Origin of the sequence: Paenibacillus sp. Soil766 (genome assembly GCF_001428105.1) — a bacterium.
Classification (GTDB): Bacteria; Bacillota; Bacilli; order Paenibacillales; family NBRC-103111; genus Paenibacillus_E.
This window is the reverse complement of record NZ_LMSJ01000026.1, coordinates 1-57671: the sequence shown is the minus strand read 5'-3', so window position 1 is coordinate 57671 and position 57671 is coordinate 1. Positions and strand designations below refer to the sequence as shown.

Annotated in this window: 56 protein-coding genes (1 of these 56 running past the window's edge); 6 read left to right on the top strand and 50 right to left on the bottom strand. The window is 40.1% G+C overall.

Annotation, left to right across the window (positions count from 1 at the left end; genetic code table 11):
* The 9 genes in view from ASG89_RS20740 to ASG89_RS20700 are tightly spaced (at most 22 nt apart) and all read right to left on the bottom strand, a layout consistent with a single transcriptional unit that may run on beyond the window.
* A protein-coding gene (locus tag ASG89_RS20740; protein WP_057313049.1) for an acetyltransferase crosses the window boundary here: on the bottom strand, window positions 1-25 show its 5' end (the start). The gene continues 614 nt to the left of window position 1, outside the view; 25 of the gene's 639 nt are visible here — the first part of the coding sequence; the start codon lies at window positions 23-25; the stop codon falls past the left edge of the window.
* A gap of 16 nt (window positions 26-41) precedes the next feature.
* On the bottom strand, window positions 42-638 hold the full coding sequence (locus ASG89_RS20735; RefSeq protein WP_057312981.1) for a sugar transferase: 597 nt from the start codon (window positions 636-638) through the stop codon (window positions 42-44).
* 13 nt (window positions 639-651) lie between these two features.
* Window positions 652-1710, bottom strand: a complete 1059-nt coding sequence (galE, locus tag ASG89_RS20730; protein ID WP_057312980.1) for a UDP-glucose 4-epimerase GalE — start codon at window positions 1708-1710, stop codon at window positions 652-654.
* Window positions 1711-1732: 22 nt separating this feature from the next.
* Complete coding sequence (locus ASG89_RS20725) at window positions 1733-2806, bottom strand: EpsG family protein (RefSeq protein WP_057312979.1); 1074 nt, start codon at window positions 2804-2806, stop codon at window positions 1733-1735.
* Window positions 2807-2827: 21 nt separating this feature from the next.
* On the bottom strand, window positions 2828-3712 hold the full coding sequence (locus ASG89_RS20720; protein ID WP_057313048.1) for a glycosyltransferase family 2 protein: 885 nt from the start codon (window positions 3710-3712) through the stop codon (window positions 2828-2830).
* A gap of 4 nt (window positions 3713-3716) precedes the next feature.
* Complete coding sequence (locus ASG89_RS20715) at window positions 3717-4826, bottom strand: glycosyltransferase family 1 protein (RefSeq protein ID WP_057312978.1); 1110 nt, start codon at window positions 4824-4826, stop codon at window positions 3717-3719.
* On the bottom strand, window positions 4811-5974 hold the full coding sequence (locus ASG89_RS20710) for a glycosyltransferase family 4 protein (protein ID WP_057312977.1): 1164 nt from the start codon (window positions 5972-5974) through the stop codon (window positions 4811-4813). Before ASG89_RS20710 ends, ASG89_RS20715 begins: the two co-directional genes overlap by 16 nt.
* Window positions 5975-5983: 9 nt before the next feature.
* Window positions 5984-6859, bottom strand: coding sequence for a UTP--glucose-1-phosphate uridylyltransferase GalU (galU, locus tag ASG89_RS20705; RefSeq protein WP_057312976.1), 876 nt, complete (start codon window positions 6857-6859; stop codon window positions 5984-5986).
* An 18-nt stretch (window positions 6860-6877) separates the two neighbouring features.
* A complete protein-coding gene (locus ASG89_RS20700) occupies window positions 6878-8707 on the bottom strand; it encodes a nucleoside-diphosphate sugar epimerase/dehydratase (RefSeq protein WP_057312975.1) in 1830 nt (609 codons plus the stop codon).
* Between the two features lie 526 nt (window positions 8708-9233).
* Here ASG89_RS20700 and ASG89_RS20695 point away from each other — a divergent pair.
* On the top strand, window positions 9234-11387 hold the full coding sequence (locus tag ASG89_RS20695; RefSeq protein WP_057312974.1) for a right-handed parallel beta-helix repeat-containing protein: 2154 nt from the start codon (window positions 9234-9236) through the stop codon (window positions 11385-11387).
* A gap of 75 nt (window positions 11388-11462) precedes the next feature.
* Here the strand turns inward: ASG89_RS20695 and ASG89_RS20690 are convergent, their stop codons facing one another.
* The 4 genes from ASG89_RS20690 to ASG89_RS38245 form a co-directional block, all read right to left on the bottom strand.
* Window positions 11463-13925, bottom strand: coding sequence for a right-handed parallel beta-helix repeat-containing protein (locus tag ASG89_RS20690; RefSeq protein ID WP_057312973.1), 2463 nt, complete (start codon window positions 13923-13925; stop codon window positions 11463-11465).
* A gap of 195 nt (window positions 13926-14120) precedes the next feature.
* Window positions 14121-14852 (bottom strand): GDSL-type esterase/lipase family protein, encoded by a 732-nt coding sequence (locus ASG89_RS20685; protein WP_057312972.1) that lies wholly within the window; start codon window positions 14850-14852, stop codon window positions 14121-14123.
* Window positions 14853-15370: 518 nt separating this feature from the next.
* Window positions 15371-15532, bottom strand: coding sequence for a hypothetical protein (locus tag ASG89_RS20680; protein WP_157276741.1), 162 nt, complete (start codon window positions 15530-15532; stop codon window positions 15371-15373).
* Window positions 15533-15674: 142 nt separating this feature from the next.
* Window positions 15675-15806 carry a hypothetical protein gene (locus ASG89_RS38245; RefSeq protein ID WP_268795640.1) on the bottom strand — a complete coding sequence of 44 codons (132 nt, stop codon included), beginning with the start codon at window positions 15804-15806 and terminating at the stop codon, window positions 15675-15677.
* Window positions 15807-15882: 76 nt separating this feature from the next.
* Here ASG89_RS38245 and ASG89_RS20675 point away from each other — a divergent pair, with 76 nt between their 5' ends.
* Window positions 15883-16104 (top strand): hypothetical protein, encoded by a 222-nt coding sequence (locus ASG89_RS20675; protein ID WP_057312970.1) that lies wholly within the window; start codon window positions 15883-15885, stop codon window positions 16102-16104.
* Between the two features lie 86 nt (window positions 16105-16190).
* Here the strand turns inward: ASG89_RS20675 and ASG89_RS20670 are convergent, their stop codons facing one another.
* From ASG89_RS20670 to ASG89_RS20535, 28 genes are all read right to left on the bottom strand, one after another.
* Entirely contained in the window at window positions 16191-16787 is a 597-nt protein-coding gene (locus ASG89_RS20670; protein ID WP_235549856.1) for a serine O-acetyltransferase, read from the bottom strand.
* Window positions 16788-17031: 244 nt separating this feature from the next.
* The gene (locus tag ASG89_RS38690) at window positions 17032-17847 is read right to left on the bottom strand and encodes an acyltransferase family protein (RefSeq protein ID WP_082593476.1); all 816 of its coding nucleotides are present in this window, start codon (window positions 17845-17847) and stop codon (window positions 17032-17034) included.
* Window positions 17848-17951: 104 nt separating this feature from the next.
* Window positions 17952-19058 carry an acyltransferase gene (locus ASG89_RS20655; RefSeq protein ID WP_057312967.1) on the bottom strand — a complete coding sequence of 369 codons (1107 nt, stop codon included), beginning with the start codon at window positions 19056-19058 and terminating at the stop codon, window positions 17952-17954.
* A 35-nt stretch (window positions 19059-19093) separates the two neighbouring features.
* The gene (locus ASG89_RS20650) at window positions 19094-20650 is read right to left on the bottom strand and encodes a lipopolysaccharide biosynthesis protein (protein WP_063868049.1); all 1557 of its coding nucleotides are present in this window, start codon (window positions 20648-20650) and stop codon (window positions 19094-19096) included.
* Between the two features lie 19 nt (window positions 20651-20669).
* Entirely contained in the window at window positions 20670-21854 is a 1185-nt protein-coding gene (locus ASG89_RS20645; RefSeq protein WP_057312966.1) for a glycosyltransferase, read from the bottom strand.
* A 17-nt stretch (window positions 21855-21871) separates the two neighbouring features.
* A complete protein-coding gene (locus ASG89_RS20640) occupies window positions 21872-22984 on the bottom strand; it encodes a polysaccharide pyruvyl transferase family protein (protein WP_057312965.1) in 1113 nt (370 codons plus the stop codon).
* A complete protein-coding gene (locus ASG89_RS20635) occupies window positions 22981-24216 on the bottom strand; it encodes a glycosyltransferase (protein WP_057313046.1) in 1236 nt (411 codons plus the stop codon). The genes ASG89_RS20640 and ASG89_RS20635 overlap by 4 nt, the downstream gene beginning before the upstream one ends.
* Window positions 24209-24790: an acyltransferase gene (locus tag ASG89_RS20630; RefSeq protein WP_235549855.1), complete on the bottom strand. Its 582-nt coding sequence runs from the start codon at window positions 24788-24790 to the stop codon at window positions 24209-24211. Before ASG89_RS20630 ends, ASG89_RS20635 begins: the two co-directional genes overlap by 8 nt.
* Window positions 24791-24835: 45 nt before the next feature.
* Window positions 24836-25558, bottom strand: a complete 723-nt coding sequence (locus ASG89_RS20625; RefSeq protein ID WP_057312963.1) for a glycosyltransferase family 32 protein — start codon at window positions 25556-25558, stop codon at window positions 24836-24838.
* Between the two features lie 151 nt (window positions 25559-25709).
* Window positions 25710-26897, bottom strand: a complete 1188-nt coding sequence (locus tag ASG89_RS20620) for a nucleotidyltransferase family protein (protein WP_057312962.1) — start codon at window positions 26895-26897, stop codon at window positions 25710-25712.
* A 21-nt stretch (window positions 26898-26918) separates the two neighbouring features.
* The gene (locus ASG89_RS20615) at window positions 26919-27374 is read right to left on the bottom strand and encodes a lasso peptide biosynthesis B2 protein (RefSeq protein WP_057312961.1); all 456 of its coding nucleotides are present in this window, start codon (window positions 27372-27374) and stop codon (window positions 26919-26921) included.
* Between the two features lie 35 nt (window positions 27375-27409).
* A complete protein-coding gene (locus ASG89_RS20610; RefSeq protein ID WP_057312960.1) occupies window positions 27410-29215 on the bottom strand; it encodes an ABC transporter ATP-binding protein in 1806 nt (601 codons plus the stop codon).
* Complete coding sequence (locus ASG89_RS20605) at window positions 29212-29520, bottom strand: lasso peptide biosynthesis PqqD family chaperone (protein ID WP_057312959.1); 309 nt, start codon at window positions 29518-29520, stop codon at window positions 29212-29214. The genes ASG89_RS20610 and ASG89_RS20605 overlap by 4 nt, the downstream gene beginning before the upstream one ends.
* Window positions 29517-30452, bottom strand: coding sequence for an ATP-binding cassette domain-containing protein (locus ASG89_RS20600; RefSeq protein ID WP_057312958.1), 936 nt, complete (start codon window positions 30450-30452; stop codon window positions 29517-29519). Before ASG89_RS20600 ends, ASG89_RS20605 begins: the two co-directional genes overlap by 4 nt.
* Window positions 30453-30587: 135 nt before the next feature.
* Window positions 30588-30716, bottom strand: a complete 129-nt coding sequence (locus ASG89_RS36530; protein WP_157276740.1) for a paeninodin family lasso peptide — start codon at window positions 30714-30716, stop codon at window positions 30588-30590.
* 14 nt (window positions 30717-30730) lie between these two features.
* Window positions 30731-32674, bottom strand: a complete 1944-nt coding sequence (locus ASG89_RS20595) for an asparagine synthase-related protein (RefSeq protein ID WP_057312957.1) — start codon at window positions 32672-32674, stop codon at window positions 30731-30733.
* Between the two features lie 205 nt (window positions 32675-32879).
* Complete coding sequence (locus tag ASG89_RS20590) at window positions 32880-33887, bottom strand: nucleotidyltransferase family protein (RefSeq protein ID WP_057312956.1); 1008 nt, start codon at window positions 33885-33887, stop codon at window positions 32880-32882.
* A complete protein-coding gene (locus tag ASG89_RS20585; protein ID WP_063868047.1) occupies window positions 33856-35646 on the bottom strand; it encodes an ABC transporter ATP-binding protein in 1791 nt (596 codons plus the stop codon). Before ASG89_RS20585 ends, ASG89_RS20590 begins: the two co-directional genes overlap by 32 nt.
* A gap of 23 nt (window positions 35647-35669) precedes the next feature.
* A complete protein-coding gene (locus tag ASG89_RS20580; protein ID WP_057312955.1) occupies window positions 35670-36125 on the bottom strand; it encodes a signal peptidase I in 456 nt (151 codons plus the stop codon).
* Complete coding sequence (locus ASG89_RS20575; protein ID WP_057312954.1) at window positions 36112-36381, bottom strand: PqqD family protein; 270 nt, start codon at window positions 36379-36381, stop codon at window positions 36112-36114. Before ASG89_RS20575 ends, ASG89_RS20580 begins: the two co-directional genes overlap by 14 nt.
* A complete protein-coding gene (locus ASG89_RS20570; protein WP_057312953.1) occupies window positions 36381-37166 on the bottom strand; it encodes a hypothetical protein in 786 nt (261 codons plus the stop codon). Before ASG89_RS20570 ends, ASG89_RS20575 begins: the two co-directional genes overlap by 1 nt.
* An 84-nt stretch (window positions 37167-37250) precedes the next feature.
* Window positions 37251-37454, bottom strand: coding sequence for a hypothetical protein (locus ASG89_RS20565; RefSeq protein WP_157276739.1), 204 nt, complete (start codon window positions 37452-37454; stop codon window positions 37251-37253).
* Between the two features lie 9 nt (window positions 37455-37463).
* Window positions 37464-39179, bottom strand: a complete 1716-nt coding sequence (locus tag ASG89_RS20560) for a hypothetical protein (RefSeq protein ID WP_057312951.1) — start codon at window positions 39177-39179, stop codon at window positions 37464-37466.
* Between the two features lie 21 nt (window positions 39180-39200).
* Window positions 39201-40484 carry an efflux RND transporter periplasmic adaptor subunit gene (locus ASG89_RS20555; protein ID WP_057312950.1) on the bottom strand — a complete coding sequence of 428 codons (1284 nt, stop codon included), beginning with the start codon at window positions 40482-40484 and terminating at the stop codon, window positions 39201-39203.
* Between the two features lie 46 nt (window positions 40485-40530).
* On the bottom strand, window positions 40531-41202 hold the full coding sequence (locus ASG89_RS20550) for a CpsD/CapB family tyrosine-protein kinase (protein WP_082593473.1): 672 nt from the start codon (window positions 41200-41202) through the stop codon (window positions 40531-40533).
* Complete coding sequence (locus ASG89_RS20545; protein WP_057312949.1) at window positions 41183-41938, bottom strand: YveK family protein; 756 nt, start codon at window positions 41936-41938, stop codon at window positions 41183-41185. The genes ASG89_RS20550 and ASG89_RS20545 overlap by 20 nt, the downstream gene beginning before the upstream one ends.
* A gap of 212 nt (window positions 41939-42150) precedes the next feature.
* Complete coding sequence (locus tag ASG89_RS20540; protein WP_057312948.1) at window positions 42151-42453, bottom strand: helix-turn-helix domain-containing protein; 303 nt, start codon at window positions 42451-42453, stop codon at window positions 42151-42153.
* On the bottom strand, window positions 42450-43526 hold the full coding sequence (locus ASG89_RS20535) for an HD-GYP domain-containing protein (protein ID WP_235549854.1): 1077 nt from the start codon (window positions 43524-43526) through the stop codon (window positions 42450-42452). Before ASG89_RS20535 ends, ASG89_RS20540 begins: the two co-directional genes overlap by 4 nt.
* 208 nt (window positions 43527-43734) lie before the next feature.
* Between ASG89_RS20535 and ASG89_RS20530 the strand changes: the two genes are divergently transcribed.
* Window positions 43735-44406, top strand: coding sequence for a hypothetical protein (locus tag ASG89_RS20530; protein ID WP_235549853.1), 672 nt, complete (start codon window positions 43735-43737; stop codon window positions 44404-44406).
* Window positions 44407-44541: 135 nt separating this feature from the next.
* Here ASG89_RS20530 and ASG89_RS20525 read toward each other — a convergent pair whose 3' ends face one another.
* The 9 genes from ASG89_RS20525 to ASG89_RS20485 form a co-directional block, all read right to left on the bottom strand.
* A complete protein-coding gene (locus ASG89_RS20525) occupies window positions 44542-46368 on the bottom strand; it encodes an APC family permease (protein WP_057312947.1) in 1827 nt (608 codons plus the stop codon).
* Window positions 46369-46522: 154 nt separating this feature from the next.
* On the bottom strand, window positions 46523-48316 hold the full coding sequence (gene ade, locus ASG89_RS20520) for an adenine deaminase (protein WP_057312946.1): 1794 nt from the start codon (window positions 48314-48316) through the stop codon (window positions 46523-46525).
* Window positions 48317-48430: 114 nt separating this feature from the next.
* Complete coding sequence (locus ASG89_RS20515; RefSeq protein WP_057312945.1) at window positions 48431-49282, bottom strand: DUF3473 domain-containing protein; 852 nt, start codon at window positions 49280-49282, stop codon at window positions 48431-48433.
* A complete protein-coding gene (locus tag ASG89_RS20510) occupies window positions 49275-49940 on the bottom strand; it encodes a class I SAM-dependent methyltransferase (protein WP_057312944.1) in 666 nt (221 codons plus the stop codon). The genes ASG89_RS20515 and ASG89_RS20510 overlap by 8 nt, the downstream gene beginning before the upstream one ends.
* Before the next feature lie 43 nt (window positions 49941-49983).
* Window positions 49984-51066, bottom strand: coding sequence for a GNAT family N-acetyltransferase (locus tag ASG89_RS20505; RefSeq protein ID WP_057312943.1), 1083 nt, complete (start codon window positions 51064-51066; stop codon window positions 49984-49986).
* 5 nt (window positions 51067-51071) lie between these two features.
* Entirely contained in the window at window positions 51072-51410 is a 339-nt protein-coding gene (locus ASG89_RS20500; protein ID WP_057312942.1) for an EamA family transporter, read from the bottom strand.
* The gene (locus tag ASG89_RS20495) at window positions 51404-51808 is read right to left on the bottom strand and encodes a DUF2304 domain-containing protein (protein ID WP_057312941.1); all 405 of its coding nucleotides are present in this window, start codon (window positions 51806-51808) and stop codon (window positions 51404-51406) included. Before ASG89_RS20495 ends, ASG89_RS20500 begins: the two co-directional genes overlap by 7 nt.
* A 2-nt stretch (window positions 51809-51810) precedes the next feature.
* On the bottom strand, window positions 51811-52527 hold the full coding sequence (locus ASG89_RS20490) for a glycosyltransferase family 2 protein (protein ID WP_057312940.1): 717 nt from the start codon (window positions 52525-52527) through the stop codon (window positions 51811-51813).
* Window positions 52500-53783, bottom strand: a complete 1284-nt coding sequence (locus ASG89_RS20485) for a glycosyltransferase family 39 protein (RefSeq protein WP_057312939.1) — start codon at window positions 53781-53783, stop codon at window positions 52500-52502. Before ASG89_RS20485 ends, ASG89_RS20490 begins: the two co-directional genes overlap by 28 nt.
* Before the next feature lie 447 nt (window positions 53784-54230).
* Between ASG89_RS20485 and ASG89_RS20480 the strand changes: the two genes are divergently transcribed.
* The 3 genes from ASG89_RS20480 (at window position 54231) to ASG89_RS20470 (ending at window position 57557) form a co-directional block, all read left to right on the top strand.
* Window positions 54231-55955 carry a methyl-accepting chemotaxis protein gene (locus ASG89_RS20480; RefSeq protein WP_057312938.1) on the top strand — a complete coding sequence of 575 codons (1725 nt, stop codon included), beginning with the start codon at window positions 54231-54233 and terminating at the stop codon, window positions 55953-55955.
* Window positions 55956-56084: 129 nt separating this feature from the next.
* Entirely contained in the window at window positions 56085-57128 is a 1044-nt protein-coding gene (locus ASG89_RS35745) for a DUF4157 domain-containing protein (protein ID WP_082593470.1), read from the top strand.
* 12 nt (window positions 57129-57140) lie between these two features.
* On the top strand, window positions 57141-57557 hold the full coding sequence (locus tag ASG89_RS20470) for a hypothetical protein (RefSeq protein WP_057312937.1): 417 nt from the start codon (window positions 57141-57143) through the stop codon (window positions 57555-57557).
* Window positions 57558-57671: the final 114 nt, after the last annotated feature.

Genomic DNA, 57671 nt, shown 5'->3' with positions numbered 1-57671 from the left:
CTTCGCCAATGACAACAAGGTTCATCATGCATCACATCTTTTCATGAGATATTAGATCCTGAGAACTTCTCCATCGTCACATGATTCCCATGACTAACGCCTTCCGACTTCAAGACTTTGCCAACTGTTAACACCAATATTTTGAGATCCAACATAAAGCTTCTATTCTCTACATACCAAATATCGAGCTTGAACTTCTCTTCCCAGGAAATCGAATTTCTGCCATGAACCTGTGCCCACCCCGTAATCCCGGGTCTGACAAGGTGACGCTTCGCCTGTTCTTCGGAATAGAGGGACAAGTAATCCATTAAAAGCGGCCTTGGCCCCACAAGGCTTAAATCACCCTTGATCACATTGACCAATTGTAACAATTCATCCAGGCTGAATTTTCTAAGGAAACTTCCAAAGGGAGTCAACCTCACTGAATCCGGCAATAGATTGCCTTCGCTGTCTCTAGCATCCGTCATGGAACGCAACTTTATGATGTTGATAGGTTTTTCATGCATGCCTGGCCTTAGCTGCTTAAAGATGACCGGAGATCCGAGCTTCAGCCTAATCAGAAGGGCCACGATACCGATAATCGGTAGAAATAGCAGTAGTAAAGTTATTGCAACACTGACATCAAATACTCTTTTCATAAATGATCTACTCCTACATCACAATAAGTTTTGGATTGTGAACTTCATCAAAGGTATCCTCATCTTGATATCCATCTGGATTACTGGACTGCCAACGCCAAGCATCGATACACATCTCATCAATGCCTTTCTGAGCCACCCAGCCCAATTCTCTTTCGGCCTTCGTCGGATCCGAGTAACACATTCCGATATCTCCTGGCCTTCGAGTTGTTATTCGATAAGGGATCCGTCTGCCAGTTACACGTTCAAATGTAGTCACCATTTCGAGTACACTATATCCTTGGCCCGTTCCAAGATTGTACGCCTCTACTCCTGAGGTTGTCATAATCTTCTCGAGTGCCTTCAAGTGACCTTGGGCAAGATCCACCACGTGGATATAGTCTCTTACACCTGTGCCGTCAACGGTTTCGTAATCACAACCATAAATTTGCAGCTCTTGTAATTCACCTATGGCTACTTTCGTTATGTAAGGCATTAGATTGTTAGGAATCCCATTCGGATCCTCACCTAATCTACCACTCTCATGGGCCCCTATTGGATTAAAATATCGCAATAGCGCAATACTCCATGTTGGATCAGATACATGAAGATCTCTCATTATTTCTTCAATCATGAACTTTGTTCGACCATACGCATTGGTTGCTCCCAGCGGCGCATCTTCCGTGATCGGTACCTGTTCCGAACTTCCATAAACCGTAGCAGATGAACTAAAAACAATCTTGTTTACTGCATATGCATGCATAATTTCGAATAAAACAATGGAACCGGAGATATTATTATGATAGTAGCGTAAAGGTACAGAAACAGATTCGCCAACCGCCTTAAGCCCTGCCAAATGAATTACGGCTTCAATCTTATGGTTTCGAAAAATGTCCTCCATATCCGGCCGATTATTCAAACTGATCGGATAGAACTCGAATTCTTTTCCCGTAAGCTCCGTTACTCGCAACAAAGATTCTGCACTACTATTGCTTAGATTATCAACGACGACGATGTCATACCCCGCATTCAATAACTCCACACATGTGTGACTTCCTATGTAGCCTGCTCCGCCAGTCACGAGAACTGCCATTGTGTTATCCCCCTGTCATTTTTCAGAAATTTAAGTAATCACTTTTATAAATAATGTTTAAGGTAACCACGTTCTCGTAGTAAAAATAAATCAAATAAAAGCCCAGAATTGCATAGTAAATGAATTTCTGTTGTCTTTTTGCGAATAAACTAATGATCCATGACATGAGAATGACATTATATAAACCAAAATAGATCGTAAATCTGGCGAAAATCCAATTCTGTGTGGCTACAGCCATGACAATAAAATTTAATAACGACATGTTTACTACATAATCACTATAAGGGAATATCTCCGTAAGCTTATTTCTCCCCAAGTAAGCAAATACCAAAGGAACAGCCCCGATAGCTACCCGTATGATGTTAGCTCCGCCTTCTTGAAATTCCTTATACTCACTGTAATGCGTATCCGCGATAACTGCGAAAATAGCATCTGAAAGTACGCTATATCCCAGAATTAACATCACTGCCATGGATAGGAGAACGAACGTGGATGACGTCCATGCCTTCCTTCTCACAATAAAATAAATAGGAATGAGGATAAGGGCGCTCTGATGAAAAGTAGAGGCAAAGGCAACCACGAGAAAATACCTCAGCCATTTACCTTCAAATAAATATTTGGTAGCAGCGAAAACAATTGCAGAAGCCAGAAATTGTCTAACCCCGTTCATTGAAACAATATATAGTCCCGAGGTTATGTAGATATAGATACTTATTTCAAACAACCTCGAATACTTGTATAACACATAAACGATAAGTACATTGGTCACTAACGCTGTTAAAAATATTAACAACTGAGGATCCTCAGTGAATGATTTTAATATCATTTGCAAAATACCGAAACCAATCTCCTGCTTATCCTTAATATCATCCCATTTAAATTCACTTATCCGATAAGAATACATATAAGAAGAAGTGTCACCTATATTTTTACGAAGCCCGGCTATCAATACAAATACTCCCATTACAATTGCAGTCATCCATTTATTGGGCTTTACCGATAGAGAGCCAGGGCCGATTGTCAGTGGTTTGGCCAAAATCCTTGAAAAATACGATGCGATATAGACAACAACCAGATTAACCCACAGTATAGCCATAGTTGATTTCCTTTCGAGTAACTAAGAAATTCTTGTTTTTCTAATCACATACCAATAGAGCATGACCCCAAGTGGAATGGCGAGAAAAGTCAGGATTTTGGCAGGAGTTTCCCTCATAAACCTGCGATTACCGGAAGTCATACTGCTGGATACATAATGGATCGATTGTTTGAATTTAAAAAGCAGGCTAGCGAAGGGCAGTTTCATGAGTTCTTTCCGGTAAAAGGCAAATCCGTTCGGGTTCTTGCGGTATTGTTTCAGCATGTTCATCGAGGAGCCATCTGGTAAATATTCTACACAGCATAGCACTTCATTCATGAGCAGCATTTCATACTGTTGATCCAGCTTGTAGTACTTATAGGCTAAACCGACATATTTTTCATTTTCGAAAATGGGATAAGGATATTGCCTGGTTAATTCTGTTCGATAAACCAGCTTCTTATCACCAGTCACATGATGTTTACTGTACAACTCGAAAAGTGTCGAACGCTTGACACCCTCTGGCAGCTTTGAGCCAATGATTCGTCCATCCGTAAAGGCATCAAGACCAATAATGCCACTCACTTGCTCACTTCCGTGTAAATCCCAAAAGGCATTTATCTGTTCCACGGCACTGTCTGGCATGTAATCATCAGAGTCAATACATACATTTAACTCCGTATCGATTAGCCTGTAGGCCGTATTATGTGCTCCGTGCATCCCTAAATTATCCTGCCGATGATAACGGATATGAATCTCATTCTCTGCGATCCAACCCGCAACCAGTTCTCCCGTATGATCTGTAGAGCCGTCATCTATGATTAACCAAATGAAATTTCGGGATGTCTGCCTTTTCAGACTCTCATAACAAACGTGCAGACAATAAGCTCTATTGTAAGTCGGTGTAAAAACAGTAAGCTTCTTCATACCATCACCTCGATATACCAAGATAAAAACCTTCTGTCCACGCTGCTGTGTTTTTAATATCGTAACCCTTGTTCGATAAGGATAACTCGGGTATCTGCCTGGGCAATTTGCTACTGATTACACGTTTCATTTGATCTATCCAGCCCTGCCTGTCATTTAACGATAACGACTCTACCAAATGAATTCCCATATCCACTTCGCGGGTAATCACATCGGATATCAGACAAGGAAGTCCGGCCCCCTGCGCCTCTACAAGCGTTACAGGTAACCCTTCATGTATCGAGGGAAAAACGAACATATCAAAAGCTTGGAGTAGTCGCGTAATGTCACTTCGTACACCAAGAAACATTACCTTATCTTGTAGATGTAAAGCGTTAACTTTCTTTTCGATCTCTGAACGTAAGACACCATCCCCTACTAATACAAGTACAGTATTTGATTGATATTTATTCAATTCCCCAAAAATTTCTATAAGAAACGAATGATTCTTCGGAGAATTAAATCTACCAACATGCCCCACCGCAATACTATTTGGGGGGATATTCAATTCTTGTCTTACTTCTTCTCTTACCTCAGGTGAAAATAAAAATTTTTCAGTCTCGATACCATTTTTCAGGATTATTGCCTTACTTTCATTTCCTGTAAATAACCATTTGGCTGCTTTATTTGTACAAGCTAAAAAGTGGGTAGCGTTTGTAGCTATATAATTCCCCGCAACCCACTTATACATTTTTGAAACGATCCCTCCCTCGCTTCTAGTCCCATGACTATGCGCAATTCGTATGGATGCTCCCGTTTTCTTTGCGGATCGCAATACAAATCCACTCATTTTATCCATATGGGCATGTACAATTGTGTATTGGGGATGTGTCATAAAGAATTGATCCAAAGCCTGGATATATCTCGTATGACCGATATCCGTTACATAAGGTATTCGATGAATCTTACCACCCATCTCCATGATCTCAGCATCGAATACTCCCGCTTTACAGGTTAGAAAATCAAACTGAACCTTTGAACGATCGATATTTCGATATAAGTTCATAAGGAGTGTCTCCGCTCCACCGCGATTCATATTAACGACTACGTGTAGAATTCTTATTGGATCTCCCACATTCCCTCCACCTTTTTATCCATAAATAGTGAATATATCATTCGCTTCTCATCTAATACCGAATGAATAGCGTATCTGCTTTCAACCATCTCTCTGCCCGACTTGCCTAGTTTTAGTCGCAAATCCTTATGGTGAGCGAGCAGCTTAACTTTCGCTGCCATTGCCTCTGAGTCATTGGGATCTACAATCCAACCGTTATCATCATTATGTACTAACTCTCTATGACCTCTGTTGCTGCTAGCGATAATTGGAAGGGCGCAGGCCATAGCTTCCATCAAATTCAATGGAAGTCCTTCGCGCAAACTAGAAGCAACTGCAACATCACACATCGGTAAAAGTCGTTCAATATCTTTGCGATAACCCAGAAAGTCAACTTGATCTGCTACACCCAATCCCCTGGCAAGTTCTATACACTGTTCTTTCAACGGTCCTTCTCCGGCCAGCAGCAGTTTCACGTTATTCACGTTATTGACATCATTATTAAGTAACGATAGTGCGTGAATTAACAATTGCTGATTCTTGTTTTGGTTAAACTCTGCGGCATAAAACAGAAGAATATCCCCTGATGAATAACCTGCCTTCATTTTCAACTCATGTTTCTTCGTTTCATTCATTGGTCGAAACCGTTCCGTATCTACGCCTACGCCATGTACATGCTCAATACGCCTCGCTCTAAACCGGTGGTCAATCGCCAATTTGTAATCTTCTTCATTAATTGTTATTAAACAATCTGTCCAGTAAGAAAGTATTTTCTCAAGCGGGTAATAGAGCATCCAATTAATAAATGGTGCGCCTTTGCAAAAGTGAAACCCATGAGCCGTGTAGATAACCTTGGTCCCATACCTACGAGCTTCCCGCGCCGCTATACGAGCCAGCACTCCTCCCATTGGCGTATGGCAGTGAATAATATCATAGCCATTTTCATCAATGATTGACTTTAATTCTGCATATGCTTTCTTGTTCATTCGTTTAAAAGGTGATCTTTGGATCGGAATGTTAAACTTCGCGTCGACATAAGGAAGGTCCATATCACCGTTAGCGGCAATATGGACCTCCCAACCCTGCTCTTTAAACCACTTCATATAGGGCAAGTGAAATGCTCGAAAGTGATAATCAACCGTGGCACATAATAGTATTTTCTTAGACATAAGTATCCCCTACTTAATTAATTCCTTCTCCATGATGGAAGAAAGATAGTTGAGCAGTTCAATTCTTAAATCCTCACGCTGTAAAGCGTAATCGATCGTCGTTTGTATAAAACCCAGCTTCTCACCCACATCGAACCGTTTGCCCACAAATTCGTAAGCATACACCGATTCAAGAATATTTAACTCCTCAATGGCATCCGTTAGCTGAATTTCCCCGCCAGCGCCTGGCTTCTGATCATTGAGAATGTCAAATATCCTAGGTGTCAGAATATAACGACCCATGATGGCAAGATTGGATGGCGCTTCCTCTCTCTTGGGCTTCTCGACTAAATGATTGATGCTAAATAAGCGCTCCTCAATTTGTTTACCATCAACAATCCCGTATCTGGACACTTCATCATCTGATACATGTTTTACCCCAATAATGGAGGAATGACGATACTCATACTGGTCCATCATTTGCTTGAGGCAAGGTTTATCTGCCCGAACAATGTCATCCCCTAACAGAACAGCGAACGGTTCATTCCCTATAAACTTTCTCGCACACCAAATCGCATGCCCCAGTCCTCTTGGCTCTTTTTGCCGAATATAATGAATATCGACTCTGGATGACTTCTGGACTTCGGTTAATAGATCAAATTTTTGTTTCTCATATAAATTCTGCTCAAGCTCAAAGGAATTATCAAAGTGATCCTCAATAGCTCTCTTTCCTTTACCGGTCACAATAATAATATCTTCAATACCCGATTCAACAGCTTCCTCAACAATATATTGAATGGTCGGTTTATCAACAATGGGCAGCATTTCTTTCGGCATGGCTTTCGTTGCAGGTAAGAATCTTGTCCCCAGACCCGCAGCTGGAATAATGGCTTTTCTAACTTTCATAAGGGGGATTGCTCCTTTTCAGCCTACAGATGATAATTTTTTGGATAGAAGAAGGACATTGCTGTTTCCAATATTAAGCAATCGCTCTCTTAAGCTATCCTTATCTAATGTGTTGTACATGGAAATGGTCTCTTTGATTTCATCCATAAATAAGTCCGCTGTTTTACCGATATAAATCTTCGGGTATACTTGCTGCTCTTCGATCTCATCAGCTTTCAAAAGCTCTTCATAAAGCTTCTCTCCCGGCCTCATACCGGTAAATTCAATACCGATCTCTTCCACAGAGTTGCCTGATAGCTTGATTAGATTCCTGGCCAGATCCACAATTTTCACAGGCTCACCCATATCAAGGACAAAAATTTCTCCACCCTTAGCTAATGCACCAGCTTGCATAACGAGGCGAGATGCTTCTGGGATCGTCATGAAGTAACGAATCATATCTGGATGGGTGACCGATACGGGACCGCCTTTTTCAATTTGATGCTTGAACCTTGGAATGACACTGCCTCTGCTTCCCAAGACATTGCCGAAACGAACGGCTACGAACTTCGTATTGCTGCTTTTATCCATGTCCTGGATGATCATCTCGGCCATTCTTTTCGTGGCGCCCATGACACTCGTTGGATTGACCGCTTTATCCGTGGAAATCATGACGAAGGTATTCACTTCATACATGTTTGCTGCAATTGCAACGTTCATCGTTCCAATTACGTTGTTCTTAACCGCTTCTTCGGGATTGCGTTCCATCAGCGGTACATGCTTATGTGCTGCCGCATGATACACGACATCAGGGCGATGTCGATTCATAACGGCCATCATTTTGCGTGAGTCCTGGATATCAGCAATTTCTGTAATGAATTCTGTTTGGTCGTATTCACATATGTCCTTCAATTCCATTTCGATGGAATAGATACTGTTCTCTCCATGCCCTAGTAAGATGAGCTTGCTAGGTTGGAATTTAGAAACCTGACGGCAGATTTCAGAGCCAATGGATCCTCCTGCACCGGTTACCAATACCACTTTGTGGGTAACAAACTCAGAAATACTTGCGATATCAAGCTCGATTGGCTCCCTACCCAAGAGATCCTCAACATGAACATCCATGAATTGGTTGACCGAAAGCTTACCTGTTACAAGATCCTCTAACATGGGCAGGGTTTGAGTTTTGGCCGTCGTTTTGGCGCATTCTTGAAAAATCGCATTTAACTCTTTCCGTCCTAAGGAAGGAATCGCAATGATAATGCTGTCAATGCCAAGTTCAGAAACTGTCTTCTCAATTCGACTTATACCACCAACAACTGGAATCCCCATAATATCTAGATTGTGGATATGCACGTTATCATCAATAAACGCGACTGGTAGCAACTCAGTATCGCTATTCTTTATTAGCTGTCTAGCTACCATCGTACCAGCTGATCCAGCGCCAATAATCAATGTCCGCTTCTTGTTGTCCGTCTTCTTCGTCAACGTGCCACGTAGTAATCTCCAACAGAAGCGAGAGCCGCCGATTAACAAAATATGTAACATCCATGTAACAGCGAGTAACCGAAAGTAAATATCTTGAACAACAATCTGTTGAACACACGCAGCAGCAATAATTGAGTACGAAACAGCTTTAAAAACAATGATTAACTCGCCTACACTCGCGTATTCCCACGCTTTTTTATAAAGTTTATACCTCAGTGAAAATACATGATGACTGACTAACAATGCGATTGCACTTACAACTAACGGCAACGTGATAACTCGTAAATCTGCGCTTAATAAGAATCGGCTAAAGAAAATAGAGGTTAATACAATAAAGGAGTCCGCTATAATTAAAAGCGACAACCGTTGGCTATATGACACATAAATCCACCCTTTCTTAAAGTTCTTAAGTATAGGGCCTTTGGAGAAAGACCTTATAATTAAACCCTTTAATCAATGGGGCATCTAACCCCACCTCTCACCACACTCTTGACGACTCGCGTCTAAGGTCCTATAAACAAACCCACAGCATGATCGAGTGCCTCCGTTGATAACGGTAAGGAGGCATTACCGGAGCGTATATAGGAGCACTCTTGATGTTCTTCATAAAGAACAAAACTAAAAGGATTAGTAACACCCTATTATAAAGAACGTTTTTCACGAAATAATTCTTTATAAAGAACAATTTGAGTAAAAAAAAATACTAATCACTGATCCCAAATAGTTAATTATATTGTAGTTCTTTATAAAGAACATGTCAATACTAATAATTTTCTATCCTATGTTCAAAGGATTATTTCACATTCAAATTTTTTATATCCATTTTATGACTTCTTTCGATATATTCCCCTTTTTTTAGTGTACAATGTTACATGAATATAAATAACTCATTAAGGATGGTTAGAAAATGACTTCAAAGGCATTAGGAATACTAATATTTTTCATTCTTTCTTTTCAATCTTTACATGTTGGGGCAGCACCTTCTGTCGAAGCTTCAACACAAACAGCAGTGCCTACAACATACAACTTAGAACTTTCCCGTTGGAATGTCTATAATGACGGAACACATCCAATCGAAACGACAAATGGAATAAATCAAGCATTGCAATGGGCACATAATCAAGGTTACCGAATCTTCAAAATGCCGACTGGCAAATATTTAATTAGTAAAGGAAATAGTCCAAATGATCCGCAAGCGCAAATAAACATGGTAAGCAATATGACATTCTTACTTGATGATTCAACGATTATTCAAAAAGAAAGTAATGGGTTTGAAGGCTATCGTACAATTAACGTTGGCTATGGAGTAAATAATGTAACTCTAAAAGGTGGAACTTATCAAGGGGATAAACAGTCACATAATTTCAGCGGGAAAGACCAATCTTATAGCACTGGAACTCATGAATCCGGTATCGGAATATTCTCAGAAGGTGCATACAATTTAACGATAGATGGCGTTAAAACATTTAATTTTACTGGAGATGGCATTACAATTAGTGGCTCAATCGTTGGAATCGCTGGCTTATATGGCAAAAGCTACGTTTATGGCGATATCGATAATAAGGGCAACTTTATAAATTCCACATCAAAAATTAGAAGTAAGATTGCCCTAGACTTTACAAACCCAAATTATGTAGGAAGAAAATACTTTGTCTTTGAGCAACCACAAGGTGTTAATAGTAACAAATATGATGTTTATTTTTATAGTAAAGGTAAATATTTATCTTCAGTTAAACAAGTCAGATTTGGAGTCGACCTAGTTCAAATCCCAGTAGGCGCTGATACATTTAACCCTGTATTTAGTTCTAATGACCTTAATAATTTTTTCGTAAAACTTTTTAGTAATGATGTATCTAGAAACATAATAATAAAAAACTCAGAATCAGCATTCAATAGAAGGCAGGGAATTTCAATTGTCGGCGTAGATGGAATTGAAATTAGTAATAGTAAATTTCACGATATCAGTGGAACTGCTCCCCAATATGGAATTGACGCGGAAGCGCAAGGTTTTTTCCCCAATAATAACCTTATTATAAAAAATAATCACTTTTACAATAATACAGGTGGAGATATCGTATTTGCTGATGGGAACACTGCTTCAATTACTGATAATTTATTTGAAAGTAATCTATGTCTGTACATCTGGAAGGCTTTTCCAAATACAACCATTACATACAATACATTTAATAATGGTAGCTTTACAATGGGCGGGACCGGCGTTGCAGATCAAAACAAATTCAATAACTCGCAAGTTAATCTGAGCGCAACAAATAACACATTCACAAATGCGACTTTAAATAATAGCACTTTAAATTTGAATAACACTGATCCATTCGGATCAAAAGTAGAGAATGTTACAATTACCAATACCAACTCAACATCTCCCAGATCTCTGAACGTTGGGAATAATCCTGTCCACCTTTCAAATATCACAATAAAAGGATTGACTACACTCTCGGCACTAGCAGGTAAAGGAACAGATAAAAATATTTATGATAACTTAATTGTTCAAGACTTTAATGCTTTCAATGGAACGATATTCCCCGCAGGAACTTATAATAATTGTAAGTTTTCATCCACAACAACTGAATCTGTTGGGTTGCTTTTTAATCAACCAGGTAAATATACTTTTAATAATTGTACTTTTAATGCTTTAGGTAAGATATTTACAATAAATAATTTGTATGGAGAACCAGATGTCAATTTCAATAATTCTAACTTTACTATTTCAAAAGATGTTGGTTACGCAGCTGCAATTTATATCCAAGGGGCAAAACAGTTATCATTTCTAAACAGCACCTTCACTGCTAATAATCTTACACTTAAAAGTACACCATTTATCAAATTAGGATCAATTGGTGGCTCAACCAAACTAGCCCAAGTTAAATCATTTACATTTAAAAATAACACATTAAAAACAAATAAAGATTTAATTGGAATTCACTCCATTGACGCAGGAACAGGTGCACCTGCTTATACGATTTCCAGCAATATTTTCGTAGGTGCAAAATTCAATTTAAAGTCAAACGATATTAATAAAGATAATGAACTAACGCAGTAATTATTTAAACCGAGCTGCAAGCTACTTCTTGTATTGAACTGGAAGTAGCTTGTTTATATTCGCCGCGGTCGGTGTTCAAAATGGATTAATGATTCCAAACGTATTGAATATTGCTAAGAGACCAATTTCTTTCCAGATAATATTATTATCATTAACCGAGCCCCCGGAATTGGTTGGAAATGTTGGACGCGTTACACCAGACGTACCACTATTCATTGATTCATAAACGTGACCATTTAAGTTGATTCTATTGCCCTTGGTGTAACTCTTATTCGCTATCCAAGTTTGATTGTTAGCATAACCCCCTGATGTACATATCCATCCTAAATATCCACCCGGCTTTGGAACGGAGTTATAGATTTTTTGACCAATCACATATACACCAGTAATAGGCACTGACACCGATGATCCAAGAGTGTCATCACCCACGCTAGATTCCAAATTGACTGTTTCATTCCCAGCTGTTCTCGATAATTGTGTAATAAAAGTACTGTCCCTTACCTCTGTCACTTTACTTGAGATATTATCTTTGATGACAGCTACGAGCAAAGGCACAGGAATTGTATCTCCATTTGCTCTATAGGCGCCAAATAATTCTATCTTGCTTATAGCAGTAGAAGAAGTATAATTATTATCTTTAATGTTGACCATTTTTTCACTAAAAATAGAGAGTCCTCTTAATTGGTTTTTACCATTGTATATAAAATTTATTTTGTTGTTTTCAACAAATACAGTATCAAATCTACGTATATATATACCTTCGTTTCGTTCTGGTCCAAAATTCAAATCTGATTTATTTATAGTTATCGAATTGTCTTTTATTGTCACAATTGAATTCGTTCCAATACCACCATTTAAATTCATATTGACACCATCGATTACATTATCAGTCATTAAGACATTGTTTGCTTGTATGTCAAGATATTGATATTTATTATCCTTTGTGCCTATGAAGCTATTTCCGATTAAAATCAATTTATTTACCTTATATCCTCCCAGTGGTATGCTGGCATTAATAACGCACTCTTTTAAAGTCAAATTGTTCTTGGTAGGATCTCCAAAATGTCCTTCATTATAAAAGTAATAATATTTGCAGTTAATAGTAAATTCACACTGGTAAAATACTAAAGATCCTTTTCTCATATTCCAGGCCCAACCTTGATCTGGATTATCGAAGTTAAATCTACAGCCCTTAAAGGTTGTTTCAAGATAATTATCAGATTGCAGAAGAAATGAAACCTCGTCAAATACTGAATTTTCATACAGCAAATTACCGGATAGCAATGGTTGGCCACCGGTAAAATGATCATATCGAAATACACAGAAAGTTCCATCGCCACCATTCAATGAAGTTCCACTGCCTGTTGCACCGTTATACTCATTATATTGAGATACATAATTTTCGCCTCTTGATCCTCCAAAACTAACTGTACCGTTGAATTTATTAAGTTCGAGCAGTACATTTCTCGCACTGACAACGACAACATCACCATTCTTATTATCATGGAAATAATTGTTTCTTATCGTTATGTTTTGATTCAAGTTATAACCATCTTCAATATCAATACCAAACCCTGGTGCAGTACCGCCATTCTTCGAAATTTCACAGTTTTCTATGTTAATGTATTGGCCACTACCTGAAATACCCAATGTTCTGCAGTCATGAATAAAACAGTTAACGATATTTACTCCTTTCGAATATGCATCAGAGCGAATTGTTGTTGTACTGTCTAATATCTCTCCGATTTTATACCTGTATGATAACTTAAATTTGGTTGCTCCCGCTGGTAAAGTAGATACATAAAATTCCTCATACGTTCTGCGGGTTAATTGACCTAAGTAGTTATTATTATTGTCATAAAAAAATGCTGTGACCAACTTTTTAGATAGATCCAGACCATTTCCATATCCTCCGTAACCATTGCCACATACCATAAAGTATCCCATTTTTTGAATCTGAGGCTCTGACAACGCATAAAATTTGTTGGTTCTCACCCAATTGGCATTAACTAATGCTTTTCCCGCAGAATCAAATGTCCCTGTCTCTAGATCAGATAAGTATACCCAATATGAATGGTTATAAAAGAAACTTATAGCTATCCCATATCCAGTTGTTTCTTTTACTTCAACACTATCTAATGTTGTATTTCTTGATCCCGTTACTTCAATACCCTTCCCCCCTTCATGCGGGCCATTTATTGTCGTATAGTCGTGAGTGCCCTTATCTCCCTGTATAACCCCCCCCAGTATGGTAGCGTTTGCTTTATTGGTAACACTGATGGTAACGTAATTTTGATACCCATTTGTTTCTTTCTTAATTAAGCAGCCAAACAAGTCCAGGGTCATATTACTCACCATCTGAATTTGACTATCTTTATCCACTAAATAGCTACCTGACGGCAACTTACAGCCACTATATCCATTATTTTGGGCCCAAATCAAAGCATCGTTTATTCCCTTAGTAGTACTTACTGCTTGACTGCCATCATTTCTAATATTCCATCTTTTTAATTCTATTACGTATGAGCTCTCCGCCATCGATTATCACCCTTTCCTATTCTCTCTCTTCATAATATGCAAGTCTAAGAGAAGTGATTGGGTGTCAAGGAACAAGCACATTAGTAAAATTAATTTTTATCTGATTGGGAAATATTTTCGTAAAATACAAACAAAAAGACATCTCATAACCCGAGATGTCCTATCTTTGCATTTCTTATGAAATTGTAGTTTTATTTAAGCTAATTGCTCTTCAATTGTCTTTGTTTTATCTTGTATTGGAGAACTGCGTTCTGCCCCTTGGTTTATTAACTTCATCAACTCTCCAGACCACATCTTATACCCTTCACCATTTAAATGTATCCCATCGAATGTGTGCATATCTAACAAATGACCATCATTATCCTTAAATAATGAGTAAGTATCAATAAATTCTAAATTGCTTCTTTTTGCTATTTGCATGATTTCAACATTTAATTGTTGAATTTTCTTATTATAAAGATGAGAAGATGATCCTACTTTTCTCGATACTGGCAAAATGGACTGAATAAAAATTTCAGTCAAAGGGAGAATACTTTTTATTGATTTAATTATCGCATTGTAGTTGTATAAAATATCTTTCATATTTTTATTCTGTAATATATCGTTAATGCCAATCAATAAAAATATCTTCTCAGGTTGAATATTTATAAAAGTATTCTCCAATCGACTCAACATTGTCGTAGTAGTATCACCACCGATACCTCTATTCAATATGCATTTTGAATGAAAATATTCACTATTCATAAATTGCTCGGTTATTGAATCACCCAAAAAAACAATTGAATCCTCTTCAGCAAACATGTTTAAATATCCGAAACTTAATACTTTTTGTTGCCAATACGGAGTTGTAGTCGTTGTCAGATTGTTGTTTTGTTTTTTAAAAGTTTTTTTGCGTATAATGCTCAGGATAGATAAAATAGCTTTCATTTTAATTAATCTCCTCTTGGTTTTGAAACCTTTTTTTCCATAGTATCACATTCTTTATAAAGAACAAAGGGTTTTAAGGAGAACTTTAATAAAATAAAAATTGATTAATTATTGCAAAAATTTTATATTAATTCTTATTATCCAATCACTTATTGACGTTGACCTGAATGACTTATAAAGTTATTTACCTGTTATATCAAAATACTCCTGTCCAATTTTTTTGCGGTGTAGAAGTAGGAGAACCGCTTCCAACCAATGGTTTTACCATTAAATTAATCTCTTGCTGTCAATACTTAATATCACTTGTTTCACTGTGAATGAAAGGTTTGTAAATGTACAGTCGATGAATTTGTGGTTTAGTGATGCATTTGGCGCAAAATTTCCTGCACAAGGGAGCTTGATATAGTCACCTTTTTGAAATCAAATACGCCATTTAACTTGCCAAATCCCATTTTGCTAAAAATGGTGCTACAAGATGTCAAGACAGTTATTTTAATATAGTTAAGGTGTGAAATGATTCACAATGTTGATGAGTTGCTAAGACGTGACTTTTCTAATACTTTGCTTGAGATCTTGGGATCTAGTTCGTGCTGCCTTGCCTCTGCCGTATAATTACCGATCTCTTTCCCTTTTCGAATAATATCCAATTTAAAATTAAGATCATACTGTACACGCTTCATAACGTTTTCCCACCCTCTAATATTATTGTATTTCATTAAGTGGTGTACTGTCCCAGTCTCCTAGGGGGCTAAATAGGTACATTTTCGACTTTTTCCATCTTACTAAATAAGATTTCACCTAACTTAATTGAGGGTTTTTCAATCAAATAATACATTGCACTTGAATGCCTAGGCTACTAATTGAATACTCTGGAACAAATTGAGCCATCGTTGCGGTGAGTGAGAGCCAGCTCTCCGGCATTTTTGAGCCACCCTTCCGGCGGGTAAAAGCCATCACATTAACCTCCTGTTAGAATGACTCTATGCGTTGTCGAAAGACTAACGCAAATCATTCGTGAGGAGGTCATACAATGACCCAATATCGTGAAATCCTGCGGCTTCATAGTCAAGGGATCAGTCAGCGTAACATCGCTGTCAGTTGCACCAGCTTGCGCAACACAGTTTCCAAAATCTTTCAACGAGCAGAAGAACTTGGAATAGCGTCGCCGTTAGAGAAAGAACTATCGGATGGCGAACTTCGTCAGCGCCTGTTTGCCGAAGTCGAAAAGCAACCCACTCTATACGATTACTAGTGGCCTATGACAACTATCCTAACCCAGGGGGTAACCGTTTGGAAGTATGTATGGTGTCTAGCAATGCTCTTTTGTTGATGGAACTACTACATAAGCTTTTGTGCATAATCAGTATTCCCTACATAGCCACCAGAACCTTCCAAGGAAATTACTCTACCAGGAATCCCAACAACTACACCGTTATCTGGAACGTCCTTTGTTACAACACAATTGGCTCCAATTGCAGCATTGTTTCCTATCTTTACCGCTCCGACTATTTTTGCCCCCGGCCCAATGTAAACATTTTCTCCAATGGTTGCAACCCCTTTATTTTTGCCTCTATTACTCATTCCAATAGTAACTCCATGACTTATGTTGCAGTTTTTCCCTATATTTGCCATGCTATTAATTACTATTCCTCCATAATGACCAATATAAAATCCAGCGCCAATATTGGTATTGTGAGAGATTGAGATGCCGTATTTATACTTATATCTCTGAAGCACAACTCTTGATAATAAGTAAAGTGGAAACCATATACTATTTTTTTCACTTAGATATCTACACAAACGCAGCCAGAATGTGTAATGAAAGCCAGGAGATATGAATTGTCGTAGCAATAATTTCTTTAAACCAACTTGCTGTGACTCCTCATATCGGAAGAGGTCCGAATACCAAAGTGATCTTAACTCTTTAAAAGTCATGATATCCACTCCTTTTTTTGTATATTCTTATTTGACTCAATTACTATTTCCTTTTTACTGGTTAAATACTTTCCGAACTTGATTGCAGGTTTTTCAACTAAATAATACATGACACTTGCTGCACCAACCGAAACAATGAAAACTAATATAAGAATCAACCAAATTGGTATCAAACTATACAATATATGAACCATACTTAGTAGCACAGTCATATGAATAAGATACAAGCTATAAGATATTTTCCCTATAAAACGAAGAATATATTATGCAATAATAGGTGTGATTTTTTCGAGTTAAGACATAATATAATAATAATTAAACTTCCAATCGCAATAATCCAATCACTTATAAATGTAATATGCAAAAAAAACAAGTTTGGAAGAAACCACCAAGAGTATGTGTAAGCTAAGGCACTTATCACTAAAAGTAATAACTTTAATCCTTTAGACATTTTCGCATAAAATACTTGGAAGATGTTTTGATACTTTGCTAGTAGAGCTCCCAAAATAAAAAAGGAAATATAATGTAGAGTCAAAAGAAATGAAGTATCATATTCTGTTATGTTGTAATTAAAGAAGTTAATGCTGATATACCATATTAGTAAGCAAAGTAAGGATACGGTAATGCTAATTCCAATACTTTTTTTCCAATTTATTTTCATAACAAGCAACATGATTAAAGGAAAAATAATTGAAATTCTCATCTCATGATCAACTGACCATATAACCGGATTCAGCATATTACTTTGAAAATTACCTAACATAAAATAATGGTTCCATATCTCTTTACTCGATAGCGCTGCAGTCCATGTTTTATTAAACCACTGACTTAAACTAGGAATATTACTGATAGATAACATTTCCATCAGTATCATTGCCAAACAAATTGATACTACGTAAGGAATATATATCCGATATAAACGTTTTACAAAATATTGATTATACTTGTAAGTTTGATGCTTATGAAAAGGTAGAGATAAAACGAATCTACTTAGAACAAAGAATAAAATTACGGCTTCATGTCCCGCCCAGATGATATGCAAGGGAGTATATTGAATCATCTGAAAGATGGAAAAATTAGGTACAACTAGGAATAAATGTTATAATATAACTATCATGGCTGCAAGTCCCCGTAAAGAATCGAGCTCTTCGTCCCTTCATGTCCTTAACGTTCCAATCTATTACGCAGTGGTACTACAGATGATTGGTTCCTGCTACTTTTTTTTTGCCCAAGTAACAATGATGAGATAGGAGTCCTCTTAATAAGCTCAACACAGCCATAAGAGACAAATAAGGTTATCAGCGTACTTAACATTATAAAAAATAGGTTGGAGAAGAAAATCGATGATAGCATAAAAATAACTTTAATAACTGCGACATGAATAAGATAAATGCCAAATGAATTTCTATGCAAATAAGTAAATAAATTACTTTTATATGTCATCCCAAATTTCACTAGCAGTGCCATAGTTGCAAAAGAATAGATCATGACAGTTAATCTGAAATGACCCATTGCTCCCATTTGTTTATCACTACTAAAGCCTAAATATGCATCAGCAATTAATGCAACAGCAGACATGACATATATTGCAACAAAGAATGCTTTTGGCTTTAATTTTATAAATAAAAGTAATTGCGAGTAATATAGCGCAGCAAATACGCCCATACAGAAGTAACTAATCCAAACAACAAAAGTAGACTGTAGGATAGAACTTGCTGATCCTACTATATCATCGCTGAATACAGCCCCCAATAGTAAAGTTTGATACCCAACATACATTAAAATATTTACAAGCAGTATACTGATTACTATTCTTTTACTACCAGCAAGTTTGATTATGAATGGCAATAAGACAAACATTTGAAATAGAAGAGGGATATAATAAAGTTGGTAAAAAGGCCCATTACCTGTTAGAAAGATCATAATGATACCTTTATAATTACTCGAGAATGATAAGAAAAATATTAAGCCCAAAATTGTCCAAACTACGTAAGGAACAATTAAATCCTTTATCTTCCCTTTGATTAATAGCGAATAATTGTGCCTCTTGTAACTGTGAAAAGCCAATACACCCGAAACAAATAAAAATGCCGGTACGCAAAACCGGCTCAATTGATTTAAAATAACACTTGCAATAAATGTGAATTGATCAGGAGCCATTTTTGTCAATGTAATACTAGTCACATGGATTACAATAACCGCGATAACAGCTATAGCTCTCACAAAGTCTAATTCTGGAAATCTGTTATTCCTCTGTATATCTGTCGGCATTACATTCACCCCCTGGATTAAAAATATAAAAATCATTAAAAATCCTTTTGTTTCAAACGCATTGAAATAAATCGCATTTTATACTTTCCAAACAGACTACCTAACAAATTTTTAAAATAAGTGAACTCTTCGTTCTTCCTAAATATGAAGTAATATATTAAGTTAATTAGAACGATATTGATGATACAGTTACCTGTTAAGGCATAAATACTTTTCATATCTCTCAGCGATATTGTTGCCAGGAAAGTTATGGTTAATGGAATAACTCCGATCAAAAGGTACTTAATATACATTATAAAATACTCCACTAAACTGACTTTAAATATATACTTATACACCATTTTCGGCTTCAACCAAAATACAACAGCCACATTACTTATTAAAGTTCCTAAAAGTACGCCAGGTAGTCCTATTAAAGTAACAAAGACAATTGATGAACTTAGATTAATAGCAGCTTCAACTAATGGGGCATATCGATCTTGAACATAAATCCCACCACCCTCTTTAAACCGTTCAACAGACCCACGCATTAAAAAGAAGTAGAAATTTATTACTAATAGTATGATGGTCAAAGGATCCAGCACTTGACCGTCTCCTAACCATAACAGCACAAATTGTTCAATCGTATTCAGTAATGCAATGGTTGCAAAGGAAACTAGCCAGAAACTTAAGAAGAACAGTCTCTTATGGACTTTATAAGCCGTATCTTTATCTCCATCCACCAATAAATTACCGACACTGGCTGAAACGCCTGAGAGTGAGTTGGAAATTAACCCTTGGGCTGCACCTAAAATCATACTATAGCTGTTAAATATGCCTACAACCGTGAGATTTATAAAAGCAGATATCACTACATTACTGCTCCCTAATACTAATATGCCGCCAATCTTATGCATGAATAGGGCTTTGACATTTTTAATTAAAGATATTCTTTCCTCATTGTTTATTGTCCCCACTGTCTTCTTAATCCAGGGGTATTTCTTGTCTATGTATAAATTCATACATAGAAAATAGAGTAAACTAACCACGATTTGGACAATTAAAAAGACAGATAAACTCGGATATAATTTCAACATTGAAAACTGTAAAACGGAAAGTAATAATTTGCTAGCCGTAGTTCCTATCGATACTTTATAACCATCTTGCGCAACATTTAAAATGCAAATCTTATATGAAAAAAAGTAACTAATCAGAGTATTTACCAAAAATAACAGAAAATATATCTGTGCATCTAGTAAGTTTATTTGGTCTTTAGTAAAAAGTTGTAGAAAGAAAGTCATGATTAAGCCTAGTACTAAAATGATACACCCAACAGTATTATAAAATTTGGAATAAAAATTCAAATAACCCTTGACTTTTATTTGATCATTCTCAGCATAGGGTTTATATAAGGAATATATGATAGCACTCCCTATGCCAAGTTCCACTATGGAAAGTAAGCCTATAATATTTATATATAATGATGTTAAGCCTAATAATTCATTACCTAACGTATCTAAGAAAGCTTTTCTCACAATAAAAGATGGTAGTAACCCTAATAAAAAAGTTAATAAATTTACGATAACGTTTATACTTGCCTTTTGTACTCTCATTGTAGACCCACCGTCATAGTCATGACTTAATCAAATCATATATTTTATTTATTTCCTCTTCAGTCCCTACATTTTCCAACATTAAATTTGAACTGATCTGTTGCCTCAGATTGTTGTTATTAATCAATTTTTTTATTCCTTTATATATATCTTGAGAGTTCATTTCAACTATTAATCCATTCTTCTCATTTGTTATTTGACTATTTACTGTACTAAAATTTGTAACAACAATAGGTTTACAAAGTACTTTCGCTTCATTAACAGCTATAGGTTTACCTTCAAACCTAGATGGCTGTACATATATGTCCGTATTTTTTATATAAGGATATGGATTAGAGTTTACTCCTAGTAGAATAAATCTATCTTCTAGTCTCTTTTCCTTAATAATATCTTGGATTTCAGATTTGAGCGGCCCTTCTCCAAGTACATACCATCTGAAATTTACTCCTTCACTCTTAAGCAAATTGCATGCTTCTAAAGCTAAGTCATATCCTTTAGCATCTACAAGCCTTCCAATTGTCAGTATTCTTATACCGTCATTAGTATCAATAAATCCTTTATCTTTATTTGACATCTCCTTTATTAATTTAGGCGATACAATATCATATATAACTTCAAACTTTTCTTTCATTTGCTCAAAATTTTCAATTAGGACATCTTTGCATGCTTCAGAAACAGTTACAATATTATCTATTTTTTCAAAATAATCAAAATCAAACTTCCTATTATATTTTGCCGATTTATAATCTGTATTGAACCAAGAAATTTTTTTACCTGCATTTACCTTTTCTGCAACAAAATAAGTAGGCATTCCTTGACTATAAGCGATTGCCACATCGTAATTCTGTTCTAGCTTACTTATTCTATTAGTCATCCACTTCCAATTTATTTGAGCTCCATGCATTTTTTTAATAGCATATGGATTTCTATTATGTATAGCTAACCCAATTCTTGAGAATAAAGTCTTTAAATCCCCACTTTTTATTATTTCAATTATTCTATTACGTTTCATCTGTATATCTTTTGGAACATTAACAATATTAACTTCTGTCGGTAATAATCGTAAATATAACCCTTCTGGTGAAAACATCAATAGATCTACCTCATAGTTCTGATAATCAAATAAAGTTAGCAAGGATATTAAACTTTTTTCTGCCCCTCCACTATGTAAAGAGTCTATGACAAATAGTATCTTCTTTTTCATACATGACTCCTCTCGCCCTATTTCTGAATTGAAAGTACATCTTGTAAATATTTCTTTGAAAGTCTAATCTTTTCATTCAAAAGCCTCTTACTCTCTTCATACTCAATTGCTACTAATAATTGTTCTAAGTTATAGTTTTCATCTATTAGTCTGTCCTTTAGATGCAGATCGTCCAGCAGATCTCTCATTCTGGTGTTTATTGCTTCATTTCTGTTCACAATAACGAACGACCTCTCGTAGAGAACTGAAAAAACAGCTGCATGAAATGAATTTGATATGACGAATTGTGCGTTTCTAACGAGGGATACAAAGGTCTCGGGTCCATCTACTGTAAAGTACTTATCCGCGTATTTGAGCTTACCAGAATGAACTGAGTAAATTTTATAACCCTTTTCTTTAGCAATTTCCAATGCTATTTTCTTAATTAGGCTGCTGTTGTCAAAGTCGTAAATTAATATGTATTTTTCCTGGAATTCTTTTGTACAAATTTGGTTCCAATCATTTTTATCTAACAAAAACACGGGATCGACAACTTGATTTGCTTTATTGATATTCAATTTATTTAGGATTTCAACGCCACTTTTTTCTCTCACACCAACAGCATCTAATTTCTCTACTCGTTGCTTCACAACCGGTTGATACTCGGCAGAGATCGTATCTGTGGCAAAGCTGGCGGCATAAGATGCCTTTATTTTTTCGTCTGGGACAAAGTCTAGATAAAACGCAGGATCCTTTCCATTCTTATGTAAACAGTTCCAAATTTGGTCACTGCCACATAGATAAGCATCTGCATACGGCGTGTCTTTCTTTAAGTCCTCATTTGACTTATATCTAGTATCCGTGATGTGTAAGAAATTAGATTTAAATTTATCAAATGCTCTCTTTCTACTACGTTCATATATTCTTTCAGGTATTTTGAGTGACAAATATAAGCACTTTGTTACAAGATTCTTTTCCCATTTGGGGTTAGCAATGCGCCATAGATTGTAATGATTACTTAGATAATCAGGTTTATAATCAATAATTTCTACGTCATGACCACAGTTTTTTAGATATTTCATTAAACCGTAGGCCTGTAACGAGGCACCATGATTATACACATCATGACAAGTAATTGTACAAACCTTCATACTCTCACTTCCTTTAACACATAGTTCTGCTCAGGTACATTCACTATGTTGTATAGTTTATTTAATTCAGATGTGTTGCTGTAGCTTGTTTGCAAGCAGTTATAAGATAAGTCATTTCTAAGGTCACTATTCCTATACAAACTCTCTATCCCATCAACTAGCCCTTCAACACTTAAACCGCAAATTACCCCGTCTACCCCGTCTTCTATCTGACTTTTCGCCGTAGGATAATTAGTTAATAATATAGGCTTTCCTAGGATTTGCGCTTCAGTCACTGTTACTGCTTTCCCTTCATACCTGGACGGCTGAACATATAAGTCACATCCCCTAATAAATGGATATGGGTTTATTTGCTTGCCTAAAAGTATAAAGCTGTCTTCTAATTTATTCTCTAAGATTTGCTGTTTTAGCTCCGCTTCATATCCACCGTATCCAACTATGAACCACTTGATTTGAGTAAGGCCCTTATCGTGTAATATCCTTAATGCTTTGACAGCCAAATCAAATCCCTTTACATAGGACAATCTTCCAACAGATACGATGTTATAGGAATCCTGGTAGCTTTCGTCTAATAGACATTGTTCATCCGCAATTTTCTTAATAAACCCAGGCGAAGTAATATTCTCGATCAATTTAATTTTGTTATGCAGAGAAGGATATGTCTTTACAAATGCTTCCGTAACGGCTTCTGAGATGGATGCAATTGCATCAAACTTGTTCCAAACAGCCCAGTCAATTTCGTTATCGATTTCTAATTCGCTGTAGTCTGTATGGATCCACGCAATTTTCTTAGCTGCCACAACCTTATTCGCTACAATATCATGAGGCCAAGCATAGCTGATAGCTAAATCATATTTCTTCTTAAACTTTGGCAACACATAAGTAGCGTATTTAAGATTAAGCTGCATTTGGATATAACCCGAACCCTCTTTAAGTTTCCTTATTTTAGCTTTCACTCCTGCGATTGCTTTGCTAAGCAATCTAACACATAGAGCCGAGAAATGCCCTTCCCTTAAACATTGAAGCATGGACTTCCTAAATACCGTGTAGCTAGCTATCTGCGGCAGTACATTTACTTTCTCTGGAATTAGACTTAAGAAATCTCCTGAATGACTACAAATAAATAAATCCACTTCATAGTTATCGTAATCGAAACTCTCCAGCATGTTGATTAAGCTTCTTTCGATTCCGCCAATTTCCATGTCATACACTGTAATCAAAATTTTATGCATATTGAACATAGCTCTTTTCCCTTTTATTTAAGAATACCGTGTTGGCAGGAACATTCCCCTTTACTACACTTCCAGCTGCGATAACAGCATTATCACCAATAACCGTGTCGCGAAGAATGACCACATTAGAGCCAATCCAAACATTATCTCCGATGATAACTTCCCCCATAAGGAGATGACCTTCGATGGATTTCTTAAAATTGTGATCATGATCATTAATGCATACATTTGGAGCTATCTTAGTATACTTGCCAATTGAAATTCTGTGCGCACAATTAATGATACAGTTGTCATTAATAAAAACTTTATCAGCAATAAAAAGTTCTCCAAAGTGATCGACTCTGATGCTTACATTTTTCCTGATAAAAACATATTTCCCAATATGAATCTTTGCATGTTTACTAAATGCATCTATCCAACTATTCGATTGAAGCGAGAATATGGTGGATTTCATATTTTTCAAATAGATCAGCTTGTTTACGCAAGCCCTCAGAATCCCAATGATATGAACTAGATTCATTACTACGGTGTAATAAAGTCCCCTGCCGCGGCTTTCTGCGATAATTGTAGACATTATTTTACGCATAATACGTATCATATTCTTCTCCCCACTATTTTTTTAACTCAATAGCTTCCGTATTCTAGCAATATTTTCTCCACCTATAACTTTCGATACGATTACTTTCATATTGCTTTTGAATCGTGCCTTAGGTGGCAACCAGCTCTTATAAAAGTGATGCATGGCGTAGGTATGATTGGACATGAATGTTCGACAGTTAATGTAGTCATAAGGAGAAAAATAGGTTTGCGGATAAAATGTTCCTACACCCTCTATGTCCTGATATAGACCATTTGGTTTGACCCCCATACCACCAAGGATCTTCGTGACGATCGCCACATTGGTCAGGGAATCAAAGCTGCCATCTGCACGAATGAAATTCTTATGATGATAGGATTCCATAAAATCCTGGATGAGCTTATTTCCTTTCGCGGCGCCAATGGTACTTGTTGCTATGAAATTTTCTTGCTCGAATCCCCAAAAGGAGTCATGATGCAGCAGGTCATCAAACGATTTGAACACTTCGACGTCGGTATCTAAGTAAATACCACCAAAGTGATGAAGAGCAAACACCCTTGCATAATCGCTAACGAACGCAAATTTCCCCACTTCGTAAGCTTCTTTTACATATACATTACAGCTGATATCAAAGTTATTCTCATTCCACTCGATGAACTGATAGTCCTTTAGATGGTTATGCCAGCTTTGAATACATCGCTTCACGATATCGGGCTTCTCATTATGTCCAAACCAACAGTAGTGAATAATCTTAGGAATTGTCATGGGATACCTCTCTCCTAATTTGAGCAAAAATAATAGTTCTTTATAAAGAACATCCACTCATCTCAAGTATAGTTCTTTATAAAGAACATGTCAACATAATTACACTTCAATAGAGAACGTTTACAAATGACTTGGCTTTGCCATAGTTTGCCTATGACAACACGTGTTTTTTCGTTTTCCTCCATGTCCATAGGAGTGGACGTAATGGAAAGTATAGTACATGTAGTGGTTGAGGTAATTTTAATGTTTCAGCATCCTCTGGATACGGATATAAAAAACTTAAAATGAACAATACTTTCTGCCAGTATGTCATTAGAGAGAATAGATGACGTTTATGATATTTTGAAATATGATCTGGCACAGGAATCGTATGGAGATTTACTTTTTGATGAATGTAGAAATAAGCATCTTCAGCGAGATGTCCCCCGCGTTTAGCCATTGCTATAGACTCAAGTTCATTGGTAAGTGGCGTTTGTAGCAGCTTAACAGCTAGTATGATCGCTTGTGCAGCAATATGACTCTGACGATATTTCTTTAGTTGATACTTAAGCCGATCATGTTCCAAATCTTGTCTAAGGATTCGGTCGATGTCCACCAACCAGCGTAATCGTGACCAGCCATGACGAGCGCCATGGGATGCAAGAAATAGGAATAAATCCTCTCTTCCTAGATAATAGACAGGATGTTTGGTAATGGAACACATTCGTTTATTTTCCCAAAGTTCATTGAAAGGAATTTCTTTCCCAGGACCGGGTCCTAATCTCCAATGAATTTCAAGTTTAATTCCCTTCTGAGGGTGTTTATATGTGATGTGATGATGCCGCCATTTCCAATCACCAAGGATCGTTTTGTAGACCTCCTCTTTCACATAACCAAGTCCAACAAGCATTGATTCTGCTTGCATCAGGTTATCGATAGGAATAAGAATGTCTAAATCACTGCATGTTCGAAGTGATACATCACCATACAAATCATCTGCCAGCACTGGTCCCTTTAGCACTAAGACACGAATACCCGTTTCATTACATTGTTTGGCAATATTACCCATTTCCGAGCTTAAATGCAGCATAGAGAACGTATTACGTTGATAGTCCTTCTGCAACTGCCGTATGACATATGCTGGTATGCGCTCATCATTTATTTGCCTAAGATGATCATATACATTCGGATATACACGGTGATGTCTAGTCAGTACAAGTAACTCGTCCCAATCAATGTCTTTGAAGTTTTCATTACACATATTGATCTGCTTTTCACCGGGGGGCATATTCATAAATGCAAGCAGCAATTTCAATTCTTTTGAAAATAATGCTGATGTCGCTTGCGAACTAATACTCATTTCGATCCTCCCACCCTTATTCTACTTGTTATAATGATTTGCAAATTTTCCGACAACACTATAACCATCCTTACCCTCCGCACCGGTAATAAAGAACGGACCACTCCGAAGCCAGGCATGTGCAATCATTTTACCTGTTTCATCTTTACGCGTCCCCAAATAAAGCGTACAGGAAATTTCGCGCCTCTTTAACATTTTCATAGCTGCTATCGCCCTGACTAAACATTTGCTTTCCCATAATGTATGTCGACTTATGATTTGAATCGCATCATGAATCCCAATGAGATCACTTTTCCGGATATTAGGCTGATCCTGAGCCGATTCCTCCATTGCTTTACCTAACGAAGGCGCGATCTTAGCGAAGGGAACCGATATGAGGATTCTAGCCCACGCCAAATAAATAAAAGCCTCTATAAATAGAAACATCGCCTTACGTTTTAATGAAATAAACTTTCGTAGTATGGTTATCATTACCATCATTGACTCCATCCGAATAATCGTTATGATTCCAACTAACCATTCTTTCTTGCCACATTCTGTCCATCAACTAGATGATTCAGCATGCTGCTCTTTTCATTGGCAAGTTGACTGAAAATCCCCGTCTGAACAATGGCTCCTTGATCAATGACAAGAACTTGATCTGCATTCCGAATTGTTGATAAGCGATGGGCAATCACGATAATTGTCATTTTACCCTTTAACAAATCTAAAGCTTCTTGAATTTTCGTCTCATTATCCGTATCTAAGGCACTAGTCGCTTCATCTAATACAAGAATGGAAGGCTTCCGAAGTATAGCTCTAGCCAATACAAGCCGTTGACGCTCGCCTCCAGACAATCGAACTCCACGATCACCGATTGTTGTATCCAGACCTTGAGGGAGCTTAGCAACAAATTCGGCTGATGCTGAGAACGCAAGCGCCTCATGAATGTCATCTTCGGTAGCGTCTGGTTTAACCAACAGCAAATTTTCCCTTATACTTGCATTGAAAAGGAAGGGATCCTGCGAGACATAACTAATTGATGCACGAAACGATAATAAGAGCTCTTGTGTTAAAGGCACGCCATCAACCAAAACTTGTCCTTCCTCTGGCAGCATAAGTCCCATTAGGATATCGATCAATGTACTTTTCCCTGCCCCTGAACGTCCTACTATAGCAGTCATACGATTAACTGGGATTTGTAAGTTGATGTTTTGGAGTGCGTACATGGACTGTTTTCGGTTATAGCGGAAATACACTTGCCGACATTCTATGCTTTCCTTTAGATCAATGGTCTCGTCTGCAGATACAGCCTCATGCATAGTAAATTCTTGCGATTCTTTACATTCATCATGAAGCAATTTCAGTGCTGTGAAGGCAGGAACTGAAGCGGCTATGCTCTCCATATTCGATTGAATTCCATTTAAACGAGGCCACAACCTGGAAAAGATGAGAATAATTAATAATAACTGTTCTAACTGTGATTGAAAGATGCCAACCGAAAGGAAAATAAAAAGTGCAATAAAGAGTGCTGCTGCCGTCTGATACACGAACTGAGATGTGTTCTTCAATCTGACGTGTGCGAGCTGCTCTTGCTGTATTTGGCTATCGAGCTCCTTCATCCAGTTCATACGAGAATACTCTAGCATATTACTCTTAATGTCCTTTATTCCGTTTAATTGATCAGTAATACCTGCGAGATAATATTTCCCCAATTCCATGGTATGCTGCCCGATTACTTTGGATTTATGGACAAATTTTCTGAAAATGAAAGCTACAGCCAACCCGCAAACCAAAACAAAAATGGCTAACTTTGCAGATAACCAAAAGGCTAAACCAATTTGAAGCAAGGTGAAAATGAGTGAAGTAACCAGTTGTAATAAGGCATTAATCCCACCACTGACACCAGCTATTTCGGCGGTCAATGAATTGACATAATCTGATTTTCTTCTTTTCAAATGAAAGTCCCATTTTGCCCGCAACAATGAGCTAAACGTATCTAGTCTAACATGATGCATAAAACCTTGATGAATCTTCGTATTTCCTTCGGTAATTATCCATTTCATCACGCCTTGACCAAGTACAAGTAAAATATAAATCCCCAAAATGACTGTTAAGCCCCAGATACGTGGCAATTCTCGCAAAACATCTAATTTATCAGATATCGGAATATGCGTAACATTCAAATCAAAGATTCCGCTCATATTCAGCATAGGGATTAGCATAATAATACCAATTCCTTCAAATAGACTAATGAGGATCATGCCGAAAAGGCTTACATACAACTTTTTCCCGGTATTGTTATACAACCGTTTTGCCCAGTAAATAATGGATTTCAACGTACATCCCCTGTTTCTTTATTATGAATTAGCCCTTCTTTAACCATATGCTCTAGAAATGAAAGTACATGCCCCTCGCAAACGGATCGTTCAACATCATATTGTTCTATTAATTTATCGATGAGATGCTCTACTTTCATAGGTTCTTGAATTAAATCCCATATAATCCCACCAACTGATCCCAAATTGTAATATTTGCCATTTTCAATACTTAACATAACTTTTTCTCCACCCATATCACTTACGATATGCCCATCCTTTTGCACAACTTCTTGTGTGATATCAAGTGTCTGATTCGTTATCATGATATATTCCTCCTAGAGATTGTAGTCATTATGGCAGATACGAGATCTGGTGCTGTAAATTTAGAAACAGGACGTTCTAATCGGTATAGACTCAGCTTATTAACGAGTTTAGCCGTTATGTCAAAGTGCCAGGATGACAGGTTCAATCGATGAACTAAGAAATTACGAAATGTGTGATGATATAACATGGATAAGCCCTCTAGATTAGGAATCCGTTGAATGACAACTTGCTCCCCATCTGATTTGACTAATTCAAAAATTCCTGCAATGGGTACAGGCTTTGACTCAAAATTGGATGCAACTGGAATTGAAAATTTGGTTTCTCTTTTAAATAACGGGCGATAGCCAGCTGTTTCCATCCCAAAGTGTGCCATGCTTTCTTGCCACAGTTTCTGCTGCGGGTAAGAAGGTGTCACATAAGCCGTTTGATGATCTGATGAGAAGGAAATGGCAATGACATCATCGCTTAATAAAGGATATCCGTCTTTCATAATGGCTGATGCAAGCGTAGATTTGCCAGCTCCTGAATCTCCAACAATCGCGTAGGCATTTCCTTCAATAACGACTGCACTGCCGTGTAAAGGGAGAATTTTCCTTTGAAGCAATAGCGCTCCCATACAAGATCCTAATATATAAAGCCTAATTTCATCCTTGTCTGAGCCAATGGCGGGTGAAATGAGTATTTTTTTTCCATGTTCAATGCAAAATATACCTAAATGAGGGATTTGAAAAATGACTCTTTCCTCACGTACTGTATATTTTCCAAGCACCGCTTCCATGTTATCCCATAATTCTGTTAAGTCGGAAATCTCGATGCTGATATCAGGCGATCCCTGAATATCATTTACTTGTTCTAACTCGGGTAGGTGAATTTCACTTACCACGGTAAATCCGAAGGCTCGATAATAGTTGTCTTTTACGGAACTTTGCATTATTACCCACTCCAAGCTTTTTCATGTAGGACTTTGCACAAACAATTACATTCTTAAATTTTAAAAAACGAGCCCTCATACTTTCCAGTATAAGGGCTTTTAACACAGGAATTATAAGTATCAGATAACTTGAATCTAGCTTGGTCCCATAAGGTGTTCTGTGTTATTAGTGTCCAAGAAGTCCCGCTGTTGATCCGGAAATCCTGTCATAGTCATTTTCACATCAAGTACTTCTAATTCTGGTTTTTCCCATGTTTTGTTCATATACTCACCTCCCTTCAAGCATTTTTTTGTAAGAATCTGTACATAATTAAACTTCGCATTAGAATGCTATAATCTGCGTCGAATGGATTATTCGGCCGCGAGATACCCTCGATTCTAGCTATCGCTTCTTTGACAACCGGAATGTTAATGTACGACGAGATTTGCGGGTCATTAACAAGCTGCTGCAATTCCTGAATAAAAGAATCCCAGGCTGGCGCCATGCGATGAATACCATCAGCCCCTTGAATACCCCGAATTCGTTGATTCAATCTCACTTGATCCGGCAGTAATCCTTTGGTCGATCTTCTGATTAAGGCACGATCCATGCCATCTTTCACCGTTTGATTCTCAGGAACGGAGAGACAGAACTTGATCACGCGCAAATCATTCGTTGGATCTCGATTCCAGACTGAGTAGCGTAGTGATGATTTCGTACCACAAGTACCATTTAGATTCCATACGAATGTTTGTTCAAAGTGCTTTTTTCTAGTCTCAAAGATATTGGATGGACTAGCAAACCCATTTGAATCGATATCGTAGGCCTGCAGCTTCTTGTAAACATCTGTTCGCTCAGCAAGATCAGGATGAATCAACTTTGGGAAGTGATACTCCATTTGCTGTCCATTCCCGCGAACCATGAAAGGATATGCCTTTTGAGCGATAGCCTTCATGAACCTTGTTTTTTTCACACCATTGTTAGCGCTATACATTTCCATTTCCCTAAAAAGGCGGATCCATTTCATTTCTTTTAATAGGGAAGCATAATGGGACAAGGCAGGTCCCCACGAGATTGTATTGTTTCCTCTGGCACCACTTAAGAGTACCCCTACACCTTGCTTCTGCGCTTTTTCATAGATGCCATTTATCCAGTAGGAATTCTCAAATATTTTATAGGGCATTTCAAGCATCTCAAGCCAGTCATCTACTTCGGTTAATGCACTTTTCCCTTTAAAGTCCAAATAGTTATCCGTAATGTTCCCAACATGATTGACAGTCGAATGGATGTACGGTCTTTCGTCCGCTACTTTACTCTTAGGTGTCCAATCGATGTAATCTTCTACTGGAATGTAACTATACGTATGTAATTTACTATTTTGCTTATTTAATTCTCTTGCCGCCAAGCTAACGATCGTGCCTGAATCAAGTCCTCCGCTTAAGAAGGCTCCAACTTGACGATGTGTTCGCAGCCGCGATTGGATCGCTTGTTGAAACACATCCAAGAACGCCTCTTCATACTCTTTATCTGACTTTAACTTCAATCGTTCTTCCTGTTGCGTGATTTTGCAATATCTCGATACAGTCACTCTCTCACCGGTGATCGAAATGGAATGGGATGGAGGTAACTGTTGAATGTCTCTAAACACTGTTGACGTATCATCAACGCATTCGATTACACCTGGATTTGCCAAGTATTCCGCAATCCAATGTTCGTTAATATTTTTATTCACCTGGGATAAGCTTAACAAAGGCTGAATCACCGTACAGAATGCGAAACGTTCCTTGTTACAATGATAGTAAAGCGTGCGGCTGCCCGAGAAATCTCTTGCACCAAATAGCAGCTGATTTCTCTCATCCCATATCATAAATGCGAAGTCACCAATTAAATACTTAGGCGCATCCTCGCCCCATTTGCTATAAGTTAGTACAATCAACTCGCTGTCTGTCATCGATTTCTGCCTACTCGCTTCTATATTTAGAAGCTGGAACAATTCATCACGGTTATCAATAATCGCATCAGCGGCTACTACTAATCGCCTTGCTGAATCATAGTATGGATTGCGTTCCCCCACTGATTCTGGTGTAATCCATTGCGAATGGCAGCCAAGAAAAATTTGCTGATCGTACCAGGTCCGAACATCATCAGATGGATACTTCTGTAATCCTTGCATTAATCTTTGGCCATATTCAGTACTCACATGCGCTTGATTGAAGTGATAGATCCCCGTTATTGCACTCATACTTTCCCTCCACATAGCCAAAACTCAAAGATGGTATTTCCGGTGTATATTCTTATTAGAGAACATTTAGTGATGACTTTTTCAAATAAGGAATTCTCTTTAGCATCACTTATCGTTCTCTGAATGTTCTCTATTTACGCTCATGCCGTTCTTTATCAAGAACAATCTCAGAATATCATCTTCTATCTCCACTGTCAACTGCTTATTAAAACTTTTTTATTCTGCTAGAAATCCTTGAATTTCCCAAGTTAGAGAGGGCGTGGATCAGTGCCGCCCATGTATGCGACGCCGAATCAAAGTTGAAAAATTTATTATTAATCTTATTCGCTAATGCCACCAAATAAGGGCTGCCAGACGCACTACTCGCCTTCTTATAAGACACAGGAAGTTCTTTGAAATCCCCTAGATGTGGGAAATGAACGTACACTTTGATTAGCGTGCGGTGTAATCTTTTTAGTGTTTGATGTGAAGCAGCATCCTTGAAGAGTACATCAAAGTTTATTGCCTTATGATGACGATGAATCAATTGCATAATGTCCATATAATACTTAGGTGAATCCATATAATGACTCCAACCGTGCAAGCAAATCATATAGAACGTATGATAGACGGAAAGTTCCTTCACGTACTGATAAGAGGCGAATGGCGTCGCATGCTCCCAGAATTCCCTCATATTAATATTGGACGTTTGTTCCACAAGTACATTCCAATGCAGCTCAACGGTCAATGGAATCGGACTAGACGGCAATCGTTTGGAGAAACTCCAATGGAAGTGAGACGGAGACCTCATCTCCTCAATGACGAACCCGAGAGATTTCAGGCAATCAATCGCGGTATCCAAATCGGACTTCTGGATTAATACATCAATATCCGAAGTTGCTCGCGCGCCGAAATGGCCGAAATACTTCTCAGCAAATCGAACACCTTTTAACGGAATGACGGAAATACGCGATGCCTCGAATTGTCGAAGGATTTGGTCCTGTTGATTTTTGATAAAAAAATTCAGACACCGCGTCTCATCACACAGCTGTTTTAAACGTTCTTGAAAAAAAGTAGGAAACTGGGCCCATTTTCCTTGCTGATGGATCAAAGCGTACAGTTGTGAACCTATAGAAAATCGTTTGATTTCCTCCAGTGCGTTCTCATACAACTTCGTCTCCCCCGGAAGAGCAGCTTGCGGATCATACAACGCTTTGATCAAAGGCATCAGCATAGCCCCACTCTCCTCTCTTTGATTCCATCCCTTGCAAACGACGGTATACCCCTTCCTTCTGCATCATGTCCTCATGTCGCCCCATTTGCACAATTTCCCCTTGCTCCATCACGATAATATAATCTGCTTTGTGAATAGACGCTAGGCGATGTGTAATAATGAGCGTGGTCCGATTATGCATAAGGCGATCCAATGCCGCTTTCACATGATATTCCGTCTCGCTATCCAAGGCTGAGGTACCTTCATCTAATAATAGTATGGGTGCCTCTTTCAAAATCGCCCTTGCGATCGCCAATCGTTGTCGTTGTCCACCCGATAATTTCAACCCGTTTTCTCCAATCTCTGTATCATAGCCCTGAGGCAGCGTAGAAATATAGGTATGAATTCCAGCCATTTTCGTTGCTTCAACCATTTGGCGATCAGTAATATCGAGCCGTGCAACTAGCAAGTTATCTCTTATCGTACCGCTGAATAGCATCGTCTCCTGAGAAACATGGGCGAATAGACTTCTTCGCTCAGAAACCGACAGGTTTGAGATTTGGCGTCCATTAATGGCAATTTCACCCGTTTGCGGTTTGTAGAAGCCCTGAAGTAAATTGAATAACGTAGTCTTCCCAGCTCCGCTTAAACCAACTATGGCTACGATTTTCCCTGCTGGAATGTGTACATTCAAGTGTTCAAATAAATTGGCCTGCCCCTCATAGTGGAAAGTAATATCGTTGAAGGTAATAGAAGATACCAACGGTTCAACTCTCATCGCAGCTGGGAAATCATCGGATTCCACTTCGATCTCCAATACACGAAATATCCGCTCCATCGCCGACATCGATTTCTGTATACCAGCCCATTGCCCAGCGAACTCGGTTAATGGATACACCAAATGATTGACGAGATTGATGAAAGTTAATAAAGCTCCTACAGATAACAAACCAATGGAAATATAGTAGGAACCTAAGCACAGACTGACAAGAAATGTTATCGAAGCGGCTGCTTGACTTCCCACATAGAACCAGCCACGCAGCCTAGCATTGTTCAGTTCCAACGCATAGAGCTTCTTATTTTTAATCGCATATTTCGTGAATACTGCTTTCTCCATGAGGAAGGAGCGTATAACGAAAAAACCTTGGAATGTTTCATTTAGCAACACATTAAATTGAACAACCAAATTCTGAATTCGCCTATTATTATTACGCAGTAATATGCCAAAGATAACCCCAGAAACCATGGCCACCGGTGCTACAAATGTACATAAAAGCGCTAGTTTCCAATGAATTTGCAGTAAATAAATGAGAACAGCACCATAAATAAAAGGTAGCTTAATCAAATTTATTAGGCTGCTGCCAATAATACCATCCAGATTATGAATGTCATTCGTGAAATGAGCTAATAAATCACCAGAATGAATACGTTCTACTTGTTTACCTGGTAATTGTAAAATATGTTTGAAAAGTTGCTCAGAGAAGTCCCTTTTAACTGCGTTGGTGGCAATCGTCTCCCAAAGGGTAAATAGATAAGTGGAGGTAATGCTAATTAGAACAAGTGTGATACCAAGAGGTACTAACCATTTCATCCGTGTGATGTCACTATGAATTGCTGCATCTGTGATCGTTCCAAAAAACCATGAGAATCCAATAGTTAGCATAATTTCAATGAAGAGTAGGAGGAAGAGACCTATGTAAGGTTTTCGGTGTTGCCTGATATACGGCTTCAAAACTTTATACGTGCGGCGAGCTTCTTTCATTTTCAACAAACCATTCATCTCATCGACACTCCATACCTATTCTACGATTTCGCAAGTTTACTTCGAACCAAATAGAATTGAACTAACCGCGATAACTGAGGGAGTGTAAGTATAGCCCAGCCCCAAGTACTTGAAGCTAGATTCGTAAATTGAATAAGCCGACCATTGCGGTTTTTCCAAATGAGTCGTCCGATGATCTGATCCTGTGAAATCCATTCGTCATACGTTACATTCGTATCACCTTTGCACAGATAATGGGGTTGTTGATTGTTCATCACGATACGGGACAACCGATGGGCGATTAAATGACCGTGCCCGGCTCGAAATAAGAGAATATCTCCCTTCTTCAAGCGTGATGCTTCTACGCGGATAAACCTACAAATATCCCCCTTTTTAATAAAAGGATACATACTCATACCTTGCGCAGGCAGATCAATCCAACCTCGTTTCTCCATGGTTAGCGCAATGACCTGATCGATATCCTTATGATCCTGCAAGCTGAACAAGACCTCGATTCATCATATCATGCAAAAATAGTTCAACATCAGTTTCCACATCGCTATGAACCGACTGGAATTCATTGCGGACCGCATCGGCAATTGTATCTATGGTTTGTGCAGTGCCGAGCAGTGACCAGCAGAATCCACCCACACCATTTAACTTCGTTAACGTATACTCATCCGTATTAAGAATAATCCATTCCACATCAAGCTCAATAGACTCATAATTATTCATTCTTACATATTGTGTCATTACGAGATCAACTCCCAAAATGTATCATTTTTCTGAAAATGCAATTCGCAAATCGAGACTGCTCTGGCCAAATCCAGTAACATATGCAGGATATGAACCGTTTCTTCCATGCGGTGCGGCCAATAAAATACTTTATCGACGAGTTGGAGAAAACCATCTGACTTACTAAGTGCTACCATGTGATTAGAAGAAGATTGATTCAATAAATAAATTCCTGCAAGCGGACTCTTCTCTTTACTTCCTGATCGAGATAATTCGCTTCGAAAAGGTGAGTCAAACACTGTTATAGCATCTGGTGTAATTTTGACAATGGTAGCTTCATCAGAGAGAAGCTCACGAGGATCAGATAATTTCGCAGCGGTTGATTTGCCAGCGCCCGAGTGACCAGCGAACAAATAAGCCTTATCATTCTCGATCACACACGAGGAATGAATGAGTAGTCCCCACCCTGTATACACGAGAAATGAGCTGTACAGATTCATGAACGCATGCTTTAATGCCAATTCATTGTGCACAGAGATCGATGCTTCACGATAATCACTATCAACCACGATGAGGTAATCAGACCTCCGATAGACAATCTGATTGTTCTCTTCCTGTTTAATGGATACCTCGTAATTTACAAAAGGAACACCATACCCTTCATAAAGCCGAATCCTTAGATGCGGGGTATGCGGTGATGCGGGTATAATTGCGAAATTCCTTCGGATCCAATCTATGATTTTATTCGACTGGCTCTGAACTTGAATACAATGCTCACCAATGGTTGTATAAATGAGTTCCATACTTCTACTCCTCAAGACTTCAATAATAGGGGAGGCCAACTTGCACCATTCAGCCTTTCGTCGACCTCCACAGAATGACTATTCCTAGGGCTTACCATTTCCTTTTCCATTGTGCGGTCCTGTATAGGGAGGATTCGGATAGTTAATCCCACCATTACCTTTTCCAGGATGTTTCAGATTACCATGGCCTTTATTCCAACTTTGAGCGGTTTCAAACCTTACCGGTTGCTGGCTTAATACCATGGGTGGTGAATACACTTTTTGTTTCATAGACTCATTTTCCATCATTCTTCTCTCCTATCGTTTCACCGTTTGCATTAGTCTTCTTACTTCTCCGAATGGGGTATCGATCACTTCATAAAGTCGAAGGTTTAACGTACTTTCTAAGCGGTCTGCATCGAAACTAATGATTTCGTTGCCGCTCACCAGTTTTTTCTCATCTATGAACGAGAACACTTTCGACGCCATAATGCGATTCGACTCATCTGCTACCTCTACTCTCAGTTTGGAGAAGCTCTGATCCACGACAACTTCATCCTGCAGCTTAATATCAAAATCTAGACCCAACGTATAGGAATAATTAGCTCCTTTTCCTACATTGAAGCTAGTTGTCTTTGACGTGTCAATTAATTGGACATGGAATGGATAGAAAGCGAGGGTACCGTCAGTCGAATCCACAACCTTCGTCTTGAACGCGGCGATAGTGAAATTATACGGCTCAACCTTTTTGCCATCCAGAATCTCCATCGTTAGCCTCTCGCCTGTCTCCGAGTTTGGCACAATATACGTATAGTAGATAACGTAGCTAATATTAGGGATCAGCATATTTACCTTCGTGTCTTGCCTAGTTCCTGAGAACTTTTTGCCATTAGCAATCGTCAATACAGTTTGGAATGAAGGCACTGGGACGGAATCGCCACTTTTATTCAGCATTTTAAACTTGGCAACCACAGATTTGAAGCCGCCGCCTGCGCTCTCACTCATATTCAGATCTACCATGGATACCTCAATATCCGATTGGATCAATTGACTGATGGGATCGAACTGAATCGGTTTATTCAACTCATATGTCCCCGAAGGGCTCGGTAATCGTGTTGAATTGGTTGCTCCTACTAAATTGATCATCAGTCTGCCGATTGTGTAGGTGATATGCGTTTTATCATCTGCTACATACTCCTCCGGTGTTAGCACCGTTAAGTTCTTCAACTCGGATCGACTCTTGACCGGTATGGCATAATGCACATAATTTTTCTCACCTGGATCTAGAACCAACTCGTCTTGTTCCAGTCTTTCACCATTAAATACTTTATTCCCAGACTTCCCATTTATTCGAAAATCAGGTACGGTAATTGGCTTGTCTCCCATGTTGGTTGCAAGGAAACCGACTACCGTTTTGATCCCATTAGATGTATTCTGTTCATTCAAGCTCACAGGTTGATATTGGATTTGGTCCGTAAGCATAGGGATTGTGAATGTATCTTGCCACTGCTTGATTTGAGCAGGGTCTGAAAGATTCGCTTTATCCCCTTTCCACTCTAGATCTGTGATAGGCAAAGAGATAATTCGCTTCTCTTCCTTCGGATAGACGAATTCATCTACATCCGACCACGAAAGCTCATCTAAGGCAAATACGTCATAGCGATCTATAACATTCCAATAACTAAGCTCGATGGTTTCTTTCGGCTGAATATTTCTCGCATTCGCAAGACTAGGACGCATAATGTATTCCAAGCCCTCATTCGTTTTGACACGAACTTCATATTCAGGAACACCGACTAAGCGTTCTCCTGCGTTATAGTAACGAATAACAGCACCAATTTTAGTTCCCTCTGAAGTAGGTTCATTCAATACGCTTTTAACATCAACTTGCAGAGAATCTGTTAACTGGTAACGACTAAGTGTGTAGGATTGTGAATACTTCTCATCCGCAGCAACATGAAAGGATGCCGATGGAATGACCAGAGAGGCAGCTAGGATGAACATTATCGTTGTTTTTTTCCAATGAATTTTCAAATAAAGTCACTCCATTTTTATTTATTGCTCTTCAACTGCCGCTACTTGAACTTTCGCTTTATCCATTAATGCGCTAGGATTGGTTTTCACAACCATTTCGCCTTCCTTCAAACCAGAAAGCACCTCTTGCTTAGGTTCGTTTAGTCTGCCCAGCTGAATGTTACGTTTCTCAACGGTATCACCCGAGAGTACATACACATAAGCATTATCGCCTTCTCTAACAATGCTATAGGTCGGTACTGTCAACACAATCAGATCTTTCTCCTCCGACAGCTGAAGCTTCAACTTCATCCCTGGCTTCAAGAGAAGATCCTTGTTAGGTACTTCCAGATTAATTTCATACGCTTTCGATTCAGGATCGATAACTTTCGAGAGATAGCTAATAGCCCCTTGATACTTCGTTTTGTTGTTAGGAAGTAAGTACGACATCTCCGACTTCCCACTAGCTAGCTTCATCTCTTCATCTGATAGCTGGGACTTAATTTTAATAGGATCCAGCCTTTGAATCATAGCAATTTGAGCTCCTGCTTGAATGCCCATTCCCGCTTCAAATGGCATTTCTGTCATAAGCCCGCTGACGGTCGCTTTTACTTCAAGATTCTGGGACGATTGCTCAACCTGCTGCAGGGTAAGTTTTGCAGCTTTCAGTTGCGACTCCATTTCCATTGTCAGATCAATGGGGTCAAATGTTTGTAATTTAACCTTCATTTGATCTAGATCCATCCGAGCATTCATCATCTGGGTTTCCATTTGGTACAGCTGAGCTTTGGTTGCCAAACCAATATCAAAGTCATTCTTCATTTTATTGTAGCTGCGGAGAAGTGTAGCCATCCCTAGCTCCATTTTTTGAATGGAATTATTTAATTCAGATTTCTGAGCATCCGTTTCTTTTTGTCCTCTAATTCTTGCTTTTTCAATCGCGTCCTGCAGCGCTTTAACGTTTGCCACTGCTAGTTCACGTGCGGCAAGAATTTCGTTAGATTTTAACTTCAGAATGGTATCGCCTTCTTGAATCATGTCGCCACGCTTTTTCATGATTTGCTCGATTTCACCCGTTGTTTTAGCCATTATTTTAAATTGAGCAGAAAATTGTACTTCTGCCACACGCTCTGTCGAATCTCCGATTTTCTGTTTAATCACTTTGAACACTCTAACTGCTTGTTGCGCTTGATCCGTATAGACTGAAGTTGCGTCTGTATTCTCGATCGCTGTGTCCGAACATCCAGCCAAAATTCCAATACTGAGCATTAAAATAGAAGCAATTCTTACAGTTCGCGGCTGTGGCTTTCTTCTTTTTTGTCTCATTTGCTATAAACTCTCTCCCCTTACTTTATTTTTTCAAAAGAAGTGATTAGAGATAAGCATCTGCCTGGTTGTCTTTCACTTCATTGAGCACAACACCAATCAACTTTATATTCGCTAACATAAGCTCTTCTTTCACTTTCTTCGCAATGTCGCGTTTGACTTTGCCATGTTCTACAATGAGAAGGACACCATCGCTCTTGGACCCCATAATTTTGGCATCCGTAATTGTCAATAGCGAGGAGGTGTCAATGATGACAATATCATAGTTCTCTTTCAGCGTTGCGAGCAGCGTATCCATTAACTTAGAGGCTAACAAACCTGAAGGATTCTGTGTCCTGGATCCTGACGGGATTAATTCGAGATTCTCTACGATTGTCTCTCGCACCATTTCATTAATGGAAATCTGTCCTTCCAGATAGTTGGTTAACCCCTGACTAGGCTCAACGCCAAATACCGCGTGAATCGAAGGATTTCGCAGATCCGCATCTAGCAGCATAACCTTACTTCCAATCTGAGCATAAGCGACTGCTAGTTGAACCGCAGTTGTTGTCTTCCCCTCACCCCGACTTGCTGAAGTGATGGTAATGGTCTTGGCCTCACGACCAAATACCGAGCATTCAATATTAAATCTCAATGAGCGGTAAGCTTCTGAAGTAGAGGAGTTATGGAGAATTTGCTTCAAGGCGACTGATGTAGAATTAGTAGATAGTTTTCGCATATGGAATTTCCTCGGCTTTTTTACTTAATTTATTTTTTCGTTTCAATTTCATCTTCTTTGCTTTCGGTATGTAGGCTAAGGTAGAAGTTTCGAAAACTTGTCGAATATCCTCATCCGTTTTTAACGTATCATCTAACGCATCCAGCAGCAAAATGATACCAATTGTAGCAGCCATGGAAGCAACAAAGCTTAAGATGATATATTGATTCGACTTCTGATTCACAGGCGTAGGATTGTCCTGAACTTTGGCTCGATTCAGAATCGTAATATTATCCACCTTCATGATATGTGGGATTTCGGTTTGGAACACATCGGAGACCGCGTTGGCGATACCAACCGCTCTTTCATGTGAGAAATGTCTCACGACAATCGACATCACTTGCGTATCATTCAAATTCGTCACGTTGACGATTGAAATTAATTGATCCGTTGACACTCGTAAATCAGGATAACGTTGGACAACTTTGTCCATAATAGCTGGTGTTTTAATGATTTCTTTGTAGGTATTGATGAGCGCCATGTTCACTCCAATCGCACCATAATCGATCTGCTCCGTACCCAGTTGGTCCTGCTCAAATGTTTTATTCACGATTAATTTCGTTGATGCCTGATAAATTGGAACATAGTTCGAAGTTGTATACATACTTGTGAGGAAGGTACAAATAAAAACGACAATAACGATAAGCCACCATCGCTTCTTTATAACCATCAAATATTCCTTAAAATTAATTTCCATGATTCCCCTCCGTTAGAAGTCTGTTGCGACTTGTTATGATACTATTTGTATCTTAATTGTTACTCTTACTTTAAGATACTTTTCGTATCATGTCAATACAATATTATCGTTTTTAAGTTCCAAATCGTATCAATTTAAAACGAGCTTTAGAATGCAAAAAGCAGCGCTTCCTCCTAGAGGAAAGGCTGCTTTTACTTGATAAATCTCCTTGATTATCTCATTCCCATCGATGCTACGCGGACTGGCTCACCCGCACCTAATCTTGAAACTAGCAGCGCTTGCTGCAACAGCAAAGCAAGCAGCTTCCGCATGGAGCCAATACCGATTTTCCCCATAATATTGGCAAGGTGAATTTTCACTGTTTTCTCACTGATACAGCAATTTTCGGCAATTTCCTTATTGGTATAACCATATGTAGCAAGCAAAGAAACGATTTCGATTTCACGTTGGGTTAGACCATAGTTGGAATAAAATTGAAGTAATACGTCTGACTTTTCTGAGATCATTGGCTTCATATGACAACTTCCTTTATATGAATGTGTCTTTCTCGACTGAGATCAAGAAAGGAATTTTCGATTTTGACGAGCGGATGCGTATCATCTGTTGGATTAATATAGACGACTTCGCCCCAGCGGCCATCTGTGAGCAGCACTTGACGGCCTACTAGATTGCAAATGATATTTTGTAAAAAAACGGATACAATATGCGGATCTAATTCGCCGAAGAATCCTTTCCTTAAGCGACTGACGACTTCGTGAAAAGGCATCATTTCATGATAGGGCCTCTTCGATGACATCGCGTGGAATACATCTGCTACAGCTACAATACGGCTCATTTTATCCAGTTGACTATCCTGCAGCTGCAGAGGATACCCTGTGCCATCTGCTCGCTCATGATGCTGGAGGGCAACCAATGCTACACGATAGTTAATGCCTACTGTTTCACGCAGCATATTGTAGCCAAGAATCGTGTGTTTCTTAATTTCTTCATATTCTTCCGTCGTTAATTTGCCCGGCTTCATTAGAATTTCTTGAGATATTTTGATTTTGCCCACATCATGCATGGTTGCTGCTAAAGATAGAAGTGCGACTTCTGTCTCTGCGAGGTCCATCCATTTGCCAATAAGCGTCGAAAGTATGCCCACGCCAATATTATGTTGGTGGGTGTATTCATCCTTCGCTTTGACGGCTTGAAATAATTGAAAAAGATCCGGATTTTCTGCCGCTTGCTGGACGATAGGAATTAATTCTGATTTAATTTCAAGCAGCGGTATTTTCTTTTGCGTTTGAATACGTTCGAATAAGTCTTTGGCATATTCCGTCGCTTTTTGAACAAGACGATTCGCGTCATGAGCAGGTGGAGATTGCGTCTGGCCATCGGGCATAGTCGTGGTTACGATATCCATCGTATCAATGCGATGCTGCTTAAATAAGTCCAAATGCTCTTGATTGAGAACGGTATGGATAGGAACTAAGACTAGCCCATAGCTTGTTGTCACATCATATCTTAATCGTTTACCCAATAGGTCTCTCAAGAAATCCCGCTCCATTAATTTCAAAATCGTACCAATTTCTATTATATACGACATGTTACTTTGCTTATATGGGAATAATAACCTATATTTCGACAAAATAGTCTAGGTTAATTTTCCCATTCCTCCCTATTATAGCATTCCTAATAGGACTAGCGCTCCTTTACTTTTGTTTATTTTGTTATTTGCTATCCGTGACATCCGTCTATCCTCCTGCATATAGTAAGTATCGACAATCCGCTTTTACCTAAGGAGGACTTCACGAATGGCTTCGAACAAAAAACAAGAACTGCGCGATGTAGAGCTTGAAACGGAGATTTCACAAAGCGCGGCAACGGAATCCGACTATCCGACAGCTTATTATCCACAAGATACGCCATACCCTTACGGCTATCCCGTACCCCAATACTACGGCTGGGTACCCGCCTATGATCCACGTGGCCTAGGTGGCTTCGGCATCCCAGGCTTCCCAGGGACTGGCGGCATGATGCCTGGCTTCCCAGGTGGGCAAGGCGGTTTCGGTGGACCGGGTGGATTCCCAGGTGGACCAGGGTTCCCTGGCGGTCCGGGCGGTTTCCCGGGTGTTCCAGGATTTCCAGGTGGACCAGGCGGTTTCCCAGGTGGACCAGGACCAGGATTTCCACCTCCAGGACCAGGGCCAGGACCGGGGCAAGGCGGATATCAACCACCAACCTCAGCGCCACCATCCCAGATTCCCGCTAAGCCACTTAAAGCACCTGGTGTTTACGCTGTAGATCCAGGCGGTATCTCACGCTGCCTATTCAGATTCACATATATCTGGCAAAGCAATGGACAACAATACTGGTATTTCCCAGTGTTCGTTGGCCGGACATCGATTTCTGGATTCCGTTGGACCGGATTCTCTTGGATGTTCTTCGGGATTGATTTGCGCTTTATCGACTCCTTTACTTGTTAATTGCTTAATACAAATTAAACCAGTTAACATCCCATTTTGCGGATGTTAACTGGTTTTTTTGCAGAAAATAATCGACTTCCCCGCCCGCCGAGGTGCGTATTCTGGGCCGATGGTGCAATCCGCCTCCCTCTCAGCCTACTTTTTCAAATGATACGGCACGGTCGTCACAACCAAGTTCCGTTTACGCAGCAGGAAGGCCCTGATCAACAAGCTGGATTGATTGTGCAGGATGTTATGCCAGTTTTTCTTAGGTATAAACTGAGGGATGATCACGGTTACCCGGAAATTAGACTCCGAGGCCTTATGTTCAACCGTATCAATGAATTTGGTCAGCGGATGAACAATGCTTCGATAATGGGAATGCAGCGTGACTAAACGTACGTCTGGCTGCCACTTCTGCCATTTTTCTTCAAACTTTTTCTCATCATCCCGTTCAAAAGCCACATACACCGCAATAATTTGATCAGGTGAAAGCGATTTGGCATAGTTCAACGAATTCTCCACCACATGTGTGAACCCAGCAACAGGTACAATCATGACATTGCCCTCAATCGGGATGGCAGGTTCACAAGAGGTTAGTCGTAATTGTTCAGCGATCGCGTCGTAATGCTTTTTAATTTGATGAAAAATGAACACGATGAGCGGCAGGAAGACAAGTACGCTCCAGACTTGTCCAAACTTAGTGATAAAGAAGATCATCATCACGATGAAACTCATGAATGCTCCTACCAAGTTGACCGTTAATTTGAGCAGCCAACCTCTCGGTTTCTCCCGCAACCATTTCACCAGCATGCCTGTCTGTGCAAGCGTAAAGGGGATGAACACACCGACAGCGTAGAGAGGAATTAACTGCTCCGTTTGCCCTTTAAACACAATGATTAATAACATGGAGGTAACAGCTAGGAAGATGATCCCGTTCGAATAGCCTAATCTGTCGCCGCGCATCGTAAACATTCTGGCGATAAACTTATCTTTGGCCAGATTAACCGCGAGCAAAGGAAATGCGGAATAGCCCGTATTCGCGGCGAGAACAAGAATCATCGCGGTTGTGCCTTGGACGATATAATACATCAGTCCTCGGCCAAATGTAACGGCTGCAATCTGAGAAACGACCGTTTCCTTCTCGCGCGGCGCTATGCCGTAGTAGTAGGCCAAATAGATGATGCCTGCGAACAAAATCGCTAGTAACATGCCCATGGCCATCAACGTTTTGGAAGCATTTTTCGGGGCTGGTGTCATGAAATTAGGAATCGCATTGGATATCGCCTCAACCCCGGTTAATGCCGAGCTGCCTGAGGAGAAGGCTCTTAGCAATATGAATAAGGAAATGCCCGCAACAGGTGTCCCCAAAGGGGTATGCAAATCAGGAGAAATTTGACCAGTAAGTATTTTAAACAAACCAATACCAATTAGGATAAACAACGCGACCACAAACAAATACACGGGATACGCCAGAATAGAGGCCGATTCCGTGATTCCGCGAAGATTGAGGATCGTAATAAACAAGACTAGTGCCAGTGCAATCGGTACTGTGTAGCTGTGCAAACTTGGAAAAGCTGACGTTATCGCATCCGTACCTGCGGATATACTTACGGCTACAGTCAGGATGTAATCGACCAATAAGGATCCGCCCGCAAACAATCCGGCGTTCATGCCGAGGTTCTCTTTCGAGACGACATAGGCGCCTCCCCCTTGGGGGTACGCATAAATGATTTGCCGATAGGAGAGGACTAGGGCAACTAAGAGAAACAGAACACCGCAAGCGATAGGGATGGTATACCAGAACGCTGCTGCGCTAATCGTTATTAAGACAAGTAGAATCTGCTCTGGGCCATAAGCTACAGAAGAGAGTGCATCTGAGGAAAGAATGGCCAACGCTTTCTTTTTATTTAACTTCTGTTCGCCTAATTCATGGGACTTCAAGGGCTGGCCTATTAACAAACGCTTCAAATCAGTCAACAATGTGTGTACACCACCTTGATTGATAAGTTCGTTTTAGTTTGTCCAATTCATAGAAATCCATTATAAATAATGGAAACACAACACAAAACAAAGAACATTAGAATCATGTTCTAATGTTCAGATAAGGTTCTATGATTGGTCACGGTTCCGAATGCTAATACGCCACATCAATCAGCTTAAACTGGGTCACATCCACTAGCCCCCGATTTGAAATGCGAATCTCCGGAATGACAGGCAGCGCGATGAGGGAAAACGTCATGAACGGCGCGTTCATGGTACAGCCAATGTGTCGCCATGCTTTGTCCATCTGGGCGACTTCCTTGACGACTTCAGGCAGTGTCTTCTCTGACATAAGGCCTGCAATGGTCATCTGGACCTGGGCTAGCACTTTGCCATTTTCCACAACAATCATGCCGCCGCCAAGCTTCACAAGCTCATTCGCAGCGAACGCCATGTCCACTTCATCGATCCCCATCACGAGCAGATTGTGACTGTCATGGGCCACCGTAGAGGCCACCGCACCAGACTTCACACCAAAGCCATGGACAAAAGCAAGTGATATCTGACCTGTACCTCGATGCCGTTCAATACAAGCTAAGCGAACAATATCTTGCTTCACATCCGGCAGGATAATGCCTTGCCCAATGGCGAGCTCCGCTGTCACCTTCTCGGTTCTGGCACTATTTTCGATCACGCGGATCACATTGACCTTCGTTTTCTCCTGCGCCGCAGCCGCCTTAAACTTAAAGTCCTCCACTGTCAGCTCCCGCTTCATATTCATCGAATTACGAATATGAGCCGGGTATGTGAACACGGGGAATTCAACTGCCAGCTTCCCTTGCTCCGCAATGACTTGCCCATCCGTAATGACCATGGAAGGCTCCATCTTCTGCAGGTCTTCCATCAATAGGATGTCTGCACATTTCCCAGGAGTGATCGATCCCACATCATGCTCCAGCTTAAAATAGCGCGCCACATTGATCGTGACCATTTGGATCGCGGTGACTGGAGGAACACCTTCTTCCATCGCGCGCCGTGCAACATGATTGAGATGCCCTTTCTCCACGAGTGTCTGCGGATTCACATCATCGGTAACGAGTGAGATATTGGACGTATTGACGCCATCCTCGGTGACAATCTTGATGACCTCTTTGACATCATGCCAAGCAGAGCCTTCCCGGATCATGAGATGCATCCCCATGCGAACTTTATGCAGACCTTGCTCTCGGGTTACTGTCTCGTGATCCGACGTAACACCAGATGCGAGATACGCTTGCAGCATCCGATCATCGTCACTCGGGAAATGCCCCGTTACGGTTTTCCCGCTTTGCAGTGTAGCTTCGATTTCTCCGCACATTTTGGGATCTCCGTATACAACACCTGGGAAATTCATCACTTCCCCCAGCCCCACCACATTGTCCCACTGCAGTCCCGCTTGAATATTAGTTACCTCTAAGACAGCGCCGCCATCTTCCAAATCATTCGTTGCTGGCACACAGGAAGGGAAGGTCGTGAAGACTTTGAGCGGCAGGGGCTGCCCCTCTTCGTGCATGAGCCTGACCCCTTCTGAGCCGAATACATTCGCTATCTCATGCGGGTCCATGAAAATCCCCGTCGTCCCTTTGACAATCGCCGCTTTGGCAAATTCCGTCACGGAAAGCATCGTGCTTTCTACATGCATGTGGCCGTCCAGCAGGCCTGGCACCAAATATTGCCCTTTTGCATCGATCACGACCGTCTTGTCCCCGATGGTATGGTCTGCTTTTCCGATATAAGCAATTCGTCCCGCAGCAATCGCGACATCCAGATCGGCAATTAGCTCACCGGAATGCACATTGACTACAGTACCATTTTGAATAACTAGATCAGCAGCTTCTGCTCCCAAGGCAACTTTAGCCAGTATGCGACTAACGTTAGTAAGTTTATTTCTATTCGAGGTATATGTCATAGGTTTCGTTCTCCTTCCTACATGAGCATGCATTTCAAACCATAAATGAAATGTACATTCTAATGTATGTCTGAGCAACTTATAACTATCTCCTCTAATGGATACCCACTAATTTCAACTTGTATACTGCTTTTTCAAATGCTCCGCAATGGATGTAAAGGAGAATGCCTCCAACATGTTTGCAAGCTTAGCTTTGGTACCTTTAATATTGTAGTAATGAATAAAATGCTCCTTGCTGGGCAGGTCCAGCTTATGTTCCTTCGAATCAATTTCCCGCGGATGCAGATAAACAATGGAGCTCTTCCCCTGACGATTGGCTGATTGAATGGCTTTGCGAATGATGAATTCAGGGAAAAATCTAAAATAAAAGCCGCCGGAATAGCCCACATTTCTCCCAGCAACGCGCATAACAGACATCGGAACCTCGTAGAGATTAAGTTCTCTCCCGTTCACGATTGGCTTATGAATCTCCTTCTTCGCTGTAGGAATCCCATAAAGAAAAGTTTTCACAGGAAAAATACTAGCGTCATACACGATGCCCATCTCTTCTAGAACTTCGAGGTAGTGAAGATTGCTTTCAACGATCGACCATGACGGCGCCCGATATCCGAGTACCTTCGTACCTGTTAGATTCTCGAGAATATCAACTGATTTCTGGACATCCTCACGAAACTCTTCTCTCGTTTGCTTATAGGCTAATTCATGGGCATATCCATGAGAGGCGACATCATGACCTTCACGCGCGATGGCCTTCACGATATCCGGGTAATCCTCCCCAATACAGCCAAGTGTGAAGAAGGTTGCTTTACACCCCGCATCGCTGCACATCTGAAGCAGGGTATCCATGTGGGCTCGGAAACTTGAACCCTTCGTTCGGTCCGCCGTAACCTGGTCATAATTTGCATGAAACCATTCCTCAATGTCAAAAGTGAGTAGATTTGCTATGTCATTTGAGGAATTAGGCATGTTTTTTGATCCCCTTAATGGCGAATGATGTGCACAACCGATCGTGCATTTTCCATTCTGCGCTTCCTTTCGAAACGCAAGGAAACGGATGATAGATCTTTAAGAATTCTATATGCTCAAATCCGTACTCTATGAACACTTTCTTCAGTTCATCCATTGCGTACATGCGATCGAATTTTTTGGTTTTCTCGAACAATCGGAGCACTTTCCTCTGCCATGACCTCCGGTGCAAGGTTTCAATGAGCAGCGTCCCCCCCGGCTTCGTCACCCTAGCCAATTCCGCGATAACCGCTCGATACGATTCGATCAGCTGAATAACACCAATACACAGTACGAGGTCAAACTTGCCCTCCTCAAAATGAAGAGCCGTTAGATCATCCGACGATGTTCGAAGGCCTCTTTCCGCGGCAAAGGCAAGGCTTCTCTCCGAGAAATCCACCCCATACACCGTGTTTGACCCAACAAGAGGCTCACTAAAGGCACCTACACCACAGCCGGCATCCAAAATCTCTTTGTCGTTAAGCTCTCCTAGCCAACCCAATGTATGATTTCGCTGCATAAAGAAGCTTTCCTCATTATAGTAATCAGAGGATTGTACAGAAGCTCCATGAACCTCTGCCCTCTTGTCAAAATACTGCTTCCAGCTAAGATTAGCCATGATCGATTTCCCCCGATTTTAGATGACACATCTAGATTGTATGTTACGGCATTAGGTACTTAATGAGCTGCTTACCCACTGGTTCTGTCACTACGTTAGGCAATACCTTCCAGAGTTCTATGAAAAACCGAAGCTTTTCTTTATCTGGTGGACCCGTCTCCTTCGAAGGGCTGCCCATAACGAAATATGTGAGCTGCTCGGCAGTTGCCCCCCATTGTTCTTTGTATTTATACGTCCCTGAACCGATTTGTGAACGACCGAGATCAAGTTGCTTTAACCCGCTTCGTATCCCAAATTTCACGGCTTCCCAGTACATAAAGTTATTCAGATATTTATGGTTATACGTCGTCAAGTTCGCACCGTACGGATAATAGAGTGTTGAATCCCCCGGGCTTATTAATAGCAGCATGCCACCTGCTACCTCACCCGTCTCTACATCTAGAACGGTTTGCAGCACCGCATGATGGGGTAAATAATCGAAGAATCTTTGAAAAAATCCGATATCCTGCGCTGGTGAACCCAACTGCTTCATACGCCTAACATAGACTTTATGAAATCTTGCCAGATTCCCTTGATCATAAGAAACCGTAAACCAGTTGTTCTTATACACCTTCCGGATATGGTTTCGATTATTACGAGTGGAAAGAGATATAACCTCATCTTCATTGGTTAATGGCAGCACGAAGGTGTGATTGATGTCGTTTAGCTGACCATGCACTGCATCCCGATGCTTACGTATCGAAGACAAGTGCTTGCCTTCACTCAGCATCGTCCCGCTCTTGAATCTCAACTCGATGTAATGGAGACGGTATTTTTCCTTCAGCTCCGTGATTGCTGCAAGGGCAAATTGCGAGGCTTCCTCATTCAGGGCACACACATCCGTATAATTGACAAAGGGAAGCGAAACGCCTACCCTCTTGAGTCCTAAGTTGCGACCACTCGTTAATGGAATTAACGCGCAAATCTGGTCATTGTGATCAACCACAGCATGATACAAGCATTGATAACGGAACGTCTCGAGCAGAATCTGTCGAAATGACAATGTATGAAAAATGGTTCCCTGCGACCATGCCAGCCGGTCCCAACCTTCCTTCATATCTTCGGTATAGGGCAAACAACGGTACATGCGGACTATCCTCTCAACCACATAATGACACCAATCATAATGAACACACATCCAGCCCACTTCATGGCGCTAATTTGTTCATGGAAAATCATAATCGATACGAGAATCATAAAAATATATTGAATACTCGACACGAAGGTCACATAGCTTAAGTCAAATTGAGACAGGCAATAAATCCAGATAAAGGCCGCCAGCGCGTAGAAGGCAAAGCCGGTTACAATCAATGGTGTCGTCATGTAACCTATGGCAATCGTCATAATTCCGCCTTCGAAATTGACAGATCGACCACCAATTTTGAGCAAGGTGCTGGCCACTACCGTCATTAATATACTGGCAACTAGCATGATATATTTGATGATTTTTCCCCCTCGTTGCTTTTCTTCTCGAGCTCTTCTAGCCTCATCTTCGTCAATCCCAGTTCCTGGGTAAGCGCTTTGTTATGTAGTTTTAAACCGGAGATGCTTATACTCGTATTCAGCAGGAGCAAATAAGCAGATGCGATCAGAATGGCGAAAAATGCAGATGGCGCATAGTCGATGCCGAGTAGTTTAGAGAACCACTCCATCAAATTCGTGAACAAGGACATGACCAACGTAAAGATACCAATCACAAACCATACAAGTGCATATTTCTCTCGAAGTCTTCTAGCCCTCACCATCATGAATACGGTACTCATTAGAATTAAACTGAAGACTACCCCCATTAATTGCACACTATACAGATGATGTTCACTTGTTAGCATCCCTACCACCTCGTCCTTGTCCTTGTAAAAGAGAATAAGATCGACATTATTACTTTCATCATATAATAGGGACTTTGGATCGGAGTTATCGATGAGACACCGTGTTCACGTTCTCTCATTTCAACGCCGATTTCACCGATGCGAAGTCCATGTTTGCTAATCAAAATAATGGCGTCTGGCTCTGGGTAATCGTCCGGATAGAATTGGCTTAACAGCTCTATACTCTTGCGATTATACATACGAAACCCTGATGTCCCGTCGGTGATCTTCGTCTGAATTAATAAGCGAAACAAATAATAGAACACTTTAATACCAAGGCGCCTTGTCCACGTCGTTTGGAACGATTTAATATCTAGAAATCTAGAGCCGATGACCATATCCGCCCCCGTTTGTGTCATACACGCATATAGCTTCTCTACCTCTCTGGGAAGGTGCTGACCATCGCCGTCAATTTGCACCATATAGGAATACCCGTTCTTCTCGGCATATTTGAAGCCAGTTTGCACCGCGCCACCGATCCCTAGATTATAAGAGAGGTCCACCACTTTGACGCCGTCTCCTGCTTGCTTGGCTATCGCAGACGTATTGTCCTTGGAGCAATCATTAATCACTACAATATCGTAGCTAGGAAGATTCTCACGCACATCCCTGATCACTTTTAGGATATTATTCTGCTCATTATAAGCAGGGATTACGATGAGTGCTTGTTTCTGTTCCATTGAAGCAACTTCCCCCCATATTTGTTAATAACGATTAGGAATATGCGGATCAATCTTTCGACACCATACCCGCAGACGATACAAATAAAGGGTAGTGCAGGCAGCTTATATCGATACATACTATCCATGAATAACACCATACAAAATATGAATATCGATACAATAACTAACCAAACAATCGATGTTTTCCTAAATAGGTTGTTCTTGATGGCAGCATAAGTTCCGAGTAGAAATAGAAGTGACGGGATGACATCCCTGCATAATTTAATAACCCCTGCCACACTCCGTATATCTGTCTTCCATACCCACCAGCCGATAAAAGCGAGAGCTCTTCTGCCATATAACAACAGCACATGATCCCAATTATGAATAAGAAAGCTTAGGATCAAGCTGCCGAAAATATCAATGCGATAATCGGGATGATAAAAATAGTCATGACCTGAGGGGTTGTCATAAATCCAACCTTTGGCATAAATATTGTATAAAACTAACTTCGCATTATATTGTAGAGATGTCAGAAGTGGATTGAATTTGTCGGCCCATACAAGAAAACCAACCGCTGTGAAAACAAGTAGTAAAGCGCATACAAACTTATATCTATGCCTCTTGAGGAAATTGATCGGTTGTTCTCGTTTAACATTCAGTGCTATGTAGATGAAAATAAATACAAGCGTCAGAACACCCGTTGGGCGGAATACCAGCATGAGAAGCGAAGAAACGAGGAATAACGAACCCATGACTTTATTGTTATTCTCAAGCGTTTTCAGAAGAAGAAACACATTCAACAGGACTAGATTCATAAATAAACTATCTGAAAGAATGTACATCGACCACACCGTTATATGCCAGGAAGTTGCATAGAAATACGAAGCTACAATAGCGGTAATCCGGTTAAATAAGCGAAGCGTGATGAGGTACACCAGAATTACACACGATGCCGTTGTAACAGCCTGAATAAAAACAACAATATGTTCTTCCTTAAACACACCTATTAATATGGCGAGAATGAGATTATAGCCCATATAAAGAAGGTCATTCATATGTAAGCCAAGCTTGAAATCTGTTAACAAGGAGTGGGCGTAATTCAGATACCACTGCGAATCTTCCGATTTCGGAAGTCCCTTCTCCGAATTCAAGATGAAGAAGTAGTACTCTAATTTCTTCTTTAGTGAAAGCACGACAAGGGGGAGGATATATAGCCATTCGTAATCCTTGTATCGCTGATAAATTTGATTAATTCTATGGAATGGATACATGCTGCTAACAACTCCATATCTGCAAACGTAATTGTGAACGAATTGTAAAAAAAGTGTGATTTAAGTGTGAAAACATCTTAGAATTTTCGACATCCCTTGATAGATTCCTGCTTCTTTAGGACTATTTTAAAAACTATTTATATGAGTTAGTTCGATGGTAGATTTCAGGGACATTTCGTAGGATTGGACTATCCTATTAGAAACAGAAAAACCCCTTTCACAAGGGGTTCTCTATCCTACCTATTTCATTAAAGGAGCGGCGCTCCTAGAAGTATTTGCTCAGCTTCGAAAAATCTGAGATATCTACAATAGTGCTCTCCCTCTAGAAGATCGTTGTCTGATTTTGCCGAAAAAACACATAGTATTGCCGATTATCGTAAAGACGCTCGAAACTATAGATGCTACTCTACTACTAATAAGCATCCCACAGCTTGAGGAGTGTATCTAATGAGTAATTGGAAGCATCTTTCGATTCGGAAGCAGCTGGTCGTTTCGTTTATCATCATCATTTTATTGACAGCGGTCGCAAGTTTCTTTCAATACAAGCAGTTCTCCGGCTATATTCGTCAATATAACAGCTTGCTCATGGATGTTGCCGCAGCGAATGCCATTAACGGACAATTGAAAAATGAGCTGGATTCCGAAATGAGAGATATCCTTTATGCCAAAAAAACATTTAAGCAGGGCAAACAATTTGAGCTGCTGGATACGATGGATAAGGGTATTCTCACATTAAGAAGCAGAGAACAGGATCCCAACGTAGCGGAGCAGATTCATGTCGTTGCCAATACAATGAGTTCACTCCGGGATAAGGTTCAAAGTCTCGACAAAGCTGTCAAAGTAGAGGATAAACAGGTTGTGTTTGACATCATTATGGATACGACACAGATCGTACAGGACGAGGTAGAAGAGCTGATTCGCTTGAAGCTGATTGCCAGCAGTCAGTTGCAAACGAAGATTTCGCACCAATTCTCGCGTGATGTACTATGGAGCTTAGCTATGTATGTTCTCGTTTTAGTTGTATCCATTGGACTGATCATGGCGCTTAATGGAATTGTCGTACGTCCAATTGAACAACTCAGCAGGCGCGCTTCCGCTATCGCACTCGGTAATTTGAATGGTTCTCGTCTCCTTGTCTCCAGTCGTGATGAGATCGGAGACCTGTGCAATTCATTTAACCGAATGACTGAAAATTTATTAGCGTTGATCGGTACCGTCCGGCATATGAATGCGAAAGTACAGACTTCTTCCAATAACATTAATCGTGCGATGGAGGAGAATCGAGATGCCAGCTCAGAGATTGCAGAGGGGGCATTATCCATTACAGAGGCCGCACAATATCAAACCAAATCGATTGAAACGGCAGCAACCGAAGTGGACAAAGTCATGCGAGCTTTTCACGATATTCGCGGTAAGCAGGAGATTATCTACGATCATGCTGAGCATTCCTTAGAACTCGCTCGTAAAGGGGATGATCATATTGCTGTATTCATGGATCAATACGGTCAGATCGCTGGAGGTATGAAGAAGGTAGATCATGATACGGACAGCTTGCATACCTTATTTAAGCAACTGAACAGTACGATGAAACAACTGCGAGAGATTGCCGCCCAAACGAATATATTGTCTATCAACGCCAGTATTGAAGCAGCCCGGTCCGGTGAGGCAGGTCGAGGTTTTGCAGTTGTCGCTCAGAAGGTGAAAGAACTGGCTCAAAGATCAAAAGAGCTTGCACAGGAATCGGAGCAGCAGACAGGCAAAGTACAGGATCGGATTGAGTTTATTCGCTTGCAGATGAAGCAGGGACTGGAAGATCTGGAACGTGGAAATAAGAGTGCACAGCAGGCAAAGATGACATTCACAGCCATTCACAATGTGAATATGGACATTCATAATGAGCTTGGTGCCATCTCTATCCAAATTCATGACGCCGACGCCAACATAAAGCAACTAGGTGAGGAAATGGCTGGGGTCAGAGCTCGATCCGAGCAAATTAGTTTCGAAGTGGAACAGGTTTCTGCAATGGGCCAGCAGCAGCTTTCTTCTTTTGATGAGGTTACGGTATCCTCGAGGCGTCTAACAGAAGAAGCCCGAGAACTACATGAGGGATTACAGTCGTTTCGAACTGATTCACTTCAATATCCGCAAGCTGGCACGCAGATCCGATCCTGATGTGGATCGCAAGGAATAAACACAACTTTAGCACTGTTGTCCAATGGTAACTTTTACCTTAGAATATAAAGAAACTACAGGAAATTTGTTGAAAGTTAGGTCATTTACTTAGGGCGGTGAATTGTATACATGAGTTATCAATCACATGTGAGAAATAACCAATCGTCAGAACAACACGATAAGCAGACTGGCTCTATCAGCTCAGCTAAACAGAATGGAACAGCGGATCGCATGTCCCCTTTTTCCACTTCACATATCGCTCAACTACAGAGAACCATCGGAAATCGCGCCGTCGCTCAATTATTTAGATCCCAATCTCCAACACCAACACCATCCGAGAAACCTATTCAGACCAAAAAGAATAACACGGGCATGCCCGATCATTTAAAATCAGGTGTTGAAAATCTGTCCGGCCTGTCCATGGATTCCGTTAAGGTGCATTACAATTCCGATAAACCTGCTCAGTTGCAGGCCTTAGCTTATGCGCAGGGGAATGACATCCATGTAGGACCTGGTCAAGAGCAGCATTTGCCGCATGAGGCTTGGCATGTCGTCCAGCAGCGTCAAGGCAGAGTAGCACCTACGCAGCAAGCTGGTGGCGTCGGCATTAATGATGATCATGGATTAGAGTCCGAAGCCGATCGTATGGGAGCGAAAGCATCTGATCTAGGCGACGAACGTATGCAAATGAAGAGATCGGACAACGATAGTTTAGTAAGTAGTGAGACATCACCCTCGTCGGATACGATCCAAAAGGTAGCTGCCACCCTGTACGACGGACTGGATGCAAATGATCCAAGTACGTATGATTCTGGCGGCGGACATTCTTATGCCGATCACGGGGCACATACGACGGAAGAACAACAACGCGAACGATTGAAAAGCGGTACCGCGCCTTCAGGTCGGGTGAGTAAAGTGCCAACGGGCAAAGCCGCCTCGAAATTCGTTTCGGATGATAAGCATAAGGCGGCCTTCACCAGTGCTTACAGTACTTTGGTGTCCAAGAATGCACCGAAGCAGAAACTCGTCGGCATGGGTACGGTAATCAGCGTGCCAGGTGCAGGGGTCGGTTATCTCCGCGATGGCACAGAGGTCACTTGCGATCAGGTTCAATTAGATATTCAGCCAGACAATGGCAAATTGAAAATCAATACGATGTTTCCAGTAAGCTAGGAGGATGAGGGCATGGAGTTTTCAGCGCGATTGAGCCAGCTCTTGGACGAGCTGGCTATAGCATTGACTGCCGGCGGGTCACAGACGATTAATAAGCAAGCCTTGGCAGAGCACATTTCGGAGAACGAGCTTGATGCAGCAGGAGCTGCTCCTTCTTGGCTTATTGATCTTCTCACCGCGGTGAACGATAGAAAGGTCACAGGTCATTGGATTGATTTCACACGGGGGGCAGTCGATGACACGAATGTCTTCGACTTCATCCGGCACCTGCATGACGTGCTTCCTATTAAGTATGAGAACAATGAGGAGAGCTGGTTGCTGACCTTTCCGCAGCTTGGGTTGGAAGCTTGCATTTCGTTAGAGGGTTCTTGCTACAAGGTGAGTGCCATCGGTGATACATGGGAATTAGAGGATGCTTTGAATGAATAAAAGCAGTCCCCAAGGTATGAACTGCACCCCAATTGTTAGACACCATCTAACGATTGGAGGTGCAGTTTTTTTGTGTCAAAATTCAATTTAGAATTAAAGAATAAAGCTATTCAT

Excerpts from the sequence above, each read along its gene's own strand:
- ASG89_RS20565 (WP_157276739.1), bottom strand. The coding sequence starts at position 37,454 with ATGATGGAAAATGAGTCTATGAAACAAAAAGTGTATTCACCACCCATG.
- ASG89_RS20515 (WP_057312945.1), bottom strand. The coding sequence starts at position 49,282 with ATGCCTAATTCCTCAAATGACATAGCAAATCTACTCACTTTTGACATT.
- ASG89_RS20645 (WP_057312966.1), bottom strand. The coding sequence starts at position 21,854 with ATGAAAAAGAAGATACTATTTGTCATAGACTCTTTACATAGTGGAGGG.
- ASG89_RS20485 (WP_057312939.1), bottom strand. The coding sequence starts at position 53,783 with ATGTATCCATTCCATAGAATTAATCAAATTTATCAGCGATACAAGGAT.
- ASG89_RS20650 (WP_063868049.1), bottom strand. The coding sequence starts at position 20,650 with ATGAGAGTACAAAAGGCAAGTATAAACGTTATCGTAAATTTATTAACT.
- ASG89_RS20630 (WP_235549855.1), bottom strand. The coding sequence starts at position 24,790 with ATGTCTACAATTATCGCAGAAAGCCGCGGCAGGGGACTTTATTACACC.
- ASG89_RS35745 (WP_082593470.1), top strand. The coding sequence starts at position 56,085 with ATGAGTTATCAATCACATGTGAGAAATAACCAATCGTCAGAACAACAC.
- ASG89_RS38245 (WP_268795640.1), bottom strand. The coding sequence starts at position 15,806 with ATGGCTTTTACCCGCCGGAAGGGTGGCTCAAAAATGCCGGAGAGCTGG.
- ASG89_RS20590 (WP_057312956.1), bottom strand. The coding sequence starts at position 33,887 with ATGCTGATGCCTTTGATCAAAGCGTTGTATGATCCGCAAGCTGCTCTT.
- ASG89_RS20545 (WP_057312949.1), bottom strand. The coding sequence starts at position 41,938 with ATGGAAATTAATTTTAAGGAATATTTGATGGTTATAAAGAAGCGATGG.
- ASG89_RS20710 (WP_057312977.1), bottom strand. The coding sequence starts at position 5,974 with ATGTCTAAGAAAATACTATTATGTGCCACGGTTGATTATCACTTTCGA.
- ASG89_RS20685 (WP_057312972.1), bottom strand. The coding sequence starts at position 14,852 with ATGAAAGCTATTTTATCTATCCTGAGCATTATACGCAAAAAAACTTTT.
- ASG89_RS36530 (WP_157276740.1), bottom strand. The coding sequence starts at position 30,716 with ATGAACAAAACATGGGAAAAACCAGAATTAGAAGTACTTGATGTGAAA.
- ASG89_RS20530 (WP_235549853.1), top strand. The coding sequence starts at position 43,735 with ATGGCTTCGAACAAAAAACAAGAACTGCGCGATGTAGAGCTTGAAACG.
- ASG89_RS38690 (WP_082593476.1), bottom strand. The coding sequence starts at position 17,847 with ATGATTCAATATACTCCCTTGCATATCATCTGGGCGGGACATGAAGCC.
- ASG89_RS20725 (WP_057312979.1), bottom strand. The coding sequence starts at position 2,806 with ATGGCTATACTGTGGGTTAATCTGGTTGTTGTCTATATCGCATCGTAT.
- ASG89_RS20490 (WP_057312940.1), bottom strand. The coding sequence starts at position 52,527 with ATGGAACAGAAACAAGCACTCATCGTAATCCCTGCTTATAATGAGCAG.
- ASG89_RS20510 (WP_057312944.1), bottom strand. The coding sequence starts at position 49,940 with ATGGCTAATCTTAGCTGGAAGCAGTATTTTGACAAGAGGGCAGAGGTT.
- ASG89_RS20620 (WP_057312962.1), bottom strand. The coding sequence starts at position 26,897 with ATGAGTATTAGTTCGCAAGCGACATCAGCATTATTTTCAAAAGAATTG.
- ASG89_RS20680 (WP_157276741.1), bottom strand. The coding sequence starts at position 15,532 with ATGAAGCGTGTACAGTATGATCTTAATTTTAAATTGGATATTATTCGA.
- ASG89_RS20655 (WP_057312967.1), bottom strand. The coding sequence starts at position 19,058 with ATGCCGACAGATATACAGAGGAATAACAGATTTCCAGAATTAGACTTT.
- ASG89_RS20690 (WP_057312973.1), bottom strand. The coding sequence starts at position 13,925 with ATGGCGGAGAGCTCATACGTAATAGAATTAAAAAGATGGAATATTAGA.
- galE (WP_057312980.1), bottom strand. The coding sequence starts at position 1,710 with ATGGCAGTTCTCGTGACTGGCGGAGCAGGCTACATAGGAAGTCACACA.
- ASG89_RS20605 (WP_057312959.1), bottom strand. The coding sequence starts at position 29,520 with ATGATAACGAATCAGACACTTGATATCACACAAGAAGTTGTGCAAAAG.
- ASG89_RS20575 (WP_057312954.1), bottom strand. The coding sequence starts at position 36,381 with ATGACACAATATGTAAGAATGAATAATTATGAGTCTATTGAGCTTGAT.
- ASG89_RS20635 (WP_057313046.1), bottom strand. The coding sequence starts at position 24,216 with ATGCATAAAATTTTGATTACAGTGTATGACATGGAAATTGGCGGAATC.
- ASG89_RS20625 (WP_057312963.1), bottom strand. The coding sequence starts at position 25,558 with ATGACAATTCCTAAGATTATTCACTACTGTTGGTTTGGACATAATGAG.
- ASG89_RS20640 (WP_057312965.1), bottom strand. The coding sequence starts at position 22,984 with ATGAAGGTTTGTACAATTACTTGTCATGATGTGTATAATCATGGTGCC.
- ASG89_RS20675 (WP_057312970.1), top strand. The coding sequence starts at position 15,883 with ATGACCCAATATCGTGAAATCCTGCGGCTTCATAGTCAAGGGATCAGT.
- ASG89_RS20720 (WP_057313048.1), bottom strand. The coding sequence starts at position 3,712 with ATGAAGAAGCTTACTGTTTTTACACCGACTTACAATAGAGCTTATTGT.
- ASG89_RS20535 (WP_235549854.1), bottom strand. The coding sequence starts at position 43,526 with ATGTCGTATATAATAGAAATTGGTACGATTTTGAAATTAATGGAGCGG.
- galU (WP_057312976.1), bottom strand. The coding sequence starts at position 6,859 with ATGAAAGTTAGAAAAGCCATTATTCCAGCTGCGGGTCTGGGGACAAGA.
- ASG89_RS20570 (WP_057312953.1), bottom strand. The coding sequence starts at position 37,166 with ATGGAACTCATTTATACAACCATTGGTGAGCATTGTATTCAAGTTCAG.
- ASG89_RS20735 (WP_057312981.1), bottom strand. The coding sequence starts at position 638 with ATGAAAAGAGTATTTGATGTCAGTGTTGCAATAACTTTACTACTGCTA.
- ade (WP_057312946.1), bottom strand. The coding sequence starts at position 48,316 with ATGACATATACCTCGAATAGAAATAAACTTACTAACGTTAGTCGCATA.
- ASG89_RS20540 (WP_057312948.1), bottom strand. The coding sequence starts at position 42,453 with ATGAAGCCAATGATCTCAGAAAAGTCAGACGTATTACTTCAATTTTAT.
- ASG89_RS20480 (WP_057312938.1), top strand. The coding sequence starts at position 54,231 with ATGAGTAATTGGAAGCATCTTTCGATTCGGAAGCAGCTGGTCGTTTCG.
- ASG89_RS20670 (WP_235549856.1), bottom strand. The coding sequence starts at position 16,787 with ATGACTTTTAAAGAGTTAAGATCACTTTGGTATTCGGACCTCTTCCGA.
- ASG89_RS20500 (WP_057312942.1), bottom strand. The coding sequence starts at position 51,410 with ATGCTAGTTGCCAGTATATTAATGACGGTAGTGGCCAGCACCTTGCTC.
- ASG89_RS20555 (WP_057312950.1), bottom strand. The coding sequence starts at position 40,484 with ATGAGACAAAAAAGAAGAAAGCCACAGCCGCGAACTGTAAGAATTGCT.
- ASG89_RS20615 (WP_057312961.1), bottom strand. The coding sequence starts at position 27,374 with ATGGTAATGATAACCATACTACGAAAGTTTATTTCATTAAAACGTAAG.
- ASG89_RS20495 (WP_057312941.1), bottom strand. The coding sequence starts at position 51,808 with ATGCTAACAAGTGAACATCATCTGTATAGTGTGCAATTAATGGGGGTA.
- ASG89_RS20695 (WP_057312974.1), top strand. The coding sequence starts at position 9,234 with ATGACTTCAAAGGCATTAGGAATACTAATATTTTTCATTCTTTCTTTT.
- ASG89_RS20600 (WP_057312958.1), bottom strand. The coding sequence starts at position 30,452 with ATGCAAAGTTCCGTAAAAGACAACTATTATCGAGCCTTCGGATTTACC.
- ASG89_RS20470 (WP_057312937.1), top strand. The coding sequence starts at position 57,141 with ATGGAGTTTTCAGCGCGATTGAGCCAGCTCTTGGACGAGCTGGCTATA.
- ASG89_RS20505 (WP_057312943.1), bottom strand. The coding sequence starts at position 51,066 with ATGTACCGTTGTTTGCCCTATACCGAAGATATGAAGGAAGGTTGGGAC.
- ASG89_RS20585 (WP_063868047.1), bottom strand. The coding sequence starts at position 35,646 with ATGAATGGTTTGTTGAAAATGAAAGAAGCTCGCCGCACGTATAAAGTT.
- ASG89_RS20550 (WP_082593473.1), bottom strand. The coding sequence starts at position 41,202 with ATGCGAAAACTATCTACTAATTCTACATCAGTCGCCTTGAAGCAAATT.
- ASG89_RS20595 (WP_057312957.1), bottom strand. The coding sequence starts at position 32,674 with ATGAGTGCAATAACGGGGATCTATCACTTCAATCAAGCGCATGTGAGT.